This window comes from Frankia sp. R82 (genome assembly GCF_023716925.1).
Taxonomy (GTDB): Bacteria; Actinomycetota; Actinomycetes; order Frankiales; family Frankiaceae; genus Frankia.
The window spans coordinates 1-56,426 of the sequence record NZ_JAMQQG010000005.1; the positions used below are offsets into that span (position 1 = coordinate 1).

At 70.5% G+C, this 56,426-nt stretch carries 53 protein-coding genes (1 of these 53 running past the window's edge); 21 read left to right on the plus strand and 32 right to left on the minus strand.

Annotated features, from left to right (window positions below; all coding sequences use genetic code 11):
- Positions 1–2,311 (minus strand): Tex family protein (locus ND747_RS02135; protein ID WP_251731279.1); only part of this gene is annotated, 2,311 nt, incomplete at its 3' end.
- Between the two features lie 375 nt (positions 2,312–2,686).
- Between ND747_RS02135 and ND747_RS02140 the strand changes: the two genes are divergently transcribed.
- Together ND747_RS02140 and ND747_RS02145 are read left to right on the plus strand one after the other, a co-directional pair.
- Positions 2,687–3,685 carry an anti-sigma factor RsbA family regulatory protein gene (locus tag ND747_RS02140; protein ID WP_251731281.1) on the plus strand — a complete coding sequence of 333 codons (999 nt, stop codon included), beginning with the start codon at positions 2,687–2,689 and terminating at the stop codon, positions 3,683–3,685.
- A gap of 81 nt (positions 3,686–3,766) precedes the next feature.
- Entirely contained in the window at positions 3,767–4,558 is a 792-nt protein-coding gene (locus tag ND747_RS02145; protein WP_251731283.1) for a transglycosylase SLT domain-containing protein, read from the plus strand.
- A gap of 9 nt (positions 4,559–4,567) precedes the next feature.
- Here ND747_RS02145 and ND747_RS02150 read toward each other — a convergent pair whose 3' ends face one another.
- Positions 4,568–5,020 carry an SRPBCC family protein gene (locus tag ND747_RS02150; protein ID WP_251731403.1) on the minus strand — a complete coding sequence of 151 codons (453 nt, stop codon included), beginning with the start codon at positions 5,018–5,020 and terminating at the stop codon, positions 4,568–4,570.
- A gap of 222 nt (positions 5,021–5,242) precedes the next feature.
- Between ND747_RS02150 and ND747_RS02155 the strand changes: the two genes are divergently transcribed.
- Positions 5,243–6,505, plus strand: coding sequence for a DUF4407 domain-containing protein (locus tag ND747_RS02155; protein ID WP_251731285.1), 1,263 nt, complete (start codon positions 5,243–5,245; stop codon positions 6,503–6,505).
- 83 nt (positions 6,506–6,588) lie between these two features.
- On the opposite strand, the gene ND747_RS02160 is transcribed toward ND747_RS02155, so the two are convergent.
- From ND747_RS02160 to ND747_RS02180, 5 genes are all read right to left on the minus strand, one after another.
- A complete protein-coding gene (locus tag ND747_RS02160) occupies positions 6,589–7,170 on the minus strand; it encodes a DUF3618 domain-containing protein (protein WP_251731286.1) in 582 nt (193 codons plus the stop codon).
- Positions 7,171–7,242: 72 nt separating this feature from the next.
- Positions 7,243–7,800 carry a phage holin family protein gene (locus ND747_RS02165; protein ID WP_251731288.1) on the minus strand — a complete coding sequence of 186 codons (558 nt, stop codon included), beginning with the start codon at positions 7,798–7,800 and terminating at the stop codon, positions 7,243–7,245.
- A gap of 129 nt (positions 7,801–7,929) precedes the next feature.
- Positions 7,930–9,159: a YihY/virulence factor BrkB family protein gene (locus tag ND747_RS02170; RefSeq protein ID WP_251731290.1), complete on the minus strand. Its 1,230-nt coding sequence runs from the start codon at positions 9,157–9,159 to the stop codon at positions 7,930–7,932.
- 127 nt (positions 9,160–9,286) lie between these two features.
- The gene (locus ND747_RS02175; protein WP_251731292.1) at positions 9,287–10,171 is read right to left on the minus strand and encodes an alpha/beta fold hydrolase; all 885 of its coding nucleotides are present in this window, start codon (positions 10,169–10,171) and stop codon (positions 9,287–9,289) included.
- Between the two features lie 276 nt (positions 10,172–10,447).
- Positions 10,448–11,068, minus strand: a complete 621-nt coding sequence (locus tag ND747_RS02180) for an MSMEG_0572/Sll0783 family nitrogen starvation response protein (RefSeq protein WP_251731293.1) — start codon at positions 11,066–11,068, stop codon at positions 10,448–10,450.
- A gap of 374 nt (positions 11,069–11,442) precedes the next feature.
- On the opposite strand from ND747_RS02180, the gene ND747_RS02185 reads away from it, so the two are divergent.
- The 5 genes from ND747_RS02185 to ND747_RS02205 all read left to right on the plus strand — a co-directional run bounded on the left by ND747_RS02185 (position 11,443) and on the right by ND747_RS02205 (position 17,877).
- Positions 11,443–12,180: a metallophosphoesterase gene (locus ND747_RS02185; RefSeq protein WP_251731295.1), complete on the plus strand. Its 738-nt coding sequence runs from the start codon at positions 11,443–11,445 to the stop codon at positions 12,178–12,180.
- Positions 12,181–13,219: 1,039 nt separating this feature from the next.
- Complete coding sequence (locus ND747_RS02190; protein WP_251731297.1) at positions 13,220–14,374, plus strand: DegT/DnrJ/EryC1/StrS aminotransferase family protein; 1,155 nt, start codon at positions 13,220–13,222, stop codon at positions 14,372–14,374.
- Positions 14,371–15,348, plus strand: coding sequence for an NAD(P)-dependent oxidoreductase (locus ND747_RS02195; RefSeq protein ID WP_251731299.1), 978 nt, complete (start codon positions 14,371–14,373; stop codon positions 15,346–15,348). The genes ND747_RS02190 and ND747_RS02195 overlap by 4 nt, the downstream gene beginning before the upstream one ends.
- A 33-nt stretch (positions 15,349–15,381) precedes the next feature.
- Positions 15,382–16,554 (plus strand): glycosyl hydrolase, encoded by a 1,173-nt coding sequence (locus ND747_RS02200; protein WP_251731301.1) that lies wholly within the window; start codon positions 15,382–15,384, stop codon positions 16,552–16,554.
- A 162-nt stretch (positions 16,555–16,716) separates the two neighbouring features.
- Positions 16,717–17,877 (plus strand): DMT family transporter, encoded by a 1,161-nt coding sequence (locus ND747_RS02205; protein ID WP_251731302.1) that lies wholly within the window; start codon positions 16,717–16,719, stop codon positions 17,875–17,877.
- Between the two features lie 402 nt (positions 17,878–18,279).
- Here ND747_RS02205 and ND747_RS02210 read toward each other — a convergent pair whose 3' ends face one another.
- Entirely contained in the window at positions 18,280–19,014 is a 735-nt protein-coding gene (locus ND747_RS02210; protein WP_251731304.1) for an NUDIX domain-containing protein, read from the minus strand.
- Positions 19,015–19,125: 111 nt separating this feature from the next.
- On the opposite strand from ND747_RS02210, the gene ND747_RS02215 reads away from it, so the two are divergent.
- Both ND747_RS02215 and ND747_RS02220 read left to right on the plus strand, forming a co-directional pair.
- The gene (locus ND747_RS02215; protein WP_251731306.1) at positions 19,126–20,169 is read left to right on the plus strand and encodes an SPFH domain-containing protein; all 1,044 of its coding nucleotides are present in this window, start codon (positions 19,126–19,128) and stop codon (positions 20,167–20,169) included.
- Complete coding sequence (locus ND747_RS02220) at positions 20,166–21,074, plus strand: hypothetical protein (RefSeq protein WP_251731308.1); 909 nt, start codon at positions 20,166–20,168, stop codon at positions 21,072–21,074. The genes ND747_RS02215 and ND747_RS02220 overlap by 4 nt, the downstream gene beginning before the upstream one ends.
- A gap of 144 nt (positions 21,075–21,218) precedes the next feature.
- Here ND747_RS02220 and ND747_RS02225 read toward each other — a convergent pair whose 3' ends face one another.
- The 3 genes from ND747_RS02225 to ND747_RS02235 all read right to left on the minus strand — a co-directional run bounded on the left by ND747_RS02225 (position 21,219) and on the right by ND747_RS02235 (position 23,477).
- Positions 21,219–21,377 carry a hypothetical protein gene (locus ND747_RS02225; protein ID WP_251731310.1) on the minus strand — a complete coding sequence of 53 codons (159 nt, stop codon included), beginning with the start codon at positions 21,375–21,377 and terminating at the stop codon, positions 21,219–21,221.
- A gap of 1,000 nt (positions 21,378–22,377) precedes the next feature.
- A complete protein-coding gene (locus ND747_RS02230; protein ID WP_251731312.1) occupies positions 22,378–22,620 on the minus strand; it encodes a DUF397 domain-containing protein in 243 nt (80 codons plus the stop codon).
- Positions 22,617–23,477 carry a helix-turn-helix transcriptional regulator gene (locus ND747_RS02235; protein ID WP_251731314.1) on the minus strand — a complete coding sequence of 287 codons (861 nt, stop codon included), beginning with the start codon at positions 23,475–23,477 and terminating at the stop codon, positions 22,617–22,619. Before ND747_RS02235 ends, ND747_RS02230 begins: the two co-directional genes overlap by 4 nt.
- Before the next feature lie 908 nt (positions 23,478–24,385).
- On the opposite strand from ND747_RS02235, the gene ND747_RS02240 reads away from it, so the two are divergent.
- A complete protein-coding gene (locus ND747_RS02240; RefSeq protein ID WP_251731316.1) occupies positions 24,386–25,228 on the plus strand; it encodes a putative protein N(5)-glutamine methyltransferase in 843 nt (280 codons plus the stop codon).
- A gap of 79 nt (positions 25,229–25,307) precedes the next feature.
- Here the strand turns inward: ND747_RS02240 and ND747_RS02245 are convergent, their stop codons facing one another.
- The 4 genes from ND747_RS02245 to ND747_RS02260 all read right to left on the minus strand — a co-directional run bounded on the left by ND747_RS02245 (position 25,308) and on the right by ND747_RS02260 (position 29,311).
- Positions 25,308–26,531 (minus strand): FAD-dependent monooxygenase, encoded by a 1,224-nt coding sequence (locus tag ND747_RS02245; RefSeq protein WP_251731318.1) that lies wholly within the window; start codon positions 26,529–26,531, stop codon positions 25,308–25,310.
- 248 nt (positions 26,532–26,779) lie between these two features.
- The gene (pip, locus tag ND747_RS02250) at positions 26,780–27,787 is read right to left on the minus strand and encodes a prolyl aminopeptidase (protein ID WP_251731320.1); all 1,008 of its coding nucleotides are present in this window, start codon (positions 27,785–27,787) and stop codon (positions 26,780–26,782) included.
- 24 nt (positions 27,788–27,811) lie between these two features.
- The gene (locus tag ND747_RS02255) at positions 27,812–28,618 is read right to left on the minus strand and encodes an SDR family NAD(P)-dependent oxidoreductase (protein WP_251731322.1); all 807 of its coding nucleotides are present in this window, start codon (positions 28,616–28,618) and stop codon (positions 27,812–27,814) included.
- 75 nt (positions 28,619–28,693) lie between these two features.
- Positions 28,694–29,311, minus strand: coding sequence for a TetR/AcrR family transcriptional regulator (locus ND747_RS02260; RefSeq protein ID WP_251731324.1), 618 nt, complete (start codon positions 29,309–29,311; stop codon positions 28,694–28,696).
- Positions 29,312–29,508: 197 nt separating this feature from the next.
- Between ND747_RS02260 and ND747_RS02265 the strand changes: the two genes are divergently transcribed.
- Entirely contained in the window at positions 29,509–30,471 is a 963-nt protein-coding gene (locus ND747_RS02265) for an NADP-dependent oxidoreductase (protein ID WP_285899855.1), read from the plus strand.
- Between the two features lie 14 nt (positions 30,472–30,485).
- On the opposite strand, the gene ND747_RS02270 is transcribed toward ND747_RS02265, so the two are convergent.
- From ND747_RS02270 to ND747_RS02285, 4 genes are all read right to left on the minus strand, one after another.
- A complete protein-coding gene (locus tag ND747_RS02270; RefSeq protein WP_251731329.1) occupies positions 30,486–30,989 on the minus strand; it encodes a nuclear transport factor 2 family protein in 504 nt (167 codons plus the stop codon).
- A 193-nt stretch (positions 30,990–31,182) separates the two neighbouring features.
- On the minus strand, positions 31,183–31,608 hold the full coding sequence (locus ND747_RS02275) for a PPOX class F420-dependent oxidoreductase (protein WP_251731330.1): 426 nt from the start codon (positions 31,606–31,608) through the stop codon (positions 31,183–31,185).
- Between the two features lie 99 nt (positions 31,609–31,707).
- A complete protein-coding gene (locus ND747_RS02280) occupies positions 31,708–32,352 on the minus strand; it encodes a dihydrofolate reductase family protein (protein ID WP_251731332.1) in 645 nt (214 codons plus the stop codon).
- A 209-nt stretch (positions 32,353–32,561) separates the two neighbouring features.
- Entirely contained in the window at positions 32,562–33,059 is a 498-nt protein-coding gene (locus ND747_RS02285; protein WP_251731333.1) for a hypothetical protein, read from the minus strand.
- A 395-nt stretch (positions 33,060–33,454) separates the two neighbouring features.
- Here ND747_RS02285 and ND747_RS02290 point away from each other — a divergent pair, with 395 nt between their 5' ends.
- Entirely contained in the window at positions 33,455–34,297 is an 843-nt protein-coding gene (locus tag ND747_RS02290; RefSeq protein WP_251731335.1) for a trypsin-like serine protease, read from the plus strand.
- A 288-nt stretch (positions 34,298–34,585) separates the two neighbouring features.
- Here the strand turns inward: ND747_RS02290 and ND747_RS02295 are convergent, their stop codons facing one another.
- Positions 34,586–35,059, minus strand: a complete 474-nt coding sequence (locus ND747_RS02295) for a MarR family winged helix-turn-helix transcriptional regulator (RefSeq protein WP_251731337.1) — start codon at positions 35,057–35,059, stop codon at positions 34,586–34,588.
- Between the two features lie 89 nt (positions 35,060–35,148).
- Between ND747_RS02295 and ND747_RS02300 the strand changes: the two genes are divergently transcribed.
- Entirely contained in the window at positions 35,149–36,288 is a 1,140-nt protein-coding gene (locus tag ND747_RS02300; RefSeq protein WP_251731338.1) for an epoxide hydrolase family protein, read from the plus strand.
- 181 nt (positions 36,289–36,469) lie between these two features.
- Here the strand turns inward: ND747_RS02300 and ND747_RS02305 are convergent, their stop codons facing one another.
- The 3 genes from ND747_RS02305 to ND747_RS02315 all read right to left on the minus strand — a co-directional run bounded on the left by ND747_RS02305 (position 36,470) and on the right by ND747_RS02315 (position 40,292).
- The gene (locus ND747_RS02305) at positions 36,470–37,633 is read right to left on the minus strand and encodes a hypothetical protein (protein WP_285899857.1); all 1,164 of its coding nucleotides are present in this window, start codon (positions 37,631–37,633) and stop codon (positions 36,470–36,472) included.
- Between the two features lie 65 nt (positions 37,634–37,698).
- On the minus strand, positions 37,699–38,874 hold the full coding sequence (locus tag ND747_RS02310) for an SPFH domain-containing protein (RefSeq protein WP_374216127.1): 1,176 nt from the start codon (positions 38,872–38,874) through the stop codon (positions 37,699–37,701).
- 170 nt (positions 38,875–39,044) lie between these two features.
- Complete coding sequence (locus tag ND747_RS02315) at positions 39,045–40,292, minus strand: epoxide hydrolase family protein (protein ID WP_251731343.1); 1,248 nt, start codon at positions 40,290–40,292, stop codon at positions 39,045–39,047.
- A 105-nt stretch (positions 40,293–40,397) separates the two neighbouring features.
- On the opposite strand from ND747_RS02315, the gene ND747_RS02320 reads away from it, so the two are divergent.
- Positions 40,398–40,997, plus strand: coding sequence for a CGNR zinc finger domain-containing protein (locus tag ND747_RS02320; RefSeq protein WP_251731344.1), 600 nt, complete (start codon positions 40,398–40,400; stop codon positions 40,995–40,997).
- A gap of 85 nt (positions 40,998–41,082) precedes the next feature.
- Here the strand turns inward: ND747_RS02320 and ND747_RS02325 are convergent, their stop codons facing one another.
- A complete protein-coding gene (locus tag ND747_RS02325) occupies positions 41,083–41,964 on the minus strand; it encodes an NmrA family NAD(P)-binding protein (protein WP_251731346.1) in 882 nt (293 codons plus the stop codon).
- 185 nt (positions 41,965–42,149) lie between these two features.
- On the opposite strand from ND747_RS02325, the gene ND747_RS02330 reads away from it, so the two are divergent.
- The gene (locus ND747_RS02330; RefSeq protein ID WP_251731349.1) at positions 42,150–43,142 is read left to right on the plus strand and encodes a GlxA family transcriptional regulator; all 993 of its coding nucleotides are present in this window, start codon (positions 42,150–42,152) and stop codon (positions 43,140–43,142) included.
- Here ND747_RS02330 and ND747_RS02335 read toward each other — a convergent pair whose 3' ends face one another.
- Positions 43,143–43,772: a TetR/AcrR family transcriptional regulator gene (locus tag ND747_RS02335; RefSeq protein ID WP_251731350.1), complete on the minus strand. Its 630-nt coding sequence runs from the start codon at positions 43,770–43,772 to the stop codon at positions 43,143–43,145.
- Positions 43,773–43,862: 90 nt separating this feature from the next.
- On the opposite strand from ND747_RS02335, the gene ND747_RS02340 reads away from it, so the two are divergent.
- A complete protein-coding gene (locus tag ND747_RS02340; protein ID WP_251731352.1) occupies positions 43,863–44,921 on the plus strand; it encodes an aldo/keto reductase in 1,059 nt (352 codons plus the stop codon).
- Here ND747_RS02340 and ND747_RS02345 read toward each other — a convergent pair.
- A complete protein-coding gene (locus tag ND747_RS02345; RefSeq protein ID WP_251731354.1) occupies positions 44,914–45,360 on the minus strand; it encodes a hypothetical protein in 447 nt (148 codons plus the stop codon). The genes ND747_RS02340 and ND747_RS02345 overlap by 8 nt on opposite strands.
- A 312-nt stretch (positions 45,361–45,672) precedes the next feature.
- On the opposite strand from ND747_RS02345, the gene ND747_RS02350 reads away from it, so the two are divergent.
- On the plus strand, positions 45,673–46,515 hold the full coding sequence (locus ND747_RS02350; RefSeq protein WP_251731356.1) for an SDR family NAD(P)-dependent oxidoreductase: 843 nt from the start codon (positions 45,673–45,675) through the stop codon (positions 46,513–46,515).
- A gap of 13 nt (positions 46,516–46,528) precedes the next feature.
- Here the strand turns inward: ND747_RS02350 and ND747_RS02355 are convergent, their stop codons facing one another.
- A complete protein-coding gene (locus ND747_RS02355; protein ID WP_251731358.1) occupies positions 46,529–47,194 on the minus strand; it encodes an NADPH-dependent F420 reductase in 666 nt (221 codons plus the stop codon).
- A 123-nt stretch (positions 47,195–47,317) separates the two neighbouring features.
- Between ND747_RS02355 and ND747_RS02360 the strand changes: the two genes are divergently transcribed.
- Together ND747_RS02360 and rph are read left to right on the plus strand one after the other, a co-directional pair.
- Positions 47,318–47,704 (plus strand): helix-turn-helix domain-containing protein, encoded by a 387-nt coding sequence (locus ND747_RS02360; RefSeq protein WP_251731360.1) that lies wholly within the window; start codon positions 47,318–47,320, stop codon positions 47,702–47,704.
- A gap of 171 nt (positions 47,705–47,875) precedes the next feature.
- Complete coding sequence (gene rph, locus ND747_RS02365; protein ID WP_374216125.1) at positions 47,876–50,533, plus strand: rifamycin-inactivating phosphotransferase; 2,658 nt, start codon at positions 47,876–47,878, stop codon at positions 50,531–50,533.
- A 105-nt stretch (positions 50,534–50,638) separates the two neighbouring features.
- On the opposite strand, the gene ND747_RS02370 is transcribed toward rph, so the two are convergent.
- The 4 genes from ND747_RS02370 to ND747_RS02385 all read right to left on the minus strand — a co-directional run bounded on the left by ND747_RS02370 (position 50,639) and on the right by ND747_RS02385 (position 54,874).
- Positions 50,639–51,175, minus strand: a complete 537-nt coding sequence (locus ND747_RS02370; RefSeq protein ID WP_251731364.1) for a hypothetical protein — start codon at positions 51,173–51,175, stop codon at positions 50,639–50,641.
- Positions 51,176–51,257: 82 nt separating this feature from the next.
- A complete protein-coding gene (locus ND747_RS02375; RefSeq protein ID WP_251731365.1) occupies positions 51,258–52,100 on the minus strand; it encodes a DUF2182 domain-containing protein in 843 nt (280 codons plus the stop codon).
- The gene (locus ND747_RS02380) at positions 52,097–53,632 is read right to left on the minus strand and encodes a tyrosinase family protein (protein ID WP_251731367.1); all 1,536 of its coding nucleotides are present in this window, start codon (positions 53,630–53,632) and stop codon (positions 52,097–52,099) included. The genes ND747_RS02375 and ND747_RS02380 overlap by 4 nt, the downstream gene beginning before the upstream one ends.
- A gap of 795 nt (positions 53,633–54,427) precedes the next feature.
- Positions 54,428–54,874 carry a group II truncated hemoglobin gene (locus ND747_RS02385; RefSeq protein WP_251731368.1) on the minus strand — a complete coding sequence of 149 codons (447 nt, stop codon included), beginning with the start codon at positions 54,872–54,874 and terminating at the stop codon, positions 54,428–54,430.
- A 165-nt stretch (positions 54,875–55,039) separates the two neighbouring features.
- Between ND747_RS02385 and ND747_RS02390 the strand changes: the two genes are divergently transcribed.
- The gene (locus tag ND747_RS02390; protein WP_251731371.1) at positions 55,040–55,939 is read left to right on the plus strand and encodes a LysR family transcriptional regulator; all 900 of its coding nucleotides are present in this window, start codon (positions 55,040–55,042) and stop codon (positions 55,937–55,939) included.
- A gap of 35 nt (positions 55,940–55,974) precedes the next feature.
- Here the strand turns inward: ND747_RS02390 and ND747_RS02395 are convergent, their stop codons facing one another.
- A protein-coding gene (locus tag ND747_RS02395; RefSeq protein ID WP_251731373.1) for a hypothetical protein crosses the window boundary here: on the minus strand, positions 55,975–56,426 show its 3' end. The gene runs 526 nt beyond the window's last position; only the last 452 of its 978 coding nucleotides appear in the window; its start codon lies off the right edge, out of view — the gene reads right to left on this strand; the stop codon is at positions 55,975–55,977.

A 56,426-nucleotide genomic window follows, 5' to 3' on the forward strand; every position in this document is an offset into this window, starting at 1 on the left:
CGCCGCCGGCACCGTCACCGGCACCGTCGCGGGCAACGCCGTCCCGACCGGCGGCATCGCGGCTGCCACCGCGCCGTCCGCCACCGCCACCGCCAGCGGCACCGGGCTCGTCGTCCAGGCGCAGGGTCAGCGAGATGCGCTTGCGGGGAATGTCGACGTCCAGGACCTTCACCGTGACGATGTCGCCGGACTTGACGACCTCCCGCGGATCGCTGACGAAGTTCTTCGACATCGCCGAGACGTGCACCAGGCCGTCCTGGTGGACGCCGATGTCCACGAACGCGCCGAACGCGGCCACGTTCGTCACCGAACCCTCGAGGGTCATCCCGGGGGTGAGGTCGGCCAGGGTCTCGACGCCCTCGGAGAACGCGGCCGTCCGGAAGGCGGGTCGCGGGTCGCGGCCGGGCTTGTCCAGCTCGGCCAGGATGTCGGTCACGGTGGGCAGCCCGACGGTGTCGTCGACGAAGTCGGTCGGCTTCAGCGACCGCAGCACTTTCCCGTTGCCGATCAGCGAGGTGAGCTCCTGACCGGTGGTCGCGAGGATGCGCCGGACCACCGGGTAGGACTCGGGGTGCACGCTGGAGCCGTCCAGCGGATCGTCGCCACCGTGGATGCGCAGGAAGCCGGCGCACTGCTCGAACGCCTTCGGCCCGAGGCGGGGGACCGCCCGCAGCGCCTCCCGGGTGCGGAACGGGCCGTTCTCGTCGCGGTGGCGCACCAGGTTCTCGGCGAGCCCGGCACCGATCCCCGAGACGCGGGTGAGCAGCGGCGCGGAGGCGGTGTTGACATCCACGCCGACGGCGTTCACACAGTCCTCGACGACGGCGTCCAGCGACGTCGCCAGCCGCGTCTCGGACAGGTCGTGCTGGTACTGGCCGACCCCGATCGAGCGTGGCTCGATCTTGACCAGCTCGGCCAGCGGATCCTGCAGCCGGCGCGCGATCGACACCGCACCGCGCAGCGACACGTCGAGCCCGGGCAGCTCACCGGCGGCATAGGCCGACGCCGAGTACACCGACGCCCCGGCCTCCGACACGGTGACCCGGGTCAGCGACAGTTCCGGATGCCGGCGGATCAGGTCCTCGGCGAGCTTGTCGGTCTCCCGCGACGCCGTCCCGTTACCGATCGAGACGAGGTCGACGGAGTGCGCGGCGGCCAGCCGGGCCAGGGTGGCGATCGACTCGTCCCACCGCCGCGCCGGGACGTGCGGGTAGATGGTGTCGGTGGCGACCACCTTGCCGGTCGGGTCGACGACGGCGACCTTCACCCCGGTGCGGTAGCCCGGGTCCAGGCCCATCGTCGCCCGGCTGCCGGCGGGGGCGGCGAGCAGCAGGTCGCGCAGGTTGTCGGCGAACACCTTGACCGCCGTCTCCTCGGCCGCCGTCCACAGCCGCATCCGCAGGTCCACCCCGAGGTGCACGAGGATGCGGGTGCGCCACGCCCAGCGGACGGTGTCGGCGAGCCAGCGGTCGGCGGGGCGGCCGGCGTCGGTGATGCCGAACGCGTCGGCGATGCGCCGCTCGTAGTCGCTGGGCCCGGGGACCGGCGGGGCGTCCGGTGCGGGCGGCTCGGCCGGCTCGAGGGTGAGGTCGAGAACCTCTTCCTTCTCACCGCGGAACACCGCGAGGATGCGGTGCGAGGGCAGCGAGGTGAACGGCTCGGCGAAGTCGAAGTAGTCGGCGAACTTCGCGCCGGCCTCCTGTTTGCCCTCGCGTACCTTCGACACCAGCGTGCCGCGCGACCACATCTGCTCGCGCAGCGCGCCGATCAGGTCGGCGTTCTCGGCGAAGCGCTCCACCAGGATCGCCCGGGCGCCCTCCAGCGCCGCGCCCGCGTCGGCCACGCCCCTGTCGGCGTCGACGTAGCCGCCGGCGGTGCCGTGCGGGTCCAGCGACGGGTCGCCGAACAGCGCGTCGGCGAGCGGCTCGAGCCCGGCCTCCCGGGCGATCTGCGCCTTCGTCCGCCGCTTGGGCTTGTAGGGCAGGTAGATGTCCTCCAGCCGGGCCTTCGAGTCGGCGGCGAGGATCTGCGCCTCGAGAGCGTCGTCGAGCTTGCCCTGGGAGCGGATGGACTCGAGCACGGCCGCGCGCCGGTCCTCCAGCTCCCGCAGGTAGCGCAGCCGCTCCTCCAGGGTGCGCAGCTGGGTGTCGTCGAGGGTGCCCGTCACCTCCTTGCGGTAGCGGGCGATGAAGGGCACGGTGGCGCCCCCGTCGAGCAGGTCGACCGCCGCCGCCACCTGCCCCTGGCGCACGCCGAGTTCCTCGGCGATCCGTTGATGGATGGACTGCTGGGGGACAGCTGTCGTCGTCACAAGCTCTGATCCACCTTCTCGTCGGAGTCGATGTCGGTGTCGCGTTCGGACCGCGCCGTCTGCGAGACTACGGGTGATCACCGTCGGTGGGCCGGCCGGGCGGCCCCGCGTGGCGGTGACACCCCCGACGCGTCACGCGGTCGTCCGCCGCGCCACGCGCTGTGCCACTGGGTGTCGGCAATGATCGTTCGGTGTGATCCGGTGTGATCCGTACCGTTCGATTGCGTTACTGGGCATATCCCATTGGTGCGACATGACCTATGATGTGCTCGTGTACACGGGGGGCGAGGCCACGAGGGCGGTACGGCCTTGTTCCTTCTATTCTGCCGGGGGCCTGGCCGGGCACGGTCGGTTCGCGCCGGTCCCGCACGGGTCGTGTTTGCGGCCCCGGGCGGCCCGGTGAAGCCGGGGGGCGCGTTCGGCCCCGCCCTCGCCACCGGGGGAGTCGAAACCGGCGCGGGCGCCGGGGGTATCCGGCACGAGGCTTTTCTCTATCTTGGTGATGTTGGTTTTCTCGGTGCTACCAAAGATTTCGTCCTGGCCGGTCTGGCCGCCGACGAGGATGTGCTGGTCATTCTGGGCGAGCCGCGGCTGACATTGCTGCGCGACGCCCTCGGGCGGGCCGGAAAACGCGTCGAATTCGTTGACCTGGCCGATCTCGGCCGCAATCCCGCCCGTCTCATCCCGACCTGGCAGGAGCATCTCGAGCAGGGCGCCGAGCGCGGCCGAACCGTGCGGGGCATCGGCGAGCCGGTCCAGCCGGGCTGCTCGGGTCCCGAACTTGCCGAGTGCATGCTGCATGAGGCGCTGATCAACGAGGCTTACCCCGGGCCGGCGAGCTGGCGGCTGCGCTGCCTCTACGAGGCGGTCGCGCTCGAGCCGGCGACGACCGACCTGGTGTGGCAGACCCATCCCCTGGTGGTCAAGGGCGGTCTCACGCGGCCCAGCACCCGGTTCGGGCCCGGCGCCGACCTGTTCGCCGAGCGGCTGCCGGATCTCGGGCCGCCCTGGTCCGAGCTCTCCTTCGGTCCGGCGGATCTCGGTCTCGTGCGGGCCGCCTCCGCCGCCGCCGCCCGGGCCGTCCGGCTCGGCAGCGATCGGGTGGATGACCTGGAGCTCGCCGTCCACGAGGTGGCCACCAACAGTGTGCGCCACGGTGGCGGGCGCGGCACGGTGCGGTTCTGGCCCGGCCAGGGCGGCCTGATCTGCGAGGTGAGCGACGCGGGTCAGGTGGCCGATCGGCTCGTCGGGCGGCGCCGTCCCGCGCTCGACCTCGGCAGCGGTCGCGGGCTGTGGCTGGTCAACCAGTTGTGTGACCTCGTCCAACTCCGCTCGGGCGCCTCCGGTACCACCGTTCGCATGCACCTGCACTGACCGGCCCGTAGCGTACCGACCCGCCTGCCCGGTACCGATCTTTCTGTCCTGCACTGCTGTCTGCACGGAACGGGGGATGCGATGACCTCGACGGAACGCACCCGGGTCGGGCGTGGGTCGTGGCCCGCGGACGGCCGGGGCGGCACGGTGGCGCCGGCCGCGAGCGGGACGGGCTCGGCCGGGCCGGGCCGGTGCTACGGCATCGGCGCCGGGCTGACCCCGCCGCCGGGTAGTACCGACGGCGACATCCTCGCCGTGCGCTCGGCCGTCGTCGCGATCAGCCGCGCCCTGAACTGGCACGCCGGTCCCGGCACCCCCGTCCCCACGGACGGTCGTTTCACCGCCGCCACCGCGACCGCCGTCGCCGCATTTCAGGAGAAACTCCAGCCGACCATCAACCGGGACATGTACCTGCCGGCCATCGAACACAATCCGGCCGGATTCATCGGCAAGGAGACGTCCTATGCGCTGTTCATGCCGATTGCTGACAGATATGCACTGAAGTACACGGTGCCACGCGGCCTGGTGCGCGGTATCACCACCATCGAAAGCAACTGGGATCCCGGCGCCGTCGGTTACTGGACGAACTCCGATTTCGGGCTCTGCCAGTGGAACACGACACTTCCCGAGGTGACCACCGCCCGTGCCCTCGACCCGTTCTGGGCGCTCGACTCGACCGCCCGGATGATGCGTGAGCGGTACGACTCCGATCGGTGGGGACACAACTGGCTCTACGTCATTGCCGCCCACAACGTCCCGACCTGGGCCGCGCAGTGGGCGCAGGGCCAACTGTCGGCGGCAAAGCCCGAGGACGTCCCCAAACTGGACCGGATGAACGGTTACGTCAGCAACGTCCTGGCCCGCGTCTGGTGACCGGCCCGGTCAGGAGGCCGGCGCGGTGATCCGCTCGAGTACGGCGGTGTGCAGCCGGCGGATACCGATCGGCGCGAAGGTGCGTTCGAAGAAGCCACCGACACCCCCGGCGCCGTCCCAGGTGGTGGTCGCCGTCACCGTGCTGCCCCCGCCGCCCGTGCCGCCGGCTGCGGGCGTGACCTGGTAGCTCGTCCGCAGCGACGAGTTCTGGTCGGCTTCCAGCAGGGTGTTCGGCTCCGGCGCGGAGACGATCGCGTCGACGTCGCGGGCGCGCTTGCGGGTGGCCTGCAGCCGGTAGGCGATCCGGCTGCCCGCCCCGGTGCCCCCGGCGAGCACCCGATAGCCGTGGATGTTGTCCGGCCAGGATCGGGCCCGTACCCCCTGGTAGTCGCCGAGCGCCGCGAGGACCTGTTCCGGCGCGGCGGCAACCTCTCGACGCACCTCCACCCGGATCTGTGCCATATGCACCCTCTCCCACCTCGATGGTCCAACCCTGCTCACTGAGGGGTCAGCTCACTGAGGGGTCAGGCTCGCATGCCGGCGCCAGGTCCTGCACCCGGCCCGGTGGGGATGCGCAATGTGATTACCTCGCGTTACTTTCCTGGGGCGCTCGACGGGGCGTCCCGCGGACTGGCGCGGGCCATCGGGCGGATCGGGGGTAGGCCCATTTCTCGCGCTCGATCTGTGGGTTCGCGATCCATCGGCGATCTGCTCATCATCTGCACCGGAGCTCGTCCGGAATGGGTCGGGCCGTCCGACCGGCCACGTTTCGTCACAGCCGGTGCGCTGATGCTGCTGACGGCCGGGCTCGCCACCTATGCCGGTGCGACCGTCGCCGCCATGGGTCTGCACCGCTCGGCCTGGCACACCGTGGCGTTCGGCCTGTTCTACGCGGCCGTCATCTTTTTCCTGGACCGGTCGGTGTTGCTGTCCCCACGCCCGTACCGGTGGGGACGCGACGCCACCGTACGTATCGGTGGGGCCGGCGCCGCCACCGTCATCCGGGTGTTCGTCGCGGTCTGCGCGGCGCTGCTGGTCGGTGAGGCACTGTTGCTGACGGTGTTCGCCTCGTCGATCGCGCCGCGGGTCGCCGAGATCCGGCAGGAGGAGATCGGTCGGGCCCTGCGCAGCTTCGACACCAACCAGGACGGCGAGCAGCAGGCTCTCGCTGCCGGCCTCACCGTCCGCCAGCAGGCCCTCGACGACGCCCACCGCCGCGTCGCCGCCACCACCACCGCGGCGAACTGCCAGCTCACCGGTGCCGCCGGCTGCCTGGCCGGGGCCGGCCCGATCTACCGGATCACCCTGGCCGATCTCGGCGCCGCGGCCCGCGCCGTTCGGACGGCCACCGGAGAGCGGGACGCGGCCCAGGGCCGACTGGCGGCCTTCGACCGGGACCGGGACACCCGCCGGGCCCGTTTTCTGGTCGCCCAGACGGCCACCGCCAACGCCGCTGACGACCTGCTGACCAGGGAAAAGGCGTTCTGGCGGCTGACGACGTCCGACCCGTCGGTGCTGCTGTGGCGGATCGTGCTGACCCTGCTGTTGCTCGGTGTCGACCTCGGCCCGCTCACCTTCGCACGGACGCTCGAACAGACCGGGCCCCGTCGCCGTGAGCGGCTCGAACAGTGGCGCGAGTCCACCGCGCAGGAACTCGAGGCCCAGCAGATCGGCTCCACCATCCGACACCGGGCCCGGCTCGCCCGGGACCTTGCCGATGCCGGCACCGACCGCTATGGCCAGCACGTCCGCCGCCGGGACGAGATCGAGGCCTCGGTACGCCTGGCCGGCGATCTTGCTGCGGCGGAGGTCGCCCGCGCCGAGATCCGCGCCGATCGGGACAGCCGGATCCGCGAGCTGCGGGCCCGCCATCGGGTGCCGGGCCCGACCCCGTCCGTGGACCCAGCCCCGGCTTTCGAACCTCGGACACCCGGGCCCCGAACATGACGCCGCCCGGACGCGCGGGGTCAGTCCCACGTGCGTCCGGGCGTTGTGAGGTCAGCTGGTTCCGGCCCGCACACCTGCCGGGGTCAGCTGGCGTTCGCGGTGAACGCCGTCCTGCGTCCACGCCGCCGCCGACGCAGCGTCGCGAACAGCAGGGTGGCCGCCGCCGCCCCGGCCGCGGCCAGTCCGGTGGCCTTCGGGTTCTCGGCGGCCTTGCGCCGACCGGTCCCCACCGCGCCACCGGCGGTGTCCCGGGCCTGAGAGACCTTCGCCGCGACCTGTGGGTGCGCGTCGAGCTGACGCTGCACGGTCTGGGTCGCCGTGCCGGCGGCGCTGCCCGCGGTGCTCACGGCCCGCTGGGCGGAGGCGGCGACCTGCGGGTGGGCGTCGAGCTGACGGCGCACCGTGGCCTTCGCCTGGTCCGCCGTGTGCCGGGCCTTCTCGGCCGCGGTGTCGGTGGTCGCCGCGACCTTCGGCCGTACGGCGTTCGTCGCCGAGCTGACCCGCTCCCGCAGGTCATGAGCGGTCCGACCGGCCACCTGACCGGGGCTCACCCGGGCCGACAGCTCATCGAGGTCGTCGCCGAGGCGGGCCCGGGTCGCCTCGATGTCGGACCGGATCTCGTCCGGGCTTGCGCTGGTCGTACCAGTCTCACTGGTGCTGGTCACTGCCTACCTGACCTTTCATCTATGCGGGTGGGGCGGCGGGGATGGACGGATGACCGGGGATGGACGGATGACTCAGTGGCGGCGGCTCTGCGCCCACTGGACGTCCTCACGCAGCGTCTCCACGGTCTGCGTCGGCGCCGGGTGGACAGTGCGCACGGTGGAACGTCCCTTCAGCGCCAGGACGGCGCCGACCGCACCAAGGACGGCGGCGACGATGAGGGCCGCCCAACCGAGCGCCATCACCTCGCCCAGGCCGAACATGACCGCGAGCAGGGCGAACAACAGCGCGTACAGACCGGCCCCGCCGGCACCCGCGAACATGCCGGCGCCCTTGCCGGCCTTCTTCGCCTCCTCGCGGACCTCCGCCTTGGCGAGGGCCACCTCCTGGCGGAACAGCGTGGAGATGTCGGTGACGACGTCCGAGACCAGGTGCCCGGTCGAGGCCCGCCGCCCGTCCGGCGCCGCAGTGCCACCGGGCGCAGCGGTGCCGGTGCCGGTGCCATAGGACGACACCTGGGCGTCGTCCGGGTACGGCTCGGCGGCGGAGGCGACGGGCGCGGGGCCGGCGGTCGTCGCCGGGGTCGGAAGGCCGCCCGGGTGGGGGGCCTGCTGATGGGTCGTGGTCGTCATCGGGTCTCCTCGCGGCTTGTCCGATGGGGCGGCTCCGCTCGGGAAGCGAACCGTCCCGCCTGGGTGAGCTCCGCGTGGCGGCACCAGCGGAACAGCGTGTGATCTGCGAAATTCCCAGCATTCGGCGGCTTAATCACGACCGTCGGGTCGCCGGTGTCGCAATGTTGGGCGAGCGGACGACGCAGGCGCTCCGCGATCGGCCGGAGTGATGTGGGTCAGGTTCTGATCGGCGGCTGCCGGAGAGTCCGTGGCTGCTGGAGAGTCCGTGGCTGCCGGGGAGCTCTCGGGGCGCGTCTGGTCGTGTGCGGCGTGCTGACGACCGATCTCGGCGTTGACCAGCGCACCGACGAGGATGACCGTCACCGCGTAGTACAGCCAGAGCATCAGGATGACCACGCCACCGAGGGCGCCGTAGGTCTTGTTGTACTGACCGAAAGCCCGAACGTAGATCGAGAACGCCACCGAGGCCACGATGAGCGCGACGGTCGCGCCGACCGCGCCGACGGATGCCCAGCGCCAACCCCGCGGCGGCCTGGCCGGGCCGAGCCGGTAGAGCGCGGCGATCGCCCCCAGCAGCACCAGCGCCAGCAGCAGCCACTGCACGATGGTGAGCACGGCCCGCACGCCGCCGTTGGACACATGGTGTGACAACAGCGACCCGCTGGCGGTGATCCCGCCGATGACCAGCACCGCCACGACCACCGCACCCAGGCTCATCCCCACCGCGAGCAGCCGCAGCTGGACCGGGCCGCGGGTCTCCTCCTGCTCGAAGGCGACGGAGATCGCCTTGATCAGGTTCTGGGTCCCGGTCGACACCGCCCACAGCAGACCGACGAGGCTCAGCAACAGACCGATGCCAAGCCCGGAATGGTCCGTGGTCGTGATGCCGGTCAGCCAGTCCCGCAGTACCGTGCTGGTCGCCGGCGAGAGCGTGCCGGACAGGTGGGCGATCTCGTCCCGGACCGTTTGTGGGCTCGCCACCAGGCCGTACACGGTGATGACGGCGATGACCGCAGGGAAGATCGACAGGATCGCCCAGAACGCCACCCCGCTGGCGAGCAGCGGGATCGACAGGTCGGCAAGCTGGGACTTCACCCGCTTGCCGACCGTCAGCCAGGTGCGCTTGGTCGCCGGTTCCGACCGCGATGCCCGTTCCTGCAACGTCGGCCGGCCCGATCCCGCGGATGCGCGGATCACACTGATGCCCTCCCGGCCGGTGCTGCCGGTGCTGCTCGGGCCAGCGGTGGCCTGGCCGGTCGTGCCGTCCGTGGCGATGGTGGCGTCCTGATCGACGGGGGGCCGGCGGGCGGTGCGCTGGCCGGCGCCGTGGCGGCGTCCGATGAGAGCGGACGTGTTCATGGCGATCTCTCCTGCCGTTGGGACATGGCGGCAGGTGTACCCGTCCGGACCTGGTCAACCCCTCGATCCGGGTCCGCTGATCGGGCGGGTGGCCCCGTGGCCCGGCATGCCCGGTGGCCCCGCGGGCTCAGTCGCTGCGCTCCTGGGGGGACGAATGCTCCCAGTCCGCCAGGATGGTGCGGATGCCGGTGACGAGCAGCAGTGGGCGGTCGAGCATCACGTGATGGCCGGCCAGCGGGATCTCGATCACCGGCGCGACCCGGCCGAGCAGGTTGTACATCTGGACGCCGATGTCCGGGGTGAGCAGCCCGTGTTCCGCCCGGAACAGCGCCACCCGGCAGTGCACCTTGCGCAGCATCTCCGGGGACGGCGTGCGGTTGGCGAACACGTTCGGGTCGAACTTCCAGGTCCAGCCGCCCTGCACCGAACCGATCGAGGACCGGGCGATGTGGTCGATGATGTAGGGCAGGGACGTGGGCTGATCTGGCACGGTACGGAACCGGGCCAGGGCGTCCGTCGCCGTCGAGTAGACCCGGAGCGGGCCGAAGGCGGTGCGCTCGCGGGCAGCGCGCTCCTCGGGAGTGAACTCCCCGACCGGGGAGTCCACCACGACGATGCCCGCCACCCGGTCGGGGTACTCGGCCGCCGTCATGATCGTGACCCAGCCCCCCATGCTGTGCCCGATGATGATCGGCGGCGAGACGATGCCGGCATCGTCGATCACCCCGACGACCTCGGCTGCCCAGGTGGCAAGGGTGTACTCGTCGCGCCGGGCGCTGTCGCCGTGCCCGGACAGGTCCAGGGCGACGACCCGGTACTCGCTCGGGATCAGCGGCGCGATGTGATCCCACCAGCCGGCGTGCGCCGCACCTCCGTGGACCAGGACGATCGCCGCCGACCCCCGCGGCCCCCAGCAGCGGTAGCTGATGGTGGCCCCGGCGACCTCGGTCTCGTGCCGCTCCGGGCGGGTGTCAATGGCAGCCTCGAACCAGGCCGGTGCTTCGTCTTCCATCCCAGGTCTCTGCCGTTCGCGTCGTCGTCGTGGGTGGTTGGTTGCGGTCGCTGGCCAGGTGGGCCGTGGCGTCCTCCCCGATACAACACCGGCCGACCGGGTTTCCGGGCGGTCCACGGCGAGTTGTCGGATTGGTGATGGTGCTGCCGGGGCCGGCCTGCGCCCCTGGTGACAGGACCATCACCTGGGGTCGATGCGGTGGTGACGTCCGCCGCGTCATCGCGCGCTTTCCGGACGTGCGGGACGTGCGGGACGTGCGGACAGGGCGGGACACCGTCAGATCATGAAGGTCGAGTTGACGACGGCGCCCAGCCGGCTGTAATGAATAACACAGTCCTGCAGATCCTGCGGATGCGTGGGAATCACGCCGGCGATGACGTCATCCTCGCGCAGCCCGTGCTGGGAAAGCCCGCGGCGGCAGACATACACCGTACCTCCTTCACTGATGAACGTCTCGATCTGGTTGTTGATGTTGTGCTGGCCGGGGAATGCCGAATCTCCGGTATGCGGAAACCCTCGAGTCGCCATTGTGTTCATCGCCCCGGGTCCGTGGAAGTAGACCACCGTCTCAAATCCCTTGCGCAGCGCGCGGGTCGCCTGCAGCAGCGCGACGAAACTCACCGACGACTCATGGGCGATCCCGTGGATGAGAGAAAGATACACCTCGCCTTCCCTGGCCTGGAAATCCGGAAAGATCTTGGTTGATCCGTACAGGCTGGTGCCCGGCGACAGGGCCGGATGGGGGATCTCGGCGAGGCTGCGCCGTTGCTGCTCGGTGAACTGCCGTGCCGCCTGCGACTCGGCCTGGTCGGGGTCGGCCCGTCCGCCCCGGCCGGGGGACACCCCGGAGCCTGGCCGGTGCCCACGTCTGTCGGCCTCGGCTGCCGAGCCGCTCATGCCCATCGCCCGGGCCCCTCGAGCTGGCGGCCATCGCCGCCGAGGTGGCTTCCGGGGCCGAGGTGGCTTCCGGTGTGGCGGTGGCTTCCGGTGTGGCGGTGGCCCGCGGCGATGCCGTGGCACTGACGGAGAAATGACCCGAGCGGGCGAGCTGGTTCCCACATTGACACGACATCGAAGTCAAGCATCCTGCCGATAGCCGCGTGTGCCAAACGGGGCGACCCGGGTGTGTCGGCCGACTCATTCTGGTCCCGCTGGTCCTCCACGGCCGGACCGGACCAGGATTCTTCGGTGACTGGCCCAGACAAGCCATCTCTTTGCCCGGATGTCGTGGTCGGTCGGCGTCGCCACCGGATGCGGGGGATGCTGGACGAATGCGTTATGCGTTGTTCGCGGATCTGCACGGTCGACCGAGGGCGCTGGATCGGATCATGGCCGCGGCCGAGCAGGCGGGCGTTGACGAGCTGGTCTGCCTGGGCGACTATCTCGAGGCCAACGTGCCGCGCCGGCTGCACGATCCCGACCGGTACTGGCCGCTGCCCGCCGTGGTCGATCCGGATCCGTCGCTGTGGGGGCGGTTGGCCGCGGTGCGTCGGATCCGCGGGAACCAGGAAGAGCGCATTCGCGAACTGCTGCGCCCGGAGCAGACGCCGCCGGAGCTCGCCGCCATCCTGGACGCCCCCGCCCGCGAGCAGCTGCACGGGGTGCTGGCGCTGCACGGTCACCAGATCCGCTGGACGCTCGCCGGCGGCCCGACCGGGTACCCGTCCGCGGCGGCCGAGCTGTTGCTGCCGGTCGCCGCGGATGTGCCGCGCCGGCCCGTCGTGGTGGTGGGCCACACCCACCAGAGTGCGGTGTTCGAGATCCACTGGTCGGTGGCAATGTCGGGATCGGTCGAGCCACGGGTGCGGGTGGTTGCCGGTCAACCGGGTGCGGCGCTGCCGGTGCCCTCCGATACCGGGCCGTCCGACGCCGTCCGACGGACTCTGGTGGTCAATGTGGGGTCGGCTCACGGACGAACGCAGAGCTGGCTGTACTACGACACGGATCGTGGTGAGATCTGCTTCCGGACTATTGCGCGAGCGCGCAAGGAGTCCGAACGAGCACGTTAAGACTAGGTGTGGCCAGAGTCCTGTGACCTGGACCTAGGTCCTGTCGCTCTCGACGGATGGGGGTCGTAAGGTAGACCCAGTCTCGGTGAAGCTGGTGCCTGCGTTCCCCCCGTACGTCAGGCGCCGTGGCTTCACCGGGGCTTTTTCTTTATGTGGTCACGTCCGTCTGGGGGACCCCGAAAGACCCGGACGTCCGCGGGAATCACCGGGGTCAGGTCGGGCCGGGTCCGCGCCATCTCGGTGGTGGGTCGCCCCAGGGGGCCTGCGGGGCGGGTGGCCTCACTCCGCGAGGGTGAACCGCGGCTGCCGGGCGGAGGCCGCCGGCCCGGCGGTCAGGGCCGCACCGACCTGCCCCGAGGCCCGGCCGGACCGGGTCGGGCGGGGCATGCGCCGGTCGCCGGGCGCGGCGATCAGCCTGAGGCCGTTGGCCCATACCGAGCCCGCCGGCCGCCGTGCCGCCGGTCTGGCCGAGCGGCCGGCGAGGCTGGAATGGCGACCGAGGGCGGGCCGTTCCGGGGGCGGTAGATCGCACCTGCAGGGGTGACCCTCTTACCTGGGCGAGGCAAAGGCGCGACGATGCAGGCCCCCGGCCCTGACCGTGACCGGGGCATCTCCATCACTGTCCGTTCTGGAGTGGACGTCATCGGGGGTGTTGGAAGAATCGTTCCCCCGGCGGACGTCGCGTTGCCGACAAGGTCCGCTACTTTCGGATAGATGTGAGATGTTTCGTAGGTAACCGTAGTGGGTCCTGGTCGCACCGCCGATCGGGATCGCTAGCCTGTTTTGGGCATGTACTGACAAAACCGGTCGTTACATCCGGAGGAGTTGAAGGGGGCGCGGTGACGCCGGCCGGATGCCGGCGAAATCCGGGCACGACGGTCACGCGCGGGGCGGTCGCCAGGTGGAGGCCGCCGGGGCGCGACCGGCGGCGGGTGCGATGTACGGCATCCGGTTGCAGCGCGCAGCGGACGCCTCGTGGTGTCGGGGGCCCGGAGCAGCGCCCGCCCATGCGGATGACTCGGAAGGCAGGGGTGAACAGGTGCATGTCCCCGCAGCACGGATCGTCTTCTCGGTCGACGATCGTGCGGAGATCGCGTCGGCGACGACCGAGATCCTTTCCACCGGTGCGCTGACTCTGGGCGCACACACCAGGGATTTCGAAGCCGCATTCGCGGCGGCGCACGAAGCGCCGTTCGCGGTGGCGGTGAGCAGTGGTACGGCCGCCCTGGAGATCATTCTTCGCAGTCTGGACGTTCGGGGTACCGACGTCATCGTTCCGACCAACACATTCGCGGCGACCGCCTTCGCCGTTCTGCGGGCCGGCGCGAATCCGGTGTTCGCCGATGTGAGCCCCGACACCTTTGCGTTGTCCGCGGACACCGTCGCCGCGGCTCTCACGCCGAACACCCGGGCCGTCGTGCTCGTGCACATCGGTGGCTTCATCTCACCGGGGGTAGACGAGCTGGTCCGCCTGTGCGCCGAGCGTGACATCCTCCTCGTCGAGGATGCGGCGCACGCACATGGGTGCCGGCATGCCGGCACCTTCGCGGGGTCGTTCGGCGTGGCCGGATCATTCTCGTTCTATCCCACCAAGCTGATCACCAGTGGTGAGGGCGGCATGATCGTCACCGCCGATCCGGCGATCCATGAGGCGGCACTGATCTACCGTGACCAGGGCAAGGCGGGCTTTCTCGGCAACACCCACATCCGCGAGGGCTATGCCTGGCGGCTGAGCGAGCAGCACGCGGTCACCGGGAAGGTGCACCTGCGCCACCTGGAGGAGTTCCTCGCCACCCGGGCCCGGATCGCCGCCCGTTACGACGAGGCGATCGATGGTCTCGCCCGCCCCGGTGCCCCGGCGCCCGCGACCCGGCTGCACGTGCCCGCGGGCGACATCAACAACTACTACAAGTACATCGTCGTGCCCCGGCCCGGTGTCGACCGGACCCGGCTGAAAAAAGAGCTCAAGGAACGGCACGGCGTGTCCCTGTCCGGTGAGGTCTACGAGGCACCGCTGCACCAGCAGCCCGTGTTCACCGACTACGCGGGCGGCGCCCTGCCGGTCGCCGAGGACCTCTGCGCCCGGCACGTCTGCCTGCCGCTCCATTCCGACATGACCGACGCGGAGGCCGAGCACGTGGTGACCTCCTTCGCCGCCGCGCTGGCGAGCCTGGACCTGGACGGGGCAGCATGAGAATCGCGGTTACCGGAGGCTCCGGTTTCATCGGCAGCCATGTCGTCGACCGGCTGCTCGACGCCGGCCACGACGTCGTCTCCCTCGACGTCGACGCCCGCCCGAGCGACCCGCGGGCGACCAGTCTGCAGGTGGACGTGCTCGACCTGCCGGGGCTCACCGCGGCGCTGCGCGGTGCCGACGCGGTGTTCCACATCGCGGGCATGTCCAACGTCGACTTCGCCTACGCCGACCCGGCCCGCACCGTGCAGCTCAACGTCGAGGGCACCGGCAACGTCTGTGAGGCGGCCCGGCAGGCGAAGGTCGGCCGGGTGCTGTTCGCGAGCACCGTGTGGGTCTACGGTGCGGTCGGTGAACAGGCGGACCCGTCGCCGCTCACCGAGGACGCCGAGATCACCCTCGGTCGTGCCGGGCACGTCTACACCTCGACCAAGCTCGCCGCCGAACTGCTGCTGCACAGCTACCAGCAGACCTACGGCCTGCCGTTCACGATCCTGCGCTACGGCATCCCGTACGGGCCCGGCATGCGCGACGAGCTGGTGCTCGCCCGGTTCGTCCGCAAGGCCCTCGATGGCGAGTCGCTCACCGTCGCCGGGGACGGCCAGCAGTTCCGCAACTACGTGTTCGTCCGCGACCTCGCCGACGCGCACGTGCTGGCCCTGCGTCCCGAGGCGGAGAACGCCACGCTTGCGCTCGAGGGCGCGGAGTCGGTCAGCGTGCTGGAGATGGCCCAGGCCGTCTGCCGCCACTTCCCCGGCACGACCATCGAGCACGTCCCGGCCCGTCCCGGGGACTTCCGCGGCCGGGAGGTGTCCGCCCGCCGTGCCCTCGACCTGCTCGGCTGGCGACCCACCACCCCGTTCTCCGACGGCGTGCGGCAGTACGTCGAGTGGTACCTGGCGAACCGGCGCCCGCCGGCCCAGGCCCTCTCGCACGTCGATGACCTCGACGTGTCCGCTGCCTCGTCGGAATGATTTTTCAGCTGACCAGCCCATGACGCAGACCGCATGACGCAGATCGGTGGTGTGACGGTGACCGGACCTTCGCAGGACGGCGACCCGACGGCTCGGACGCCGACCCGGCGCGGGTCCGCGCTGCTGCTGTCCGGGTCGCTCGGGATGGGGCACGACGTGATGGCCGAGGCCTGCAGCGCCTCGCTGACGCGGCGCGGGTGGACCGCCCGCACCGGCGACAGCCTGCGCATGCTCGGCGGTCGCAACGGCGCCCGCGGAGAAAAGGTCTTCCGCGGAATGCTCGCCGTGCCCGGCCTGTACGACGCGGTGCACTTCTCCCAGATGCGCACCGGTGGGAAGCTCGCCGGGCTGATCGAACGGACGTCGAGCCGCTATCTCGTCCCCGCGCTGCGCGAGGAACTGGCCAGCACACCCACCGATCTCGTCGTGTCCATCTTCGCCACCGGAGCCGCGGCGACCAGCCGGGTCAAGTCCGAGTTTCCCGGTCTGGTCACCGCGGTCTTCTCCACCGACTGCTGCGTGCACCGCCTGTGGGTGCACGACAACACCGACCTGTATCTGGTGACGTCGCAGACCGCCGCCCGTTACGTGCGGCGGTTCGCGCCGAACGCGCTGGTCTCGGTGGTGCCGACCCCGGTGCGCACGCCCTTCTACGACCCGCCGGCGCAGGAGGAGGCCCGCGCGACGCTCGGTATCCCCGCGGACGCGCCGTGCGTGCTGCTCATGTCCGGCTCGTGGGGCCTGGGCCCGCTGGTGGAAAGCGCCGCGGCGCTCGCCGGCGCCGGGATCTACGTGCTCGCCGTCGCCGGGCGCAACCAGCAGCTCGCCGCGAAGCTCACCGCGCTGGCCGAACGTCAGCACAAGGTCATCCCGTTCGGCTTCACCGACCGCATCCCGGCCCTGATGGCCGCCAGCGACCTGGTCGTGACGTCGTCCGGGGACACCTGCAGCGAGGCCCGGGTGATCGGTCGCGACCTGCTGCTGCTCGACGTCGTGCCCGGCCACGGCCGCGACAACCTGCAGAAGGAGCTCGAGCGTGGCCACGCCGAGGTCACCAACACCGATCCGGTCTCGCTGACCCGCTCGGCGCTGGCCTGCCTCGACCGGGTCAAGCCGCCCTCGCACCGGGTGGCCATCGGTCCGCAGGCCTGGGAGCAGGCCTTCGACGCAGCCCTGGCCCAGATCGGCTTCGGCGCTCACTGGTGAGCCACGACCTTCCCCACCGTCGCCCCGCCTGGTCCGGAATTCCTCGGCTTGCCGTCAGTGTTGACTGGTACGGGTGGTGGGTGTGAAGCAGATGGGGGTAGGCCGCGTACCGATGGTGTCTTCGAACGGGGCGATCCTCCGTACCGGTGAGATGGGCGGCCGATGAGCACGGCGCTGTTGGTCGGGCTGCCGACCGCGGCGGTCTCGGCGGGGCTGTACGGCGTCGCTCCGTTGGTGCAGGCGCGCGCGGCCCGGGAGGAGGAGACGAGCTCCGGGCTGGGGCTCGGCCTGCTCGCGCATCTTGTGCTGCGTCCGCTGTGGTTGCTCGGGCTTGCCGTCGAGGCCGGGTCCTTCCTGCTTGAGGTCGCCGCGCTGTCCGTCGCGCCGGTCGCGCTCGTCGCTCCGGTCATGGCGCTCGACATGATCGTGTTCACCCTGTTGGCGCAGCGGGTTCTCGGCGAGCGGATCAGCCGGAACGGCTGGCTCGGGGTCGCGTCGATGGTCGCCGGCATCGGCCTGCTCGCCTACGCGTTCGCCCGGCGGGCCGAGGTCGGCACCTCCGCCAGTACCGATGTCCTGCTCGCCTTCCTGGTCCTCGGCCTTGCGTTCGCGCTGTTCTGCGCGTTCCTGGCCAATGTGGCCGCGCGCCAGGGAGGCGTCGCCGCCACCGCGCTCGGCTTCGGTGCCGCCGCCGGGGTTTGCTATGCGATCGCGACGCTCGCCACCCGCCAGATCGGCCTGGCGGTGCACGAACGTCGGGAGGGGCAGTCCACCCTGATCGACCTGCTCACCACCCCGACCCCGTACCTGCTGGTGCTGTTCTCCGTGCTCGCCCTCGGCCTGCAGCAGCGTGGCCTGCAGGGCCGCGCGGCGGTCATCGCCTTCCCGGTGACCAGCGGCGTGTCCGCCTTCCTCCCGGTGACCCTCGGCGTCACGCTCTTCGACGAGCCGGCGCCGGACGGTCCGCAGCGCGTCGCCTTCATCATCGCCCTGACCATGGTCGCCGCCGGCATCATCGCCCTCGGCCGCGACCGGATGGCCGCGAACCGTTCCATCGACGAAGACGACACCACCGCGGCCACGACCACGGCGGATGCCCACGCCACCGAGGACGCCCATGCCGCCGAGGATGCCTACGCCGTCGGGGACACCGCCGCGATGAGGCCCACCGCGGGGGCACCGTCGGTCGGATCGTCCCCGACCAGCGGCGCGGTACCGTCCGACGGCGCGGGGGAGCAGCCGGATCCGGCCACGGGGGCGCAGCCCCAGCCGGTGGCCGGTCCCCGGCGAACGGTCGGCGGCGGGCGTGCGGCCGGCAGGTAGGTAGGGACTTCCGCGCCCGCGACTCCACCGGCTTGTTCATGCGACGTGGTGCCGTCTCTGCTCCCCCTCGACCACGGTCATGTTCTGTGACACCGCTTTCGGGGGTTGCAGGTGGGCAGGGCGCACGCGGGTCGCCGTAGGGGTATCCCCGTCCGATGTGCCCCCCGCGGCGATCCGAGCAGGCGGATCTTGCTGTGGGGTTGGCTGCGGGGGTGGACGGATGCGAGGGGATCAATTACGTCGGATGCGGCAAGGGTGGACAGTCGGTAACCCTCGCGCCACACTTCTCCACCGATAGTGATGTCGTATGCGCTTTGGGTGAGAGAGTTGCTGTGGCCGGCCGCCCGGGTTCACCCCCCGATCGCCCGGGCGCCCGGCCATCTCCGCCTGGAGCTGCTCTGATCAGCTCTGCTCGGGTCGTTTCTGCTCTGGGTGTTCCCGGGCGGGGCGCAGCATCGCCGGATGCAGGACGCCGGCCTCCCCGCGGCGGTAGAGCTCCGCGGGTCGGCCGCTGTCGGGGGTCGTGAAACGTCCGGTCGGGAGCAGGAAGCCCGCGGTACCGGTGACCTTGCGGTGGAAGTTGCGCGGGTCCAGCCGGCATCCCCAGACCAGCTCATAGATCCGCCGCAGGTCGGCGACGGTGAACTCCGGTTCGCAGAACGCCGTGGCGACGGCACTGTACTCGATCTTGGATCGGGCTCGTTCCAGTCCGTCGGCCAGGATCGCGGCGTGGTCGAAGGCCAGCTCCGCCGTCGAGGTGTCCCGCAGTGGCGCCCAGCGGCTGGCGGCGGCGTCCGTGCCGGCGACGGGGGCACGCGACTGTGGCGCCAGGGCGAGGAAGGCGACGGTGACCACGTGGCCGCGTGGATCGCGTCCGGGGGTGCCGTAGGTGGCGAGCTGTTCGAGGTGTGCGGGCCGGTGGCGCAGGCCGGTCTCCTCGGCGAGCTCGCGCACAGCGGCATCGGCAAGATCCTCCCCGGGGCGGACGAACCCGCCGGGTAGCGCCCACCGGCCGCGATACGGGTCGATGCCGCGCCGCACCAGCAGGACGGCCAACTGGTCATCGCGGACCGTCAGCAGAACGAGGTCGACGCTGAGCGGGACCGGGACGACGCCGTCCGGCAGCGAAGGTGACATGGGCTGCACCATATATCGTCACCTTGACGAGAAAAGCCGTCCCGGATTATCGTCACTTCGACGATAAAAGAGTGACGGTCGGTGCGGAACGCCGATCACCGGGAGGCAGTCATGGCGGACATCAGCCGCGTACCGTTCCTGTGCCACCTGCGCGGGCGGCCGACGTCGTACATCCGGCACCTGCGTGGTGCCGAGGTCGCCCACGAGGGGGTCGGGCAGGTCTTCTGGTACCGCCCACGGACGGCGGTGATCAGCGAGGTACCGGTGGACGACCGCGAGCTCGCCGTGCTGTTCCACGCCCGCACGTCCGACTTCCAGGACGTGGCGGTGCAGGCCACCGTCACCTACCGGATCGCGGACCCGGCGCTGGCCGCCGCCCGGCTCGACTTCGGCATCGACCCGGAGCTCGGCACCTGGCGGGAGAAGCCGCTCGACCAGCTGGCCGGCATGATCACCGAGACGGCCCAGCAGTACGCCTCGGACCTGCTCGCCCGCGCGTCGCTGACGACCGCGCTCGCCGAAGGTGTCCCGGAGATCCGGGTCCGGGTGACCGAGGGGCTGCGTTCGGACGCCCGACTGGTCCAGACCGGCATCGCCGTCGCCGGGGTGCGGGTGGTCGCGGTGCGGCCGGCACCGGACGTCGAGAAGGCACTGTGCACGCCGACGCGGGAGCAGATCCAGTCCGAGGCCGACCGGGCCACCTACGGCCGCCGGGCACTCGCGGTCGAGCAGGAGCGGCGGATCGCCGAGAACGAGCTGCAGAGCAAGATCGAACTTGCGGTGCGGGCGGAGCGGCTGGTCACCCAGGAGGGTGCCAACGAACAGCGCCGGATGACCGAGCAGGCCGCCGCCGCACGGATCACCGCCGAGGCCGAGGCGCAGCGAGCCCAGACCACCGCCCACGCGCAGGCCGAGCGGGTCCGGGTGGAGGCCTCGGCCCGGGCCGAGGCGGTGCGCCTGGTCGGGCAGGCCGAGGCGGACGCGGAGGCGGCCCGGGTCGCCGCCGTCACCGGGCTGGACACCTCGGCGATGGTGGCCCTGGCCGTGCGTGACCTCGCCGACCACCTACCGTCGATCGGCGCGCTGACCATCACCCCGGACCTGGTGACGGAGCTGCTCGCCCGGTTCGTCCAGGGCGGGCAGGCGCAGTCGTGAGCCTCGCGCCCCGGGCGGTCGTCGTGCACCGGCGCACCGAGTACGCCGAGCTGCTCGCCCGGCACGGCACCCGCGGCCAGGCGGAGTTCTTCCTGCGCACCCGCGGGCGCGAGCTCGCGCCGGTGCAGGCCGCCGACGCGCGCACGCAGGCCGCTCGCCAGACGGTGGCCGCGGCGATCCCGGCGCACTGGCGCCGCGGCGAGGTGGAACGGGCCGATCTCGACCGGTTCCTGTTCGCCCCGGACGACGTGGTGATCTGCGTCGGCCAGGACGGGCTGGTCGCCAACGTGGCGAAGTACCTCGACGGGCAGCCCGTGCTCGGTGTCAACGCCGATGCCGGGCGCAACCCCGGGGTGCTGGTCCGGCACGTCCCCGGCGAGACGGCCGCCCAGCTACACGGGTGGGACGGCTCCGAGGGCGGCCGGCGCACCGCGCAGTCGCGGGAACTCACGATGGTGGAGGCCTGTTCCGACGACGGGCAGCGGCTCGTCGCCCTCAACGAGGTGTACATCGGCCACGCCGGGCATCAGACCGCCCGGTACGTCCTGCGCGCGCCGGGCGGGATGGTGGCGGAGCGGCAGGCCTCGTCCGGTCTGCTGGTGGGCACGGGGACGGGGGCGACGGGCTGGTGCCGGTCGGTCTGGGCACAGCGCGGCAGCGAGATCGAGCTGCCGGCGTCCACCGCCGGCACGCTGGCCTGGTTCGTCCGCGAGGCGTGGCCCTCACCCGTGACGGGCACCGCCTGCACGCAGGGCCTCCTCGTCGGGGCGTCCCGGCTGGAGGTGCTGGTCGAGTCAGACCGGCTGGTCGTGTTCGGCGACGGCATCGAATCGGACGCGATCGAGCTGTCGTGGGGGCAGCGGCTCACCGTCGGCGTGGCCGAGCGCCGCCTCCATCTGCTGTGACAGCCCCCTGGCCAGGGGGTCAGCCGCGGCGGCGCACCCGGCGGGTGGGTCGGGTGCCGACCTGACGACCGGGGCGACGAACCGCGCCGGCCGCGGACGGACCGGCGGGTGGCCGGCGCCGTCCGCGGGGCATCGAATGACTGGTCACCGCACGAAACGTTCGATGGCCCGGCGAACCCGGAGGTTCGCCTGTGCGTAACTGATTTTTCCGTCCACGTAGGCCGACAGCGCCGTGCGTCGGACCCGTTCCACTCGCTGGTCGTCGTTCGGGGTGTTGAGCAGGTTGGTCGTGGCGATGGCCACGGCGATCACCTCCCGGTAGCAAGGGAACTCCGACGGTGCTGTTCGTGCGAGGTCGACGATGACCGCGGCCGGTGGTGACGTCCGCCCGGTGACCGGACGCGGATGCGTGGGGACCGGAACAGACGGCAAAGGCCGCGATGGTGCGGGAGCGCGATGGTGCGGGAGATGGCGAGGCCGCTCCCAGGCTCCCGCGCCCAGCTCCCAGCTCCCAGCTCAACGGGGACGGGTGCGGCGGGCGGCGGGGCCCGGTGACGACCGGACCGGCTGCGGCGATCGCGTGGATCGCGGCGCGGCGCGGCGGCGGCTGACGCGGCTAGGAAGGCGCCGGCAGGATGGCGCCGGCCATCAGGCCAGCCCGATGCTCGCCGGCCGGCATCCGGCGCCAGGCGGGCACATCACGTTGGCCGGGGCGACCGGACGAGGACGGCTGGACACGGAGACGACAGCGACCGCCGGCCCGCGCCGACGCGGCCACGTGGGCCGGGGCGACGGACATCGGCGTATGGGTAGCCGCACCGTCAGATCTGGTCACGACGACTGCCCTCCTCCGCGTATGGGCGGGCATCTCGGCCCGCGTAAGCCCGTCCAGAAGACGAGGACGGCAGGAGCCGTGCCGGCGCCCCGTCATGCTCGGACCGACCGGTTCGCCGCCGCATCCCGCACGATGCGTGGCGTGAGCGTCGTACCCGAGCATGCCGCGACCACAACGGCACGACTACAACGACACAAGCGCATACCCGAACGCGTGCCTGAACACCCGAACGAGCATCTGTCGAACATCTACACGAGTACTGAACTACGGGCTGTACTGAACTACAGGCGGTACTGGACTACGGGCGGTGCTGGACCACGAGTGATGGACAACGAAGCTCTACTGAACATCTACAAGAGTGCGCGACGAGGCGCCGTTGCGCAAGAGCCAACCGGCACGTAACGCGACCGAGAGGGGCAGGGTGGGGCCGGGCCGGATCGGGCGGACATCAGTGAACCGGTGCGGGGGTCACCCCGCGTGCACCCGCGAGCGATCGAACTCCCCGTCGCGGGCTCCGGCGAGGAAGGCGTCCCACTCGGGTGCGGTGAAGGCGAGCACCGGGCCGGTCGGGTTCTTCGAGTCGCGGACCGCGACCCCCTCGCCGAGCGGCGCGACCTCCACACACATGCCGCCCGCGCCGTTGCTGTAGCTGCTCCGGCGCCAGGCCAGCTCCGTGGCGTCCTGCGGATCGGGCTTCGCAAATATGGTCATTTAAGTTCCTTCGCCACCGACAGTATCATCTGGACGGATTCTTCGGGTCGCAGCGCGGCGGCCAGAAGATGATCCATCTTCAATTTATATCGGCGGACTTCCGCCACGCGCTCTATATACAGGCTGCCGGCCGCCTCTTCTATATAGACCACTTCGTGGTCTTCTGAGTCCGGGAAGCCGAGTATCGAGAAAGCGCTGCCCAGACCGGCGTGTGCGCCCACGTCGAAGGGAATCACCTGGATGGTCACGTTGGGCAGTTCGGACCGTTTGGCGATGAACTCGAGCTGTTCGCGCATCACGGCGCGACCGCCGATCTCGCGGCGCAGCACGGCCTCGTCGAGGATGACCCACAGTCGCGGGTGGTTCGGCGCGGTCAGTCGGCGCTGCCGGTCCATCCGGAGCGCGATCTTACGGTCGATCTCCTCCGGTGCGACCTCCGGGTCGTCGGCGCGGATGACCTGGCGGGCGTAGTCGCTGGTCTGCAACAGACCGTGCACGAGCTGGGATTCGTACACCTGGATGGATGCCGCGTCGCCCTCCAGGCCGATGTAGATCTCGAACCAGGTGGGGACGACGTCGTGGTACGAGTGCCACCAGCCGTGCCGGCGCGACTCGCGGGCCAGCGCCATGAGCGCATCGCGCTGCTCACCCCTGGCGACGCCATAAAGGTCGAGCAGGTCAGAGACATCGCGGGTACGTACCGGCACCCGGCCGTTTTCCATCCGGCTGACCTTGGAGATCGAGCAGCGCAGCAGCTGGCACACCTCGTCCACGGAGACCCCGGCGGTCTCCCGGAGCCGCCGTAGCTCGGCTCCCAGCCGCCGTCGTCGCACGGTCGGCCCACCACTGGTGGCCATCGCTCGTCCTTTGGTCGGTTCGGAGTGATGGATGCATCCTGCCACCGGATCGCCACTCCTTATCCACAGTGGGCGGCTCTGAGTAGCGAAACTCTTACAGAAGCTGTTGCAGATGCGGTGTGCGGGGGTGCTCGGCGACACTGCTAGCTACCTTGAGTGGCGAATAGGTGTCTCTATGTGAGAGCGTGACGGGGGTCCTCGTGTACGGGGAGTAGCCAGCCGGCTCGCATCCACGTCCCGTGGGGGCCCAGGCACCGGTTCCGAGCGGCTGGACGCCGAGCCCCGTCCGGCGTCGGCCGCGGTGTCGCCACTCGCCGCCACCGGTACCCACGAACCAGCGCCGCCCGGCGACATGAATCGCCCGGACGATACTCGAGAGGCGCGAACCATGCAAACTCGCCGCTTTCAGGTCTATGACGGAGACGGTGAACTCGTCGCCACATTCCCGGAATGGGAAAAGGCGCACTCCTGGGCGCATCGACGCGCTACGGAACCCGCGGTCCACCCACCCGTGCAGATAGAGGACCGGGTGGACCGGCGTACCTGGACGGTCGATGGTGACCGCTGCCGTCTGACGGTATGGCGACGTCGGGTGGAATACGGCTACTGCGAGGGCGGGGAAACGTACGGGCCGGCGCTGGCGGAGCTGGCGGCGCCGGTCCCACGCCGGGCCGTGTCGCCGGCCCGACCGGCAGACGGCGAGAAAGGTGCGTTGGCCGGGGGCCGACCGCCACAGCGTCGGAGGTGACAGCTGCTGGTAGCCTGACGACCGCACAGCTGATCGTCCGGAGGGGGTGAGACCCGATGTTCGCGGTATCTCAGTGGGTGTCCCGCTCCGGTGTCCGTCCGGGATTCGACCCGGCTCGGTGATCGGGTAGGCACCCTTTCGGCGTCCCGAAAGGCTTCCCGTGTCGTCCTGTCTGCCTGCTCGTCCGACTCCCGACTCCCGGCTGCCTGATGCCGTCCGCCGGCTGCGCGCCGCCGGCTGCGTCTTCGCCGAGGACGAGGCCCTGCTGCTAGTCCGGTCCGTTGCGGACAGCGCCGACCCCGACGCGAACGACCCCGACGCGAACGAGCTTGATGCTCTGGTGGCGCGCCGGGTGGCCGGTGAGCCCCTGGAGCACATCCTCGGCTGGGCCGAGTTTCATGGCCTGCGCGTCCTGGTGGACCCGGGGGTGTTCGTCCCGCGCCGCCGCACCGGATTCCTCGTCGATCTGGCCCTGCATCACCTGCGCCAGGCGGAGCCGGGGCAGGCGATCATGGTGGATCTGTGCTGTGGGTCCGGCGCGGTGGGGGCGGCGATCCTCGCGCAGCTGCCGGCCGCCCAGGTACACGCCGCCGATCTCCAGCCCGAGGCGGTGCGGTGCGCGCGACGCAACCTGGCCGGGCCGGGTGGCCGGGTGCACGCCGGAGATCTGTACAGCGCGCTGCCCACCGAGCTGCGTGGACGGGTGGACGTCCTGATCGCGAACGCACCGTACGTGCCGAGCGACGCCATCGGACTGATGCCGCCGGAGGCGCGCGACCACGAGCCCCGCCTTGCCCTCGACGGCGGGACGGACGGGCTCGACGTTCTGCGCAGAGTGATCGCCGATGCGCCGGCCTGGCTGGCACCCGGGGCCATCCTGGTGGTCGAGGCCGGTGCCGGCCAGACCTCGGCACTGGTCGAGGCCGCCGCGCGGGTGGGACTCACCGCCCGGGTCGCCCGATCCGAGGCGCTTGACGCCATCGCGATCGTCGCGAGCCGGTAGCCGGTAGCCGGTAGCCGGTAGCCGGTAGCCGGTAGCCGGCGAGCTGGCAGGGCCGTGGCGGGGGCGAGTCGTCCGGCGATCAGGTGGGGGTGGTGGCGCCGGCGGAACGGGTGGCGCGGGGCGGCATCGGCAGGGACGGTGTGAGCGGACTGGAGGTGAGCCGGCTGCCCAGCCAGCCGGCGGCGACGGCGGCCGGCCACAGGCGGCTGGCCGCGTTACGCGCCCGGATACCCGCCCAGGTCGCCGGAACCAGCAGGTGGGAGGCCTGCTCCACGCCCCGCTGGCGGGGATCGGACAGTCGACGGTGGCGCGCCTCGTACCGGCGCAGCGCGGCCCGGTGATCGTCGGGCGTGGCGGCCAGCTCCTCGGCCAGCGCGAACGCCCCCGCCATGGCCAGCGACGGTGCGTCCCCGAACAGCGACACGCAGGACGCGGCGTCGCCGACGAGCGTGATCCGGCCGCTGGACCAGGTCGGCATGTGCACCCGGCTGACCGCGTCGAAGTAGAGGTCCTCGGTGGCCTGCGCCCGGGCGAGCAGTTCCGGGGTACGCCAGCTGCCGCGGCCGAATGCGGCGGTGAGCAGCAGCCGATGCTGGTCGATGTCCCGGTGGTTGAAGTCCGGGATCTCCCCGTGCCGGAACGCGAAGAAGGCGATCGGCCCGTCGGCCGACGGCTGCAGCGCGACGACCCGTCCGGGCGTGTTGTGCATCACGACCTCGCGCCCGTAGTCGGCCGGGCCGTCAAAGGGCACGGTCGCGGCGTACAGCCCGAGATGGCGGACAAAGGTGGACTCCGGACCGAACGCCAGGCGGCGTACCGTCGAATGCAACCCGTCGGCCCCGACGACGAGGTCGAACCGGCGGGTCCTCCCATGGTCGAACGTGACGTCCACTCCGTGCTCGTCCTGCGCGAGGGCGGCGATGGACTCACCGAAGACGAACTCGGCGTGCGGGGCGCTGGCGTTCTGCAGAATCGTGGCGAGTGTGCCGCGCGGCACCTCGATGTCGTGCCCACCGGTCGAGCGGGCGAGCGCACGCAGGTTGACCCGTCCGGTACCCCGCCCGTACCCGTCGACGAACCGCATCCCCGCCACACCGGTGCCGGCCGCCCGCAGCAGGCCGAGCGCCCCCATCCGCCGAGCCACCTGCAGGGCCTGGCCGCGAACGTCCACCGGGCTCCCGCTGGCGCGCTGCCACAACCCCCGTTCGACGACCGTGGGACGGAACCCGTGCCACGCCAACCAGTAGGCAAGCGTCGTCCCGGCGATGCCGGCGCCGGAGACCAGCACCGTCCGGTTGCCCATGGATCCTCCGCGGGTAGGTGGGGGAGCAGGTGTGCACTGGGACGGGAAAGTCAGCGTACGACCCGATCGGGAAATTGATCTAGACCTGATTGCATGGTGTGACGAACATCGGCCACCCCCGCGTTCGGGCGTGGCGCGTTGTATTCCGGCACATCCCATGCGACCCCGTGCCATCGCTCGCACCTGGCTCAACGCGGACGGCCACGGCAAAGTGCCCACCGCCGCTGCGTTCGTGCGGCGGTGGGCCGCTATCCGCCCGGCGACGGCGATACGGCGAAGCGGTCGAGTGCGCTGCGCAGGTGGTTGCCGAGCGTGGCGCTGCCGGTATGGCCGGAGTCGGTCACGCCGATGAGCTCGGCACCCGGCCAGGCGCGGGCGAGTTCCCAGGCGATCCGGTAGGGGCTGCCCAGGTCGTGCCGTCCATGGATCAGCACGCCGGGGATGCCGGCGAGGCGACCCGCGTTCCGGAGCAGGATGCCCTCCTCCAGCCACGCACCGTGGCCGAAGTAGTGGGTGCAGATCCGGGCCAGGGCGAGCCGAGCCCGGGGCGGTCGGCTGCTGTAGGCGCCGGGCCGGCCGTTCGACTCCAGGGAGATGACCGCGTCCTCCCAGGTGCACCAGGCGTCAGCGGCCGCCGCTCGGACGGCCGGATCCGGATCGCCCAGTCGACGCGCGTAGCCGGCGACGAGACCACCGGCCGGGCTCTCGTCCAGGCCATCGGTGCCGGAGCCACCGTTGGACCCGCTGATGGCGAGGCGGAACTGTTCCCATTCGGCCGGGAAGAAACGGGCTACGCCGCGGTAGAGCCAGTGGATGTCGGCCCGGCGGGTGAGCGTCACGCCGACCAGGACGATGCCGGTGACTCTGGTCGGATGGCGCTGTGCATAGGCGAGCGCGAGGGTCGAGCCCCAGGACGAGCCGTAGAGCAGCCAGGATTCGATGCCGAGCTGCCGGCGCAGCCGCTCCATGTCCTCGACCAGGTGGTGGGTGGTGTTGTGGGTGAGCTCGGTGTCGTGGTCGCCGGCGTGCGGAATGCTGCGGCCGCAACCGCGCTGGTCGAACAGAACGATCCGGTAGCGGTCGGGATCGAACCAGCGGCGGGCGCCCGGACTGCAGCCGGAACCAGGCCCGCCGTGGACGACGAGCGCCGGCTGGCCGGCGGGGTTCCCGCAGGTCTCCCAGTAGAGGTGCTGGCCGTCGCCGACGTCGAGCAGCCCACTGTCGTAGGGCTCGATCGGCGGATACTGCGGAGTCACCCTCACATTCTGGCCGGCGTCTCCCTACAGGTTCTGTCCGCCGGACAATTCGATGCGGGTGCCGTTCGCCCAGCTGAAACCGTCGGCGAGGATCAGGGGGACGGCAGCGCCGATGTCGTCGGCCTCGCCGGCCCGGCCCAGCGCGATCGCGGCGGCGACGGCCCGGTTGGCCTGCTCGTCGTCACGCACGGCGCCGCCGCCGAAGTCCGTGGCGATGGCGCCGGGGACCAGCACGTTCACCCGGATGCCTCGTTCGCCCAGCTCCTTGGCCTGGTAGCGGGTGAGGACCTCGATGGCTCCCTTCGCCGAGGCGTAGGCGGCGAAACCCGGACCGGTGAAGCGGGCCAGACCGGAGGAGACGTTCAGGATGCGTCCGCCGTCGGCGAGCAGCGGCAGCAGCAGCTGGGTGAGGAAGAACGGGGCCTTGACGTGGACGTGGAACAGCTCGTCGAACTGCTCCGCGGTGGTCTCCGTGTACGGCGCGTGCACGCCGATGCCCGCGTTGTTGACCAGGTAGGCCAGCCGGTCGACGCCGAACCCGTCGAGGGTGGCGCGGATCTGGGTGGTGAAGTCGTCAAAGCTTTCACTGTCGGCGACATCGAGGCGCAGCGCGGCTGCCGCGACACCGAGCGCGGTCAGTTCGGCAACCAGTTTGCCGGCTTCCTCGGAGTTGCTGTGATAGGTGCCGATCACGCCGATGCCCGCCTGGGCGAGATGTGTGGCCATGCTGCGGCCGAGCCCACGGCTCGCACCCGTGACCAGCGCGATCCGGGCCCCGTCGACTGCGGGCGTGGTGGGCGGGAGCAGGTCGGACGGATACGTGTCGGACATGAGTCCTCCGAGCGGGTGGCGCCTGCCTCCTGGACAGCCCCATTCTTCCCACTGAAGCCCGAGGGGTCACGAACACTACCCGAACAATTCTCCGGGCGCGCGGCGCAGACCGTCGAACATGACGTCGAGCAGATGCTCGCGCCGCTGCGCGAGCGGGCCTCGTTCGGTCAGGGCGGCCACGGCGGTGGTGAGCACGAACACGTCGGTTCCGGTGACGTCGGGGCGGATCTCGCCATCGGCCTGGGCCCGCTCCAGCAGTCGTGCTCCGGCCGACTGCAGGGCCGCGCAGGAGGCCGCCAGCGCCGAGTCGGAATCGTGCATGATCCCTGCCAGGGATGCCGGCAGCCCCTGGTAGGTACCCGCGCCGGCGGCCAGTTCCCGTAGCCACTCGGTGAGCGCCGCGGCGGGCGGACGGGTGGCCGCGAGGGTGTCGGCAAGCTTGACGAGCCGGTGGAAGCCCTGCCGCAGGAGTGCCTCGAGCAGCGCCTCGCGGGTCGGGAAGTGCCGGTAGAGCGTGCCGAGCCCGACCTCGGCCCGCCGGGCGACATCACGCAGAGACGCCTGCACGCCCTGCTCGGCGAGCACGACCCGGGCGGTGGCCAGGATGTGCTCGTAGTTACGGCGGGCGTCGGCGCGGCGGTCCCGAGCCACCGACGCAGATGTGGACGTGGCCGTGGGTGGCTCGGCGGTCATGGCGCGGGCATCTGACACATCGCCACGACATGGTATCGGCGATGTCCCCGGCCGATCCTCCCTTCAGTCGGAGCACTGCTCCGGCTATTATCTGGAGCAGTGCTCCGATTGCTGTTAGGCGGTGGGCGGAGCGCACGCCGTCGGCGGTCGCGCCCGCGGCGGTCGCAGACGTGGCGATCAGGAAGGACATCCCGTTTATGCAGGCGATCCGTGTTCATCGCATCGGTCCACCGAGCGAACTACGACTGGAGGAGGTGGAGCGCCCGGTGCCGGCTGCGGGCGAGGTCCTGGTCCGGGTGCACGCGGCCGGGATCAACCCGCCTGACCTGTATGCGCGCTCAGGCTTCCCGACCATTCCCGAACAGCTGCGTCCATCCGTTCCCCTGCCGTTGACCCCGGGCTCGGACGTCTCCGGGGTCGTGGTCGGTGTCGGTCCCGGCGTCACCACCTGGACGGAGGGCGATGAAGTCCTCGGCCTGCTCCGTTTCCCGTCCGGGGGCGTCGAGGGTGGGCGGGCCTACGCGCAGTACGCGACGGCCCCGGTCGGCGACCTGGCCCGTAAGCCGCCGGAGATCGACCATGTGGACGCGGCGGCGATCCCGATGGCCGGTCTCACCGCCTGGCAGTACGCCACCGAGTACGCCCCCGTCGCGTCCGGGCACACGGTGCTGGTCAACGGGGCGGCCGGCGGCGTCGGGCATTTTCTGGTGCAGCTTGCCCGCCGGGCCGGGGCGCGGGTCGTCGCCGTCGCGTCCACCCGGCACGCGGAGTTTCTGCGTGGTCTCGCGGTCGACGAGTACATCGATTACACGACGACCCGGGTCGCGCAGGCCGTGAAGGACATCGACCACGCGTTTGACACCGTCGGAGGTCCGCAGGGTCATCTGCTCACCCCGGCCATCCGGGACGGGGGCGTGCTCAGCCCGGTCTTCTTCGGCGACTACCACGAGGACGAGATCGCGCGGCGGGGCATCGTCGTGCGTGGCGGGCAGGTGCGGTCCGACGGTTCCCAGCTCGCCGAACTGGTCGGGCTGGTCGCCACGGGCGCGGTACGGGTCGCCGTCGACGAGGTGTACCCGCTGGCCGCGGCGGCGCGGGCGCACGAACGGGCCGAGCAGGGCCACATCCAGGGAAAACTGGTGCTTCGAGTGGACCACTGACCTTTGCTCGGAGGTCAGCTGCCGGGCCGGCCCGTGGTTGCCATCGCGGCGAATCCGGAGCCGGCCCGCCAGATCACGTCGTTGACCAGCTCGGTGATTTTCCAACCCTGATGGGTGCGTTGCAACCGGACGGTGACCACGCCGCCGGCCACGAAGTAGTCCTCGGCCGATCCGGCGCTCTTGCGGGCACCGTCCCACAGGTGCATGGCGATCAGGTTCGCTCGAACGGTGGCATCGTCTCCGGCCACGATCACGTCGTGCCCGGTCAGCAGATGCTGGGTGCTCTCGAAACGCGCGAAACTCTCCCGATGGCCGTTCCCGATCGCCGCCGGTCCGGTGAGCTGCGTACCGTTGGGCCGGATCACACCCGCTTCGGCGGTGAATATCCGCCCAAGGTGGGAAACGTCGAAAGCGCGTTCGTCCAGAGCCCGGAAATAGCGGTTGACCACCTGCGTGATCTCGGCCGTGTCGATCCAGTGGTCCAGACGCGCAGTGCGATCGCTGATCCTCTCCGACATATCCGTGATGCTAGCGGCGACCAGGCGTTGGAGGGCACCCACACAACCGTTATCCGCCGTTCTGCGTCTCGGCCAGAGCCAGCGGATCGAGATAGCCGCGGTAAAGGATGACCTCGCCGTCGCGAACCCGGAAGGCGGCGATCACCCACTGGCGGCAAGGACATCGTCGGCCACCCGGTGACCTGACCGAAGATCAGTCCCTGGCCGGGACCCAGGGGCCGACGCCGGTGATGCGTTCCACGGTGTACCGGATGACGAAGCCGGGGGAGCGGGGCGCCGGAAACTCGGCGTCGGGTGCGACGTAGACCTTCGCGAGCCGGTTGAGCAGATCCCAGGTCGCATCGCTGTGCTCGATGGTGGCTCGGGCGTGCAGCACCGCGTACGGGCTGAGGAAGACCCCGGGCTCTCGGGGCGCCTGCAGGGACAGCACGACGCGGGGGTCCCGCTCGATGTTGCGCAGCTTCGCGTACCAGTTGAGGTGACCGCTCACCACATCGTCGCCGTCCAGCCCGATCCAGATGACGGACACCTGCGGGCTGCCGTCGGCGTTGACGGTGCTCAGGTGGGCCAACGGCCCTGTCGCGACGAGATCGGTGAGTTCACCGGGCAGAGCAACCACGGCCGTTTCTCCCTCTGCGAGGTCCGCGCCCGCCGCAGCCGTGCGCCGGACATCCTGCCGCCCACGGTAGTCACCGGGTGGCTGACGTACGTTGGCCGGTCAGTCGCGGGTGAAGGTGAGGTGGGTGACGCCGTGGGGGCTGGTCACCGATTCCACGGCGAAACGCTGCTCGAGGGCTTCCAGGCCGTCCCACAGGCGCACGCCACGGCCGAGGACGATCGGCACGAGGACGACGTGCAGGTGGTCGATCAGGTCGGCGGCGAGGAACTCCCGCACGGTGGTCGGCCCGCCGCCGATCCGGACGTCCCGGCCGCCGGCCGCCGCATGGGCCTGGCGCAGGGCCTCGGTGGGATCGGCATCGAGGAAGTGGAACGTGGTGCCACCCTCGAGCTCGATGGACGGCCGGACGTGATGGGTCAGCACGAACACCGGGGTGTGGAAGGGCGGATTGTCGCCCCACCAGCCCTTCCAGTCGTGGTCGGCCCAGGGGCCGGTCTGCGGGCCGAACTTGCCGCGTCCCATGATCTCGGCGCCGATCTCCGGTTCCCAGGCGTGGGCGACCGCGTCGTCGACCCCGGTCTCACCGCCGGACTCGCCGTGCATCGACCGGAAGGCGCGGGTCCGGAAGAACCACTGGTGCAGCCGGTCGGCGGCATGGCCGAAGGGCTGCTCGAAACTCGGGCCGTCGCCGGTGGCGAAGCCGTCGAGAGACACGGAGAAGTTGTGCACCCGCACACGCGACATGCGACTCGGCCTTCCGTTCGTCCACGAATGTCCCGGTGGCCAGCCAGGACCGCCACGACGACCGCCACGACGACCGTCAGCGGTGGCGCCGACCCTACGCCGGCCACCCGTCCCGGTGGACGGGGCCCTGCTCCTGGCAGCGGAGCCAGGGGGCCCGTCCACCGGCGGCGTGGTTCAGCGTGAGGTCTGGTTCAGCGTGACGGTCTGGTTCAGTTCGTGGGCAGGTCGACCGAGCCGTCGATGACCTCGCCGGTGGCGCGGTCCACCGCGTGCACGCTCATGATCTGGTCGATGCCCTGGTCGGGGGCCTTGCCCATCGTGCGCAGCCCGGTGGCGGTCGCCGTGACGTCCACGTGGTCGAGGAACACGATGTCGTTGTCGGCGAACGTCACCGTCCAGATGTGACCGGCCGGTGTGGCGATCTCGAACTCCTCGCCTGCGACCAGCCCGGGGCCGTCGTCGTCGTGCTGCGACTTCAGCGTCCACGTGCTGCCGAGCGAGCCGACGCCCTCCGTGCTCACCGCCGGCCCGAGACGACGGCCGCCACCTCCGCCGCCACCCCCGCCGTCTCCCCCGCCGGGGCCGCCCGAGGCGAGCGCCGCCGGGGCCGACAACAGACTCACGCCCATCGCCACGGATGCGGCGAGCACGGTGATCGAGGCCTTCTTCGTCCGCAGCGCCCTGATTCGCCTGACTGTGGTGTGCATGGTCCAGCTCCGTTCTGCTCCGAGCCCTGGGCGGCCATGACGACCATGACGACCAACGGGCTTTCGGTAACAGATAGCGGTGGTGGTTACGGACGTCCTGATCGACGGCCGGCGGGTGGGTACCTGAGGGACTATCTACAAGAATGCGCCAGGTGGCGGGTCAGCGCGGTTGGCAGTGGCTCCGCCGCTGCTGAGCAGCCCGTTCTTCGCGGGCACTTTCCGGGCTCGCCGGTGCTGGCGGGGATCTGTTGCTGCCCTTTTCCGGACAGAAACTCGGCCGAATGTGGTCTTGTTGTGATCCCTGGAATACGGGCCGGCGTGGTACGGGCGGCGCCCGGTGAGCCTGCGATTGTCTGACCTGTGTGACGGAACAATCAGAAGTGGTGACCTGCGCGTTGACGCGGCGACGGGCCCTGCGCGGTGCGGGGCTGGCCGCAGCCGCAGCACTGCTCGTCGCGGGTACGGCGACCAGCGCGTCCGCAGTGGCGGACGGCATCACGGCGCAACCCGGTCAGTACGGCTATGCCGTCCGGTTGACGATGACGAACATTCCGAACCTGGACGGAGGCCACTACGACAGTGCCTGCAGCGCGGCACTGATCGCCCCGAGCTGGCTCATCACCGCCGGCCACTGCTTCCATGACGTCTACCGTCATCCGGTGAGCGGGCCGGTGCCCTACCCGACGACAGCGACGATCGGACGGGTCGATGCCAGCGACCCCAGCCAGGGCGGTCACGATGTCGCTGTGGTGGCCGCGGTGCAGTCACCGGGCCGCGACATCGCGCTGGCGCACCTGGCCGAGCCGGTCGACGACGTCACGCCACTTGCACTTGACCCGGCCGCGCCGCACCTCGGCGACATTCTGCGGATCGCCGGCTGGGGGGCCCTGCGCGGTAACCATCCGGTTCCGCAGACCCACCTGCAGACCGGTCAGGTCCAGATCAGCGGGATTGCCCCCACCACCGTCGCCGTCCGGGGTCGTGCGCCACGGTGGACCACCAGCGCCTGCCCGTACGACTCCGGCGCGCCCTATGTGCGTGAGTCCGCCACTGGCGAACCCGTTCTGGTCGCGGTGGAAAGCGGCGGTCCGACCTGCCCGCACCCGTTCGACGAGACGGCCTCCCGGATCGGCGTCGGCGGCGCCTGGATCCGGTCGATCATCGCGGCGCGCGACCACTCGGCCGCCTCGGCCGAGCTCGGTCAGCCTGACCAGCCTGGCCAACCGGTGCAGCCCTGACCGGGCCCACCTGACGTCCACATAACGATGAGCGGAAAGTGCCGGCCCGACCGCCGTTACTGACATGCCCTCGGGTGGGCTGGCGACCGTCACCGACACGGCGCAAGCCCCTTGCTCGGCTCAGCCCTCAAGGTAGGTGAGGACGGCGAGCACCACGGTCGGTCGGCCCACGGCGGACGGTCAGCCCTTCCCGCACCGCGACGGACGGCGCCGACTCCACCGGAGCGGGTAGGCCTGGGTCTGCCTCGTGCCGACCTGACGCGCCGGAACCGCGGATCGCGGTGATCGTCAGCGGGTCGCGTGGTGATGGTCCAGGCGTTGCAGGAGGCGGACGAGATCGAGGCGCTCCGTGGGGCTGAGCGGGGCGAGGAGCTCGTCCTGGGCCTCGTCGACCAGGCGGTCGAGCAGGTCCAGCCGGGTGGCGCCGGCCTCGGTCAGGGTGACGATGTTGCGTCGCCGATCGTCGGGGTCGGGCAGGCGCTGCACCTGTCCGGCCGCGGTCAGGGCAGCCAGGACGGCGACCATGTCGCTGCGGTGGATACCGGTGCGATCGCTGAGCGCGGCCTGGCTCGCCGGGCCGGCATCGCGCAGCGTCACCAGGACGGCGTACTGCCATCGGGTCGCCCCCGCCGCGGTGAGCCGCGCGTTCGAGATCCGGTCCGCATGCAGGGCGCCGCGGCCGAGCAGACGGCTGGCCAGGGAACGCAGCCGCGGTGGCACGGCCGCGGGGTCGGCCCGCGCGTGGCGGTCACGCTCCGGCATGCATCACAGTCTAGGCCGCCCGCGACCTTGTGTTGGGAGCCCTAACGACTTATCGTTCGCCTCACTAACGTTAGGGAGGCGAACATATTATGATCGAACCGTTCCGGATCGCCGTGCCGCAGTCCGACCTCGACGATCTGCACACCCGCCTGGACCGCACCCGCTGGCCGCACGAGCTGTCGGACGTGGGCGACACGTTCGGCCTGCCGCTGGCCCGCGTCCGCGAACTCGCCGACCGCTGGCGACACGGCTACGACTGGCGGACGGCCGAGGCCGAACTGAACAGCCATCCACAGTTCGTCACCGAGATCGACGGTCAGCCCGTCCACTTCCTGCATGTGCGCAGCCCACGGCCGGACGCGCTCCCGCTGCTGCTCACCCACGGCTGGCCCGGGTCGATCGTGGAGTTCCTCGACGTGCTCGGGCCGCTGTCCGCCGACTTTCACCTCGTCGTCCCGTCCATCCCCGGGTGGGGCTTCTCCGGGCCGACCCGTGCGCGCGGCTGGGATGTCGATCGGGTCGCGCGAGCGTTCGCCGAGCTCATGCGTCGGCTGGGCTACGACCGGTACGGGGCGCACGGCGGCGACTGGGGCGCGGCGGTGTCCCGGGCGCTGTCCCAGCACGACGTCGAGCACGTCGTCGCCATCCATCTCACCTACCTGCCGACCCCACCGCAGCCCGGCGATCCCGACCGGGCCCAGCTGTCGACGCAGGACCAGGGCCGGCTCGCCGGGATCGAGTCCTACCAGCGCCACCAGCCGGCCGTCCGGTCGTTCAACGCCACCCGGCCGCAGACCCCGGCCTACGCCCTGACCGACTCACCCGTCGGCCTGCTCGCCTGGCTGCTCGACCCGATGACGATGTGGGCCGCCGTGGACTTCCCGATCAGCCCTGACCGGGTGCTCACCAACGTCACCCTGCTCTGGCTCACCGGCACCGGTGGGACGGTTGCCCGCCTGCACCGGGAGTCCGGCGGCCCGGCCTCGTGGCGGACGGTGCAGCCGGTCGGCGTCCTCGTGCTGCCCGAGGACATTACCCTGCCCGTCCGCCAACTCGCCGAGCGGCGCCTGCCGATCGTCCACTGGACCGAGGCCGACCGCGGCGGCCATTTCCCCGGCCTGGAAGTCCCCGACCTGCTCGTCGCGGACCTCCGAGCCTTCTTCTCCAGCGTGTCCGCGTCCGCCTCCGCGTCCGCCTCCGCATCCACCTCCGCGTCCGTCGATGGCTGATTCACCAGGAAGGCCATGCCACGTCCCCTCATGTGGAGGGTTCTTCAAGGAATCAGGCCCTGAAAACCCGAACAACCCTCCACATGCGACCAGCCAGTCCGGCCCGGGATGCTGGATCCGGTCGCCATCCCCGGGGTCAGGCCGGCCGGACGGACGGGTCTGTCGGCCGGAGTAACTGCTGTCACCGGCCGGTGAAGGCGGTGGCGTCGGCGGGGCTGCCCGAGCCGGTGCCGCGGGTGGCGATGATGACATAGGTGACGATGGCGATGACGATGAGGGCGGCGAGTACCGCGAGGGCGATCTTCGCCCTGCTCCACGGCCGTTCGCCGTGTACCTCGCCGGTGCGGCCGTTGACCAGTACCTGCCAGGTCCGCCCGGCGTGGATGTAGGTGGCGATCCACACCGGGAGCAGCATCAGCTTGAAGGTGACGTCGAGGTGGCGGGTGTCGACCGAGGTGACCTGCTGTTCGTCGCCGCCGATGTCGCGCCGGCAGTCCTCGGCGATGACGGGAGCCATCCGGTTGCGCGCCTCGGTGAAACCGGCCTCCGGCTCGACGTCATAACGCAGCGCGAAATGACCGGCGAGAAACTCCGGCTGGTACGGCGCGGATTCCGGCAACGGCCACGGCGCGAGGTCGTCAAGCTGTTTTCCGGGCAGGACGGTGCTGGCGGGCACCAGCACGTCGTCGAAGTCGCGGGCGACCGTGCCGTGCGCCGGGTACCAGCGGGTGCGCTGCACCTGCCGGGTCTGCTGGTTGCCGTCGCCGTCGGTGTAGGTCTCGGTGACGTAGTAGTGCACGCCGCGCTGGCCGTCGTACTGCGACCGGGTCCGCGAATCGTACGTCCAGTGCGGCAGATAGGTGCTTTTCATCGACTCGGTCTCGGTGACCTTTTTCAGTGCCGAGGGCGCGAACCACCGCGACGACGTCCAGCCGCGTACCGCCGTGCGCACGGCGGCGCGGTCGAGGGCGAACGGCAGCACCCCCTCGGGCACGATCTGCCCCGAGGCCGCCGGGTCGATCACCAGCGGCGCCCCGCAGAACTGGCAGACGCTCGCCGTCTCGTTCGTCTCGGTGCGGGCCGCGCAGCGCTGGCAGACGAACACGTACGCGCCGATGCTGCCGACCGGCTTGCGGGGCAGTGCGGCCAGATCGGTGTACGCGATCTCGCGGATCTGGCGGGCGGGTGCGGCGATCTGTTGCCGGAACCCGCAGTACGGGCAGCGCAGGCTCGACTCGCCCGGGGCGAACTCGAGCCGCGCCCCGCAGCCACCGCACGGATAGGTCGTCGCCGCGGCCGGCGTCTGCTGATGCTGGTCGGCCGGTGTGGACGGTGGGCCGGCCATCGGACCGGGCTGGTCGGTCACCGGGGCACCTCCGACGGTTGGTTCGTCGTTTGACCGCATCGCCGTCAGCTCTGCGGCGGCAGCGGCGGCGGGACGCTGGCCAACAGCGGCGCCACCTCCGCCACCTGGCCCGCCGGTGTCCACTGCGCCATGCCGGCCTTCCAGACCAGCGTGTCATGACGGACATCGCCGCCGGCGACCCGGGCGGCGAGCTGGGTGCGGTCGAACGGCCCGAGCTGCTGGCCGTTGACGCCGACGAACCACTGCTCGGCGGTCGGCAGCGGCGGTGGTGACCCGGGTGGCCCGGCCGAGGGAGCGGGTGGCTGGCTCTGGGGCTGTGGGGCGGCCGGTGGCTGCCCGTACTGCTGCTGACCACCGGTGGGACCGGTACCGCCGGTGGCCCCCGCGGCGCGCTGACCCAGGGCCATCCCGAGGCCGATGCCGAGGCCCTCGCCGGCTCCACCCTGGTTGCGGGCGGCGGCCTCGATGGCCTGCGCGGTCTGGAACTGGGTGTACTGGTCGAGGTTGCCGACGATGCCCATCTGGCTGCGCCGGTCGATCGCGGCCTCGACCTCGGGTGGCAGCGAGATGTTCTCGATGACGAAGGTCGGGATCGCCAGTCCCACCGGGGCCAGTTCCTTGCTCAGCGCCGCGGCCAGCGCGTTCCCGATCGTGCCCTGCTGGGTGGCGAGGTCGAGCATCGGCACGCCCGCCGTCGCCAGCGCCGTCCCGAGCCGCCCGACGATGAGCTGGCGCAGGTACTCGGCCACCTCCTCGGTGCGAAACTGCGGGTCGGTGCCGGCGAGCTCGCGCAGCAGCGCGGGCGGGTCGACCACCCGCATCGCGAACGCGCCGAACGCGCGCAGCCGGACCATGCCGAACTCCCGGTCCCGGACGATGACCGGATTCTGCGTGCCCCACTTCAGCTCGGTGAACTGCCGGGTGCTGACGAAGTACACCTCGGCCTTGAACGGCGAGTCGAAGCCGTACTTCCAGCCCTTGAGGGTGGACAGGATCGGCATGTTCTGGGTCTTGAGGGTGTACATCCCGGGGGTGAACGAGTCGGCGACCTGACCCTCGTTGACGAACACCGCCGCCTGGGACTCCCGGACGGTGAGCTTGGCGCCCATCTTGATCTCGTTCTCGTAGCGCGGGAAGCGCCAGACGATCGTGTCGCGGCTGTCATCGGTCCACTCGATGATGTCGATGAACTCGCCGCGGATCCGGTCGAAGATGCCCACCCGTACCGTCGCCTCCCCGTCGTACCGCCGCGCCGCGCCGCCAGCCGCCGGGGGCGGTGCCGTCCCTGCAGCCACGACGGAGCCTACGACCTCGGTACGCCTGCCGCGGGAGAGCATCCCGAACCGGGCATCCCGGACCGGGACATCCCGAAGGAGGGCCGAGCGCGGCGTCAGGCCGACCGGCCGGCGCGTTCCGTCTGCCAGACGAACTCGGCCAGGTCCGTCGCGAAGATGTCGGGGACCTCGAGGGCGGGGAAATGCCCACCGCGGGGTGGCTCGGTGTAGCGGACCAGGTGGCGTGAGCGGGCGACGAAGCTCGTCGGCGGACTCACGACCCGCGGGTCGGGAAAGGCGGCGAAGGCGCAGGGGACCTCGATGACTCGGCCGGGTGGCAGCGTGATCGGACCGGTGAAGAACTCCGCATAGGCCACCAGGGAGCTCGCAACGCTGTCCGAGACGAGATAGATCATGATTTCGGTGATGATGTCGTCCGGGCTCAGCGCGGGCACACCGCCGGTGGCACCCCGATCGCTCCACAGGTGAAACTTCTCCAGGACCCAGGCGGTGAAGCCGGCCGGGCTGTCCGCCAGCGCCGGCGCAAGCGTGAACGGCGCCGTCAGCTGGAGCAGGAAATATGCGCCCAGCGGGCCGGAGTTGAGGTCACGTTCCCGCTGGACGAACGCGGCCTCCTCGGCGGAGGGATCCTCGATACCGGTCAGGCCGCTGCCCAGCGGCGCCCCGTCGTGGCGGACGCCGAGCAGCGTGGTGTGCAGGCCGGCACAGTGGTCCGGATGGTCGAACGCCATCCACTCGGCGATCGGTGCGCCCTGATCCCCACCATGGACGTAGTACCTCTTCTCCCCGAGGACCTCGGTCAACAGCCGGTGGAACAGCTGCCCGGCTGCCCGTAGGCCGAGCGGGGCGGGCGCGAGCGTGGAGAAACCGTAGCCGGGCAGCGACGGAACAATGACGGTCAGCCCGTCCTCGGGGTCACCGCCGAAAAGCTCCGGGTGGGCGAGCCGCCGGATCACAGCGCGAAACGTCGCGAACGAACTCGGCCAACCATGCAGCAACAGCACCGTCGCCGGGGCGCTGCCGGAGCCGGGCTCCCGCAGAAAGTGCAGCTCGACACCGTCGATGAGGCCGGTGTACTGGGCGAAGGCATTGAGATCACGTTCGTGCTGGCGCCAGTCGTAGGTGGTGAGCCAGTGCTGCGTGAGTGCCTCAAGAGCCGCCGGATCGGTGCCAAGGAGCCATCCGGGTCGCTGTCCGGCCCGTGGTGACAGGGCTGCCGGCCCGACCTCGGTGAGGCGTCGGCGGATCTGCTCCAGAGCGCTGTCCGGTGTCTCGAGCCGGAACCGCGTCAGCTGTCGGGTCAGCCGGTCTGGTTCCTGCCCTGCTGGTGCTGGTGTTGGCATCCCGGTCCTTCCGTCTGGCGATCCACCGACCGCCGCCGTCCAGGTCGACACCACTTATAGCATTTAATGGTGTCGAACGTCGCGGCCTGGTTCACTGGTGGGGACATGGATCCGATGGAGGCCTGGTCGTCGCACTACGGTGCGCCGCGAGCGCTGCATGTGCTGGGGGCGTTCCTCAACTCCGTGGACGAGCGGAGCTTCGGTGCCCACCGCCCGCACGAGGAGCTCACGGAGCCGGCGGCGCTGGGCCGCTGGCTGGTGGCGCACGGCCTCCTGCCGGCTGCCGCGACCGAGACCGTGACCGTGACCGACGCCGCGTTCGCGGATGCGCTGCGCCTGCGCGCGGCGTTGCGGGCGGCTGCCGCGGCCAACCAGCCGGGCACGCAGCCGGCGGTGGAGACCGTCGAGCTGGGGGAAGCGGCCGACCGTCTCGCGCTGTGGGCCCGGCCGGGTCCCCGCGGCGTCGACCTCGAACCCGCCGATGGCAGTGAGATCACCCAGGCGCTGACGCGGCTCGTGATCGCCGCGGCCCTGGCCACGGCCGATGGCACCTGGCAGCGGGTGAAGATGTGCGCGGCGCCGGACTGCCGCGTCGTCTTCTACGACGTCTCCAGGCCCCGGACCGGGCGCTGGTGCGCAACCGCGGTCTGCGGCAACCGGACCAAGACCCGCCGTTACCGACAGCGCACCGCATCGCCATCCTGACCGAACTCGGCCCGCGGGAGCCTCCCACCGCATCGAACGTGATCCTGCGCCGGCATCGTCGTACCGGCGCAGGACGGCGGCGGCCTCAGCCCTCGGCAGGTGTGACGCGCTGGAACAGCGCGGCCAGGCGGGTCCGGCCCGTGGTGGACAGCCAGGTGTCGAACGTCTGGACCGCCGGATGCAGGGCACGGGTCAGGGCGAGGTCGGCGCCGTAACCGCCGGTGTCGTTCAGGAAGGCGGCGACCTCCGCGACGTCGGCGCTCAGCCCACGGACCGCCTCGATCGGGACCTGCGTGTAGCTGATGTCGTGCCCGGTGGCGACGCCGAGCGCCCGGGCCGTCTGCGCCGGCCGCAGGGCATCGCCCGCGATCGCGAGGGCGTGACCCTGGTAGTGCACGGGGTCGGCGAAGGCGAGCGCCACGAAGACGCCGATGTCGTCCACGGCGATCAGCTGCTCGGGGACATCCGGGGCGAACGGGGTGGCCAGGGTGCCGGTCTGCACGCCGAAGGCCGGGTCGGCGTAGTTCTCCATGAAGGAGACCGGCCGCAGAATCGTCGTCGGAACTCCCAGCCCGCCGAGGTGTTTCTCGATCGCCCGTTTGCTGGCGAACGCCCGGCCGCCGCCACCGCGCTCGACTCCGGCCACCGAGGCGTAGACCAGATGCCGGACGCCGGCCGCCGCCGCGGCGTCGCCGACATTGCGGCCCCGTCGAACCTCGTCGTCGAAGGCGACCGGCGGGCTGCCCAGGGCGCCCTGCTGCACGCTGAACACCCCGTAGGCACCGTCGGCCGCGGCCGAAAGAGACGAGCGATCATCCAGGTCGCCGGCCACCACCTGCGCGCCGGCCGCGGCGAGGCGCCGCGCGGCGGTCCCCGCGGGATCACGGGTCAGCGCCCGGACCTGCCATCCGTCGGCAAGCAGCCGGGCGGCAGCGGCCCCGCCCTGCTGGCCGGTGGCTCCCGTCACCAGGATCACCCGTGGGGTTCGCTGTGACGCGGTCGCGTTTTCGCCGGTCGTCCGGGCCGGGTCGGTTGTCGTCCTGTCATCGTCATGCACGGGAACGAGACTTCCGGACCGGATGGGAACTGTCCGTTGGCCCGACAGCCACCTTCCGTGGCATTCGGGCCAATCTTGGGGTCATGATCGAAGGCATGAGCTTCCACCGCGTCGTGGCGTACGCCGCACCGGGCGTCACCGCACTTGGACTTGGGATCGTCAACGCCGTCTTCGGGCCCCGCCCTGATGATCCTGGCTTCGATCTCGCGATCTGTGCCCACCAGCCCGGCCCGCTGCTGACCGATCTCGGCCTGGCACTGCGGGTGGACCACGGTCTTGACCTGCTGACCACGGCCGATCTGGTCATCGTCCTACCGGCGGTCGACTATCACGTGGCGGCTTCGCACCCGGTGCTGCCCAGGCTGCGTGCGGCCCATGAGCGTGGCGCGATCATGGCCGCCCATTGTGTCGGCACGTTCGCGCTGGCGGCGGCCGGCCTTCTCAGCGGCCTGCGAGTGACCACCCACTGGCAGTTCGCCGACGAACTCGCCGACCGCCATCCCGAGGTGAGGGTCGAGCCGGAAGCGCTCTACCTCGACGAGGGTTCGATCGTTACCGGAGCGGGCGCTGCGGCGGGCATGGACATGTGCCTGCACCTCGTCCGCCGCGACCACGGCGCCGGACGCGCGAACATGATCGCCCGCGGCCTGGTGGTCGCGCCGCACCGCGACGGCGGGCAGGCCCAGTACATCAGCGCACCGGTGCCCTCGACCAGCGCAGACGAACGCCTGGCGGCGGTGCTCGCCTGGGCCCGGGCCCATCTGGACCGCGAGCTGTCGCTCGACATCCTCGCCGCCCGAGCCCTGACCAGCCGCCGTTCCTTCGTACGCCACTTCAGATCCGCCACCGGCACCTCGCCGCATGCCTGGCTGCGTGATCAGCGGCTGGCTCTCGCGGAGGAACTGTTGGAGACGACCGACCTGTCCGTCGAGCAGATCGCCACCCGGGTCGGCTACCGCAACGCGGCCGTGCTGCGGGAACAGTTCGTCCGGCGTCGCGGAGTGTCACCCCGGGCCTATCGGCGCACCTTCGCCGGCTCCGCGCGCAGGGCCCGTCCCGGCAACGACCTGGCGGACCCGCCGCGGTGATCAGACGGAGCTGTCGGTGTGCCCGGCCAGGAACACGCCGGCACGGGCGGCGGCCGCGGCGGCCTTGGCGGCTCGGTCGGCCGCGGCTTCGTCCGGTAGCTCCCCGTGGGTCAGCAGGCGGTAGTAGAGCGGGGCGGAGACGGCGCGGATGACCTCGCGCGGATCGGTTCCCGCCGGCACGTCGCCACGATCGATCGCCTGAGCCACGCACGGCGCCCATTCGGTCACCCGGGAGTCGTAGAACTGGCGCAGGGCCCGCGCGGTGGGCTCGTCCCAGGTTGCGGCAGCGATCACCGCGGTGAACAGGGCGCCCTGGCGGGGGTCGCGGAGGGTTCGCCGGACGAGGTCGGCATTGGCCCGCAGATCCCCGAGCAGATCGCCGGTCTCGGTGTGTGGCACGGACTCCTGCGCCAGCTCGATCAGCAGATCGGCCATCAGTGCGGCGATCGACCCCCACCGCCGGTAGACGGTGGTCTTGCCGACGCCGGCGCGGCGCGCCACATCGGCCAGGTCCAGCTGGGCGAAACCGCGCTCGGCCAGGGCGTCTCCGGCTGCCCGCAGCACGCTGGCCCGCACCCGCGCGGTGCGTCCGCCAGGTCGGATGGTTCCCGACCCGCTGCCCTCGCCCACAGTAATGGTTCTCCAGTTCCGTTAGCTCTTCGGTCGGTGGTACGGTGAGCCTCGATGTTAACGGAACCAGGGAACCGTTAGGTGGTTGCGGTGGAGTATCGACGGCTGGGAGCATCCGGGCTGCTGGTTCCGGCGCTGAGCTTCGGCGCCGGCACGTTCGGCGGTCACGGTCCGCTGTTCGGCGCCTGGGGCACCACAGATGTCGACCAGGCGCGGCGCCTGGTCGACATCTGCCTGGACGCGGGCGTCGCCATGTTCGACACCGCCGACGTCTACTCCGACGGCGCCTCCGAGCGGGTGCTCGGCGCGGCCATCAAGGGCCGACGGGACCAGGTGCTCGTTTCCACCAAGGCGAGTCTGCCCACCGGCGACGGCCCGAACGACGCGGGTTCGTCGCGCACCCGGCTGATCACCGCGTGTGACGCTGCCCTGCGCCGGCTTGACACCGACTACCTCGACCTCTTCCAGCTGCACGCCTTCGACGCCGGTACGCCGATCGAGGAGGTGCTGTCCACCCTGAACGACCTGGTGCGGGCCGGCAAGATTCGGTATCTCGGGGTGTCCAACTTCGCCGGCTGGCAGCTCATGAAATCTCTCGGCATCGCCGAGAAAAACGGGTATCCGCGCTATGTCGCACACCAGGTCTACTACTCGCTGGTCGGTCGCGACTACGAGTGGGAGCTGCTGCCGCTGGGTCTTGACCAGGGTGTCGGCGCGATCGTCTGGAGCCCGCTGGGCTGGGGCCGACTGACCGGGCGAATTCGTCGTGGTCAGCCGCTGCCCGCCGGCAGTCGCCTGCACGCCACCGCCGACTTCGGACCGCCGGTGGACGACGAGTACCTGTTCACCGTGGTCGACGTGCTCGACGAGATCGCCGCGGAAACCGGCCGGGCCGTGCCGCAGATCGCGCTCAACTGGCTGCTGTCGCGACCGACGGTCGCCTCCGTCATCATCGGCGCCCGGGACGAGGCGCAGCTGCGCCAGAACCTCGGCGCCGTCGGCTGGTCACTGACCACGCAACAACGGACCCGGCTGGACGCGGCCAGCGCCCGCACCGTCCCGTACCCGTACTTCCCGTACTACCGGCAGGAGGGCTTTGCCCGGCTGAACCCGCCACTGGTCCAAGCTTCGGGCCGAAATTCTACCTAATGGTGTAAGTCATGTCTCCGGTGAGGTAGAACTGTCTCGACGGTACTGCTGTGAAGCGAGATATGCCGTTGCGTTCAATGAGGTGTGGGACGGCGTCGAAGCATCTTCTGATCCGAAAGGTCTCCCCCTTGATGATGGATCCTGCTGGCATCCCCACGGCAAAGGTTCGGTCGCTGTTGTGCCACTGGCGACTGCCTTTTGATGTGCGAGCGTAAATGCGGAAGGCGTAACCGATCAGGGGTACTGCATGCTCCCAGGCGAACTGGTCGCCGGCCCGAACGAATCCCCATCCGATCGACAGGTCCGACTCGGGGTAGCAGATGGCAAAATAAGCGTTCTTCTCTGATCTGTTCACGATCGAGAAACTTTTTGGTCGACCTTTGTTTACGTACTCGGCAATCTTGAGAGTGAGTGTCCCGGCGGCAAGCTCAATGGCCATGGTCGTGTTCCCCCGTCCAGCCCAACCGTGTCATCCTGTCGGCATGATATGTCAGGAACAGTACGGCCATGTGTACGTCTGAACGATCAGGGAGGTGTACCAGCTTCACACCCGTTACGGCTACGGCAGGTTGCCGTTTCTCCGCCACGACAACATCATCGGTTGTGGGTCGGGTCGCTCCCGGCCGAGCGCCCAACGGTGGGCGATCTCTCTGGTCGGCCCCGTCGTACGCTGAACATCGCGGTGGTAGATGCCAGATGGGGCACAGCGTCTTCCCGGGCGTTGCACCTCGGAGGACGGAGGATCCGGCACATGGCTACGGCGGTAATCACTGGTGGCACTGACGGCATCGGCAGGGCACTTGCCGATGAGTACCTCCGCCACGGGTTCGAAGTGCTCGTCATCGGCCGTGACGAGCGCAAGGGCAGAGCATTCACCGACGCCGGCGAACGAGCGCGGTTCGTCAGTGCCGACCTGAGCAGTGTGGCGGAGAACCGCCGCCTGGCCGAGCACATCGCCGGGCAGTACCCATCCCTTGATGTTCTGGTGCTCGGTGCGCGATATCACCGGTCGAACCGTGTGCTGACCGCGGACGGGTTCGAGAGCAGCTTCGCGCTGTTCTACCTGAGCAGGTTCCTGCTCAGCCATGGCCTGGTCGGCCCGCTGGGTCGCGCCGAGAAACCGGTCGTACTCAACTTCGGGGGCGCCGGGCAGACCGGGCCGGTCCGCTGGGACGATCTCCAACTGGAACACGGATATCACGGTGTCAGGGCGATGGGTCATGCCGGCCGGCTCAACGACCTGCTCGGTGTCGACTTCGCGGACACCTACGCCGACACCGGCATCCGGTATGTGCTGAACCACCCGGGCGTGGTCGTCACGAGCTTCGCTGGGGAGTACGACCCGGTGACCGCCGAGCAGGTCGATCACCTGCGGATCACCGGAAAGCCGGTCGCGACCGCCGTCGCGCAGATCCTTCCGTTCCTCGGTGCGACCGGCGAGGGCCAGAACGGCGAGGCCCAGGGCGGCCTGACCGCCGTCCTGGAAGGTCACCGCGTGCCGCTGGAGCCGGGGGTGTGGAACCTCGGCGAGGCCCGCCGCCTGCGCGACCTGACTCGCGACCTGCTGGCCCAGGCAGATCGTCGACTGGCCTGAATGTCGGTGCCGGTCAGGCGGACACCGTTCCCGTGGGGACGTGGGGAACGGCCGAAGCGGGATCAACACCGGCGAACGCCAGCCCGATGACGAAGCCCGCGACCTCCTCGAGCTGACGTGCCCGGTTCAGCGGCCCCAGCACGGCCGGTATACCGCCGACGTCCCGAATCAGATCGCTGGTGACCCGCAACGCGGCTGCGTCATCGCCACAGATCGCCACAGTCGGCGCTGGTGCCGGTGCCGGCGCCTTGCCGGCGGAAACGCGTGTCCACTGGTCGGCCGCGAAAAGATGAAATGCCTTCACGACGTGGGCACCGGGCGCGGCTGCGGCGATCCGGCTGGCCGCCGAGCTGCCGTCCTCGGGTAGCAGGACGCCGACACCGTGCTCGACCGCGTTCGTCGGATCGATCAACGGCGTACCCGCGAGCGTGCCCTCGGCGGCGCCGGCGAGCTGGAGAACGTCCTCGACGCCGGCCCACAACACGGCGAGCAGAACCGCGTCGCGTTCGGTGACGGCCTCCCGCGGGCTGCCCGCCCGGGTCGTCCCGCCCAGACGTTCGGCGAGCGCGTCAGCCCTGGCCCGTGAGCGCCCGCCGATCACCAGTTCGTGCCCGGCCCGAGCCCAGCCTCGACCGAGGCCCTCGGCCAGAGTTCCCGTTCCCAGAATCCCGATGCGCATGGTTCTCCTGCTCCGTCGTCTCCGTGCCCGTGCCGACCGTTCGAGGCCGACAGTTTCGGAACCAACGGTAGGAAGACCGTTACGCACCAGTCGGTGCGTGCGAGGCCTGCGACCATGGCAGGGATGAGCGAGTCCGAACCGCACTGCGAGGCGCTGGTCGCCGACTGCCGGCTCCGGGCCGCGACCGACCTGTTCGCCCACACCTGGGACCCGGTCGTGCTGGCCGCGCTGCGACCGGGCCCCCGCCGGCGCCGCGAGCTGCGGGCTGCCATCGGCGGTCTCAGCGACAAGGTCCTGACCGAGACGCTGCGCCGACTGTGCGCACGAGGCCTGGTGGACCGACGTGCCTTCGCGCAGGCCCCACCGCGGGTCGAGTACGCACTGACCCCGCTGGGGCGCAGCCTCGTCGAAGGCCCGATGCAGGCGCTCGGCGCCTGGATCCTCGAACACGGCGACGCGCTGCTCATGGCCGAAGAGAACGGGATGGAACCCGGATCCACGGGGAGCTGAACCAGCCCGGCGGCGCGGCGCGCTGTGCGGCGAGATCAATGGCGAGATCGGCGAGCGAGGTCGATCAGGATTGCAGTGAAATCCCACTCCCCGCCACTTCCAACATATAGCAGGCGGGGGGGCTTGCCGCAAGACCCGGGTCGTGCTGCAGAATCGCCGGCTGGACCAGGAATGGACGAGGGAACCCGGCTCGGAGGTATCGCGTTGAGCGAGCGGCATGTGTTCTCTCTGCAGGAGATCGACGAGACGCAGGCAGCGATCGTCGGCGGCAAGGGCGCGCATCTGGGGGCGCTGTCGCGGGTCGAGGGCATCCGAGTGCCGGCCGGCTTCTGCGTGACGACGGGGGCGTTTCGGCGGATCGTGGCGAAAGTACCTTCGATCGACGATCGGCTCGATCGACTGTCGCGGCTGGACCCGGACGACCGGGCGGCGATCCGCACGCTCAGCGCGCAACTGCGCCGGACCATCGAAGAGACCGCCATCTCGGATGATGTCGTGGCGGCGATCACTCAGGCTCTCGCCCGGCTCGGCGCGCAGGCTGCCTACGCAGTCCGATCCAGCGCGACGGCAGAGGACCTGCCGACGGCGTCCTTCGCCGGCCAGCAGGACACGTACCTCAACGTCATGGGGCCGCAGGCAATCCTGCGGCACGTCAGCCGGGCCTGGGCGTCGCTGTTCACCGAACGGGCCGTGATCTACCGTCAGCGCAACGACATCGACCACCGCGCGGTCCACATGGCGGTGATCGTGCAGCGGATGGTGTTCCCGCGGGCGGCCGGCATGCTGTTCACTGCCGACCCCGTCACGTCCAACCGGAAGGTCGCCGCCGTGGAGGCGGGTTTCGGCCTCGGCGAGGCTCTGGTCGCCGGTCTGGTGAATCCGGATGTCTTTCAGGTGCGCGACGGCGAGATCATCGCCAGGGCCATCGCCGCCAGGCCGCGGGCGGTTCACGCCTCGCCGGCGGGCGGGACGCGGACGATCGATCCGGAGCACCAGGAGCAGCCGGCTCTCACCGATGAGCAGGTTGTGCGGCTCGTGCGGCTCGGCCGGCGAATCGAGGCCCACTTCGGCTGCCCCCAGGACATCGAATGGTGCCTGGACGACGACGGATTCCAGATCGTGCAGAGTAGGCCGATCACCACGCTGTTCCCCATCCCCGAGGCCGGCGACGGGGAAAACCGCGTCTACCTCTCCGTCGGCCATCAGCAGATGATGACCGACGCGATGAAACCACTGGGGCTTTCCTTCTGGCAGCTGACGACCCCCGCGCCCGTGGCCGAGGCCGGTGGCCGCCTGTTCGTCGACGTCACCCGAAGGCTGGCCGAGCCGACGAGCCGCGCCGCCCTGCTGGAACTCATCGGGCGATCCGATCCGCTGACCGGGGACGCGCTGCAGACCATCCTCGCGCGTGACGGCTTCGTCCGGCCGGCCCCGCGCGACGTTTCCGCCAGGCCACTGGCTGGTGGTGTGCCAGACCCGATCGAGACCGATCCGGCCGTCGTCACCGAACTGATCGAGCGCAGCGAGGCGTCCGTCGCCGCCGTGGAACGCGACATCCAGGCGAAGTCCGGCGAAGCGCTGCTCGACTTCATCCGGACGGACATCCAGGAGCTCAGGCGGATCCTGTTCGATCCGCGCAGCCACCAGGTGTTCATGTCGGCGATGGAGGCCACCTGGTGGCTCAACGAGCGGCTGGAGGCGTGGCTGGGCGAGAAGAACGCGGCGGACGCGCTCACGCAGTCCGTGCCCCACAACGTCACCTCGGAGATGGGGCTGGCACTGCTCGACGTCGCCGACGCGATCCGCCCACATCCGGACGTGGTGAAACGTCTGCAGCACCTTGCGGACGATGGTTTCGAGGACGGAGGTTTCCAGACCGGGTCCGGTTTCCTGGACGAACTTTCCGGGCTCGAGGGCGGGCAGGCGGCACGAGACGCCATGGATGCCTGGCTCGACCAATACGGTATGCGCTGCGTCGGCGAGATCGACATCACGCGACCGCGGTGGCGTGAACGCCCCGCCGCACTGGTGCCTCTGATTCTCGGCAACATCAGGAACTTCGAGCCGGGGGAGAGCCGACGGCGCTTCAAGCGGGGCTGGCAGGAAGCCTGGGGGAAGGAACAGGAGCTGCTGGAGCGCCTGCGCGCCGGGCCGGACGGGGAGTACCGGGCCGAGGAGACGAAACGGATGATCGACCGGGTTCGGACGTTCATCGGATACCGGGAGTATCCGAAGTACGGAATGATCAGCCGTTACTTCGTGTACAAGCGGGCCCTGATGCGGGAGGCCGAGCGCCTCGTGCAGGCCCGGGTGCTTCGTGCGCGGGAGGACATCTTCTACCTCACGTTCGGGGAACTTCACGATGTCGTACGCACCAGTCGGGTCGATGACCAGCTCATCGACCGGCGCAGGGACGCGTTCCGGTCGTACCAGGCGCTCACGCCGCCCCGGGTGCTCACGTCCGACGGAGAAGGCGTCGTCGGGGCATACCGGCGCGACGACGTACCGGCCGGCGCGCTGATCGGACTACCGGTCTCCGCCGGGACGGTCGAAGGTCGGGCCCGCGTCATCCTGGACCTGGCCCGAGCCGTCCTCGAACCGGGCGACATCCTCGTCACCGCCCACACGGACCCCAGCTGGACGCCCCTGTTTGTCGCCATCGCAGGCCTGGTGACGGAGGTCGGTGGCGTGATGACCCACGGCTCGGTGATCGCCCGGGAATACGGGCTGCCGGCCGTCGTCGGTGTGGTGGATGCCACCCGACTGATGTCCGACGGGCAGCGGATCCGCGTGCACGGGACCGAGGGGTACGTCGAGATTCTGCCCTGACCTGTCATACCGAGAACATCTGTGCGTGTGCTGTTTCGCATAGGCGTCGAGCGCATCAGGGATGGCGGTGCCGTTGTGCTCGGCCAGGTACGGGTCGGGTTCGGCTCAGTCGGGTTTCTCCTCGTTCATGACGGCAAGCCGTTCGTAGGCAGTGGCGAGTGTCGGCACGCTCCACTCGATGCGCTCCTCGTCGGTGGTGGCCGGATCAACCTGATACAGGGTCCAGCTCCCCTTGTCATCACCGACGTACTGGGTACCGAAGCGCTGTGGCAGTCCTTTCCGCATGAGCCAACGGTCCATGGCAGCCGCCGCGAGCCAGCGGGCACCGGGATGGCCGGCGTCGGCTGCCTTCCGGGCCAGCTCGAAGCCCAGGTGGTTGTGCTCCGGAAGGTGGCCGTGCTGGAAGATCATCGCTGCATGGTGGAAATCGGCGGCGGTGCGAACCTGGCCGGTCTCCAACAGGCTCATGACGGCGATTCGGCGCTGCCGGTCCCGGTCGGCGACGTCGGGCGGCAGCTCCCGGTCACGACGATCGTTCTGGTCGGCCTCGAAGAACTCACGTAGTCGTGGGTTCGCCCCATCCGGGAGCGGTGCTGGAAGTCGAAGAAGCAGCTCCGGAAGGTTGAAGATCTCGGTGGACATGGCTCGATTCTGACCCACGCCGTCACCAGAAACAGGGCCCATGCGTCGCCGCGGTTCGGTGCTGGGCCAGGACTGGAGGATGTCAACCGGGTTTCACGACGGTGGAGACAACGCGGACGGCCGTGACCGGCAGGCGTGGGCACCAGGCCGGGGGCGCCGGTGGGTCGAAGGACTCGGCCCAGAGATAGAGCGTGACGACCGCCATCGCGGCCAGATGCCAGCGGTCGAACAGCAGCGGCACCATCATGAGTGCCCAGCAGGATCCGAGGCACCACAGCGCGTGCGTACCGCCGAACCGCAGGGCGTCGCGGTCCGCGGGGCGGCCGAAGGCGGCGATGAGCGGCTGCACATGGTGCCGGTTGAGACAGCGCTGTTTGAGTGGCGAGAGCTGCCAGAGCGCCGCCGCAGCGATGGCGGACCCGATCGCGACAGCGCCGCTGCCCGCGCCCGCCCGGACCGCTGCCGCAAGCCCGAACAGCACCAGCCCACCCGCCGTCCAGACTGCCACGTAGGCGGCCACCAGCAGGGTCAGCGTTCGCCGGCGCCGGCTGGGCAGACTGCGCGCGTGCACGTGACGCAGGACCGGAACGAGCAGCGGAGCCATCATGGCGGTCAGCATGAAGGGCCATCCGAGCAGGAACATCTGTAGCGATCCGGTCGACAGTGATCCGTTGGATGGTGATCCGGTTCCAGCGCCCGGCAGCATGCCTGACATGCCTGGCATGCCAGGCATGTCGTTCGTGTGCTGCATGGTGTGCAACTGCCGCGCGCCGTGCAGGTGATGCCCCGACGTTGCCGGCAGCAGGTGGACGGCCAGGGTGGCCGCCCACGCCAACGCCGTGACGACCAGAACCGGGGTTCGGAGCCGGCGACGGTGGCGGGCCTCGGGTGTCGGCTGGGAGCGCATCGCCCGGGGCCGGGTCAACGGCCGCTGCGGAAGATGCTGATCCGGCCGACGCTGACGTCCGCCTCGGGCGCGACCGGGCCGATCGGCACGATCCGGACCGGCAACGTGTCGACGTCGAACGAGCTGTCCAGGTGGAGCTGGTCGACGATCTGCGTGATCTCCAGGACGAAAGTGAGGCCCTGACCGGCATGTTCCTGGTCTGGGGCGCTTGCCTTGCGCAGGCCGAACGGCGCGATGCTGCCGGCGAGCCGGTCAGGGAAGGCGGCTGGGTCCTGATCGTCGGGCACACCGACGTAGACGTCGAAGGCGGCCCGGTCCGACTGCCCACGGATGTTCTCGAGGTTGAGGAACACCTGCTCCGGCGCCGCTGCGGGACTGCCCACGGCGCGCAGCGCGGGGGCGAGCCGCGCGGTGACCTTGCGGCGCATGCCCGCATCGAGCCGGACGTGGCTGCGTATGTCGCTGCCCTGGATCGGTACCGGCCCGGGGGAGGTGCCGACCAGTTCGACGTGGGTGTCCTCCGGCACGGGTCGCGCTCCTTCCAGCCGGGCGGCGATCTCGGGACGCGCCAGCCGTTCCCGTGGCTCGGCGGGCGGTGCCGCAGCGATCGCCGACGGCAGATCGGTGTAGGTGTACCCAAGCGTTACCAGGTCGGTCACCTCGCCCGGAGTAAAGGTCCAGGTGCTGCCGTCGGGTTTCGGCATGGCGAAGGCCCGCTGGCCGCGTCCGGCCGGGCCGGCGGCCCAGCGGGCGCCGGTGGGATTGCGATGGGATGGCGTGGCCCGGTTCCAGGACTCCCACAGCCGGTCGATGTTGGCGTGGTGCAGCCAGAAGACCGGGTCGAGACCGGCGGTATCGGGCACCGTCATGACCCCCGGCAGGACCCCGTTGTCGCCGCCCACCAGAACGTGCACCATGTTGTGCGGCTGACTTTCGAGGGCGCCGGGGATCCGCCCGGAATGTGAGAAGCCCGTATCGACGCCACCGAAACCCGGGCTGGCGCCGTTCGACACCCCGGTGAAGGCCCGCTCGTTCATCGCCCGCAGGTTCACGTTGTTGAGTGGCACGAAAACCTTGCCGTCGCCCGCCGGACCGTATCGGGCCGGTACGAACAGCGGGTTGGTACCTCCGTCCGGCCAGTCGGGCCGGGCGAACGCGGGTGGGAGGGCGTTCTGGCCGGGCTTGAAGTAGTCCCAGTACGGCAGGGCCCAGTCGGCCGGCCCCCCGAGCCTGACGATCTCGGCCCGAACGACCTGTTCGAAGGCGAGCAGGTACCCGCGGTGCCACGGCAGAAAATTCCAGCTGCCGTGCTGGCACTGAGCCCAGAACCGCCGACGCAGCGCGTCGCTCGGCAGCCGGTCGGACGCACCGAGATAGCCGAGCTGCCGCCACAGCTGCCGGTCGAACCCGTGGATTCCGGCGTAGAAACGCCAGCTCGTGGGCTCGGAGAGCGGCCGCTCCCGCATCGCGGCCACGCCGCGGGCGTACCACAGGATCGGCTCAGCCCATTCGCCGCCAAGTTCCCATACATTGGGCCGGGTATATGTCACTTCATCCTCGCAGGTGAAGATTTTGGTGGGACTTCGGTGGGGCTTTGGTGGGGCACGGCATCGATGGGTTACGAAGTTTTCGGTCCTTCGGTCGGGCGTGCAAACGAGCCCGCCTCCAAAGAATTGGCGCGAACGCTACCACGGAGGGTGCGTGCCGTCGCCCTGCCGGTGTCCGTTCGCCAGTCATGTTTCCGACACGGCCTCGGGTCCGCACCGTGCGCCGCCAGGTGGTTTTCCTGCTTGGCAGCAGAGGCCGTGGGTGAAAGCCCATCGCCCTCGTTGGAAGGGGTCGAAGGCAATCCGATGAAGCGACGTAACCTGCATCGGAACGTCCGTCGAGTGCAAGGGTGCGCGGGGTGCCCAGATCCGTTGTCGGGGCTGGCTGACGATCTGCCCAAGAGTCCGCGGCCGCAAGCGTCGCAGAGCAGGCACCCACAGAGCAGGCACCGGAAATCCGGATCGATGTGGAGGCCACCCGCTGCGGCGAGGCCGCCGGCATCGACACACTCCGGACCGACCTCACGCCCGACGAGGCGACCGCCCGGATCCAGGCCAATGCCACGAAGGATTCCGTCGAGCTCGAGACTACGATGAGTTCGTCAGGATCCTGACCAGTACCGACCCCGATCCCGACCGGTACTCAAGGGAGTTCCACGAGCGACTGGACGCGCTCGGCCTGGTGGACGCGGACGATTTCGACCCGGATTCGTGCGGCCTCCGGACCGTGAACGCAGGCCTGTCCGCCGGCAGCTAGCCGCGCCCATCGGCAGGGAGTTCCGGACCCGGGTCTTCCGTTCAGTCGTCCGGGCTCCACTGCCAGTGGGGCACCTCGCGGATCGGGTGCAGGTCGGCGTCGGTGACGGCCCAGGAGTTCTGCTGGGCGACCTGCGCGCCGAACTCGATGTGCTCGCGCACCGCCGCGCGGAACGGGACGTCGTCGGGCAGGCCGGCCTCGTCGAGGGCCAGCAGGTAGGCCTCGACGAACCGGCCGCGCTGCTCATCGGTGATCTGAAGATGCCGGTGGACGTCGATCAGGTACTGAAAACCGGTTTCCTGGCTGAAGCGGTCGGGGCCGCCGAACGACTCCGCGGTGAACGAGGTGAGCCGGTCGACGTGGGTCGGCACACGCTCGGGGAAGAGCGTGCTCAGTACCGGATCGGCGAGTGCCTTCGCGTAGAACAGCTCCTCGAGCCGGTGCAGGGCGTCTTCACCGCCGGCGTGCTCGTAAAGCGTCTCGGCCATGGCGTCGGCTCCCCTCGGTCGACAGGCACTGTCCGCGCATCCGCTGCGTGAAACGCTAGGGCGATGCCCGAGACAGGGGAAACAGAAGTTTTCGGTGGTCCCACAGCCGCCGTCGGTCGATCGGCGGCACGGTCGGTACCACCGTTCGTACCGCCGTCCGTCTCGGTGCGGTTCGACCTTCGTCAGCTCGCCTACTTCGTGGCGGTGGCCGAGGAACTGAACTTCACCCGCGCGGCGCGGCGCCTCAACGTGGCCCAGCAGTCGCTGAGCAGCGCGATCGCGCGGCTCGAGGCACACGTCGGGTTCGACCTGTTCGAGCGCTCCTCCCGCACGGTGGCGCTGACCGAGCGTGGGTCCAGCTGGCTGCCCTATGCCCGTGACCTGCTCGCCGTCGCACAGCGGTGCGCGAACGCCGCGCACGACCTCGCCGCCGGCGACGGCGCCAGCCTGCGTGTCGGGCTGGCCGCCACCGCGGCGGTCGAGATCACGCCGAGGCTGCTGCAGGTCCATGCCGAACGGCACCCCGGTGTCCGGGTCGTCACGAGGCACTACGGCCTCGAGGATCCGACCGGTGGGCTGCGCACCCACCGCAGCGACGTTGCCATCGTGCGGCCACCGTTCACCAGCACAGGGCTGGAGCTGGCGGTGGTGGCCACCGAACCGAGGTTCGTGGCTCTCTGGGCCGGTCATCCGCTCGCGACCAGGCAACATGTCGAGTTCGAGGAGATCGCCGACCTGCCGTGGATCGACGTCGTCTCCGCGGACCCCGTCTGGTGCGCGTTCTGGCGGGTGAACGAGCGGCGCAGCGGACCGGTGCGGTTCGGCGCGCAGGGGCACACCCTGGATGATCTGCTCGACGCGGCCCGCGCCGGCCGGGCCGTCGGTCTGGTCCCCGCCTCGATCGCCCGCGCGCAGCGCTGGCCCGGCCTGGTGTTCGTCGAGGTCACGGACATCCCGGGTTCGGACGTCGCCATCGCCTGGAACACGACCGCTCCCCTGCCCGCACCGGCCCGTGCCTTCATCGACCTCGCCACGACGCTCGCCGCCGGCCAGCCACCCGGCTGATCGGCGTCAGCGACAGCCGGGCTGCTGGATCGCCGTCATGCGCCTGCTCGCGGTGCCAGCGCGCGGCGGTCGAGCTGGGCGACCAGCAGATTCGGGTCGGTACGGGTGAAGAACGCGCTGTTGGAGACGTAGACGGTGTCGCCGCGCAGCTGGACGTGGGTGGGATTGGACAGTCCGTCAGCCGCGGTCAGGACCACCTGTGGCTGGCTACCGGGGCGGATCAGGACGACCTGGTTCACCGCGATCAGGGGAGCGAGGATCGTGTCGTCCGGGCCGAACACGGTGAAGTTGTCCACCCCGCCCGCGGCTAGGCCGCTCACCACCGTCTGGATCGGCCCGGCCGATCCAGACGGGCCGATCGGGATCTTCACGATCGTGCCCCGGTCGGTGTTGCTGACCCAGACGTGACCGCGGTGGACGGTGATCCCGTTGGCGCCGAACAGCTGACTGCGGGTCAGCTCGGGGCCGCTGGCCCAGACCCTGGGCG

Excerpts from the sequence above, each read along its gene's own strand:
- ND747_RS02215 (WP_251731306.1), top strand. The coding sequence starts at position 19,126 with ATGGCGGACATCAGCCGCGTACCGTTCCTGTGCCACCTGCGCGGGCGG.
- ND747_RS02280 (WP_251731332.1), bottom strand. The coding sequence starts at position 32,352 with ATGTCGCGTGTGCGGGTGCACAACTTCTCCGTGTCTCTCGACGGCTTC.
- ND747_RS02260 (WP_251731324.1), bottom strand. The coding sequence starts at position 29,311 with ATGACCGCCGAGCCACCCACGGCCACGTCCACATCTGCGTCGGTGGCT.
- ND747_RS02385 (WP_251731368.1), bottom strand. The coding sequence starts at position 54,874 with ATGGCCGAGACGCTTTACGAGCACGCCGGCGGTGAAGACGCCCTGCAC.
- ND747_RS02200 (WP_251731301.1), top strand. The coding sequence starts at position 15,382 with ATGACGCAGATCGGTGGTGTGACGGTGACCGGACCTTCGCAGGACGGC.
- ND747_RS02255 (WP_251731322.1), bottom strand. The coding sequence starts at position 28,618 with ATGTCCGACACGTATCCGTCCGACCTGCTCCCGCCCACCACGCCCGCA.
- ND747_RS02195 (WP_251731299.1), top strand. The coding sequence starts at position 14,371 with ATGAGAATCGCGGTTACCGGAGGCTCCGGTTTCATCGGCAGCCATGTC.
- ND747_RS02210 (WP_251731304.1), bottom strand. The coding sequence starts at position 19,014 with ATGTCACCTTCGCTGCCGGACGGCGTCGTCCCGGTCCCGCTCAGCGTC.
- ND747_RS02305 (WP_285899857.1), bottom strand. The coding sequence starts at position 37,633 with ATGGCCGGCCCACCGTCCACACCGGCCGACCAGCATCAGCAGACGCCG.
- ND747_RS02285 (WP_251731333.1), bottom strand. The coding sequence starts at position 33,059 with ATGCACACCACAGTCAGGCGAATCAGGGCGCTGCGGACGAAGAAGGCC.
- ND747_RS02145 (WP_251731283.1), top strand. The coding sequence starts at position 3,767 with ATGACCTCGACGGAACGCACCCGGGTCGGGCGTGGGTCGTGGCCCGCG.
- ND747_RS02265 (WP_285899855.1), top strand. The coding sequence starts at position 29,509 with ATGCAGGCGATCCGTGTTCATCGCATCGGTCCACCGAGCGAACTACGA.
- ND747_RS02270 (WP_251731329.1), bottom strand. The coding sequence starts at position 30,989 with ATGTCGGAGAGGATCAGCGATCGCACTGCGCGTCTGGACCACTGGATC.
- ND747_RS02345 (WP_251731354.1), bottom strand. The coding sequence starts at position 45,360 with ATGGCCATTGAGCTTGCCGCCGGGACACTCACTCTCAAGATTGCCGAG.
- ND747_RS02320 (WP_251731344.1), top strand. The coding sequence starts at position 40,398 with ATGGATCCGATGGAGGCCTGGTCGTCGCACTACGGTGCGCCGCGAGCG.
- ND747_RS02180 (WP_251731293.1), bottom strand. The coding sequence starts at position 11,068 with ATGAGCGGCTCGGCAGCCGAGGCCGACAGACGTGGGCACCGGCCAGGC.
- ND747_RS02355 (WP_251731358.1), bottom strand. The coding sequence starts at position 47,194 with ATGCGCATCGGGATTCTGGGAACGGGAACTCTGGCCGAGGGCCTCGGT.
- ND747_RS02205 (WP_251731302.1), top strand. The coding sequence starts at position 16,717 with ATGAGCACGGCGCTGTTGGTCGGGCTGCCGACCGCGGCGGTCTCGGCG.
- ND747_RS02175 (WP_251731292.1), bottom strand. The coding sequence starts at position 10,171 with ATGGAAGACGAAGCACCGGCCTGGTTCGAGGCTGCCATTGACACCCGC.
- ND747_RS02170 (WP_251731290.1), bottom strand. The coding sequence starts at position 9,159 with ATGAACACGTCCGCTCTCATCGGACGCCGCCACGGCGCCGGCCAGCGC.
- ND747_RS02150 (WP_251731403.1), bottom strand. The coding sequence starts at position 5,020 with ATGGCACAGATCCGGGTGGAGGTGCGTCGAGAGGTTGCCGCCGCGCCG.
- ND747_RS02350 (WP_251731356.1), top strand. The coding sequence starts at position 45,673 with ATGGCTACGGCGGTAATCACTGGTGGCACTGACGGCATCGGCAGGGCA.
- ND747_RS02185 (WP_251731295.1), top strand. The coding sequence starts at position 11,443 with ATGCGTTATGCGTTGTTCGCGGATCTGCACGGTCGACCGAGGGCGCTG.
- ND747_RS02295 (WP_251731337.1), bottom strand. The coding sequence starts at position 35,059 with ATGCCGGAGCGTGACCGCCACGCGCGGGCCGACCCCGCGGCCGTGCCA.
- rph (WP_374216125.1), top strand. The coding sequence starts at position 47,876 with ATGGACGAGGGAACCCGGCTCGGAGGTATCGCGTTGAGCGAGCGGCAT.
- ND747_RS02370 (WP_251731364.1), bottom strand. The coding sequence starts at position 51,175 with ATGTCCACCGAGATCTTCAACCTTCCGGAGCTGCTTCTTCGACTTCCA.
- ND747_RS02360 (WP_251731360.1), top strand. The coding sequence starts at position 47,318 with ATGAGCGAGTCCGAACCGCACTGCGAGGCGCTGGTCGCCGACTGCCGG.
- ND747_RS02165 (WP_251731288.1), bottom strand. The coding sequence starts at position 7,800 with ATGACGACCACGACCCATCAGCAGGCCCCCCACCCGGGCGGCCTTCCG.
- ND747_RS02230 (WP_251731312.1), bottom strand. The coding sequence starts at position 22,620 with ATGACCATATTTGCGAAGCCCGATCCGCAGGACGCCACGGAGCTGGCC.
- ND747_RS02315 (WP_251731343.1), bottom strand. The coding sequence starts at position 40,292 with ATGCCAACACCAGCACCAGCAGGGCAGGAACCAGACCGGCTGACCCGA.
- ND747_RS02300 (WP_251731338.1), top strand. The coding sequence starts at position 35,149 with ATGATCGAACCGTTCCGGATCGCCGTGCCGCAGTCCGACCTCGACGAT.
- ND747_RS02235 (WP_251731314.1), bottom strand. The coding sequence starts at position 23,477 with ATGGCCACCAGTGGTGGGCCGACCGTGCGACGACGGCGGCTGGGAGCC.
- ND747_RS02330 (WP_251731349.1), top strand. The coding sequence starts at position 42,150 with ATGAGCTTCCACCGCGTCGTGGCGTACGCCGCACCGGGCGTCACCGCA.
- ND747_RS02245 (WP_251731318.1), bottom strand. The coding sequence starts at position 26,531 with ATGGGCAACCGGACGGTGCTGGTCTCCGGCGCCGGCATCGCCGGGACG.